The 49,785-nt window shown below is 72.5% G+C and carries 44 protein-coding genes; 24 read left to right on the forward strand and 20 right to left on the reverse strand.

The genetic code is table 11. The features are described from left to right. Positions 1-147: 147 nt before the first annotated feature. The gene (locus tag ACF1BE_RS13190) at positions 148-1,653 is read right to left on the reverse strand and encodes a peptide MFS transporter (protein ID WP_392199090.1); all 1,506 of its coding nucleotides are present in this window, start codon (positions 1,651-1,653) and stop codon (positions 148-150) included. Between the two features lie 490 nt (positions 1,654-2,143). Here ACF1BE_RS13190 and ACF1BE_RS13195 point away from each other — a divergent pair, with 490 nt between their 5' ends. Next, complete coding sequence (locus tag ACF1BE_RS13195; RefSeq protein WP_030653180.1) at positions 2,144-2,821, forward strand: response regulator transcription factor; 678 nt, start codon at positions 2,144-2,146, stop codon at positions 2,819-2,821. A 138-nt stretch (positions 2,822-2,959) separates the two neighbouring features. Then, the gene (locus ACF1BE_RS13200; RefSeq protein WP_392199091.1) at positions 2,960-4,231 is read left to right on the forward strand and encodes an ATP-binding protein; all 1,272 of its coding nucleotides are present in this window, start codon (positions 2,960-2,962) and stop codon (positions 4,229-4,231) included. A 36-nt stretch (positions 4,232-4,267) separates the two neighbouring features. Here the strand turns inward: ACF1BE_RS13200 and ACF1BE_RS13205 are convergent, their stop codons facing one another. After that, positions 4,268-4,771, reverse strand: a complete 504-nt coding sequence (locus ACF1BE_RS13205) for a GtrA family protein (protein WP_392199092.1) — start codon at positions 4,769-4,771, stop codon at positions 4,268-4,270. Between the two features lie 193 nt (positions 4,772-4,964). On the opposite strand from ACF1BE_RS13205, the gene ACF1BE_RS13210 reads away from it, so the two are divergent. From ACF1BE_RS13210 to ACF1BE_RS13220, 3 genes are read left to right on the forward strand one after another with little or no spacing between them, the layout of a single operon-like run. Then, positions 4,965-6,104: a 5-(carboxyamino)imidazole ribonucleotide synthase gene (locus ACF1BE_RS13210; RefSeq protein ID WP_392199093.1), complete on the forward strand. Its 1,140-nt coding sequence runs from the start codon at positions 4,965-4,967 to the stop codon at positions 6,102-6,104. Next, positions 6,101-6,622, forward strand: coding sequence for a 5-(carboxyamino)imidazole ribonucleotide mutase (gene purE, locus ACF1BE_RS13215; RefSeq protein ID WP_121788427.1), 522 nt, complete (start codon positions 6,101-6,103; stop codon positions 6,620-6,622). Before ACF1BE_RS13210 ends, purE begins: the two co-directional genes overlap by 4 nt. 5 nt (positions 6,623-6,627) lie before the next feature. After that, complete coding sequence (locus ACF1BE_RS13220) at positions 6,628-7,806, forward strand: dipeptidase (protein WP_392199143.1); 1,179 nt, start codon at positions 6,628-6,630, stop codon at positions 7,804-7,806. On the opposite strand, the gene ACF1BE_RS13225 is transcribed toward ACF1BE_RS13220, so the two are convergent. Then, a complete protein-coding gene (locus tag ACF1BE_RS13225; RefSeq protein WP_392199094.1) occupies positions 7,755-8,885 on the reverse strand; it encodes an alkene reductase in 1,131 nt (376 codons plus the stop codon). The genes ACF1BE_RS13220 and ACF1BE_RS13225 overlap by 52 nt on opposite strands. A gap of 53 nt (positions 8,886-8,938) precedes the next feature. Between ACF1BE_RS13225 and ACF1BE_RS13230 the strand changes: the two genes are divergently transcribed. Further along, on the forward strand, positions 8,939-9,298 hold the full coding sequence (locus ACF1BE_RS13230) for a MerR family transcriptional regulator (RefSeq protein ID WP_392199095.1): 360 nt from the start codon (positions 8,939-8,941) through the stop codon (positions 9,296-9,298). A gap of 160 nt (positions 9,299-9,458) precedes the next feature. On the opposite strand, the gene ACF1BE_RS13235 is transcribed toward ACF1BE_RS13230, so the two are convergent. Beyond that, positions 9,459-9,845, reverse strand: a complete 387-nt coding sequence (locus ACF1BE_RS13235) for a VOC family protein (RefSeq protein ID WP_392199096.1) — start codon at positions 9,843-9,845, stop codon at positions 9,459-9,461. 68 nt (positions 9,846-9,913) lie between these two features. Continuing rightward, on the reverse strand, positions 9,914-10,273 hold the full coding sequence (locus tag ACF1BE_RS13240) for a VOC family protein (RefSeq protein WP_392199097.1): 360 nt from the start codon (positions 10,271-10,273) through the stop codon (positions 9,914-9,916). An 84-nt stretch (positions 10,274-10,357) separates the two neighbouring features. On the opposite strand from ACF1BE_RS13240, the gene ACF1BE_RS13245 reads away from it, so the two are divergent. Next, on the forward strand, positions 10,358-10,864 hold the full coding sequence (locus tag ACF1BE_RS13245) for a CGNR zinc finger domain-containing protein (protein WP_392199098.1): 507 nt from the start codon (positions 10,358-10,360) through the stop codon (positions 10,862-10,864). 137 nt (positions 10,865-11,001) lie between these two features. Here the strand turns inward: ACF1BE_RS13245 and ACF1BE_RS13250 are convergent, their stop codons facing one another. Continuing rightward, entirely contained in the window at positions 11,002-12,345 is a 1,344-nt protein-coding gene (locus ACF1BE_RS13250) for a UDP-glucose dehydrogenase family protein (protein ID WP_392199099.1), read from the reverse strand. A 190-nt stretch (positions 12,346-12,535) separates the two neighbouring features. On the opposite strand from ACF1BE_RS13250, the gene ACF1BE_RS13255 reads away from it, so the two are divergent. Together ACF1BE_RS13255 and ACF1BE_RS13260 are read left to right on the forward strand one after the other, a co-directional pair. After that, positions 12,536-13,708 carry an acyl-CoA dehydrogenase family protein gene (locus ACF1BE_RS13255; RefSeq protein WP_392199100.1) on the forward strand — a complete coding sequence of 391 codons (1,173 nt, stop codon included), beginning with the start codon at positions 12,536-12,538 and terminating at the stop codon, positions 13,706-13,708. Positions 13,709-13,904: 196 nt separating this feature from the next. Next, on the forward strand, positions 13,905-14,267 hold the full coding sequence (locus tag ACF1BE_RS13260; RefSeq protein ID WP_392199101.1) for a four-helix bundle copper-binding protein: 363 nt from the start codon (positions 13,905-13,907) through the stop codon (positions 14,265-14,267). A 67-nt stretch (positions 14,268-14,334) separates the two neighbouring features. On the opposite strand, the gene ACF1BE_RS13265 is transcribed toward ACF1BE_RS13260, so the two are convergent. Then, positions 14,335-15,612: an LCP family protein gene (locus ACF1BE_RS13265; protein WP_392199102.1), complete on the reverse strand. Its 1,278-nt coding sequence runs from the start codon at positions 15,610-15,612 to the stop codon at positions 14,335-14,337. Between the two features lie 117 nt (positions 15,613-15,729). Here ACF1BE_RS13265 and ACF1BE_RS13270 point away from each other — a divergent pair, with 117 nt between their 5' ends. Continuing rightward, positions 15,730-16,278, forward strand: a complete 549-nt coding sequence (locus ACF1BE_RS13270; RefSeq protein ID WP_392199103.1) for an acyl-CoA thioesterase — start codon at positions 15,730-15,732, stop codon at positions 16,276-16,278. A gap of 90 nt (positions 16,279-16,368) precedes the next feature. Here the strand turns inward: ACF1BE_RS13270 and ACF1BE_RS13275 are convergent, their stop codons facing one another. Beyond that, complete coding sequence (locus ACF1BE_RS13275; RefSeq protein ID WP_392199104.1) at positions 16,369-17,751, reverse strand: LCP family protein; 1,383 nt, start codon at positions 17,749-17,751, stop codon at positions 16,369-16,371. Between the two features lie 257 nt (positions 17,752-18,008). Between ACF1BE_RS13275 and ACF1BE_RS13280 the strand changes: the two genes are divergently transcribed. Further along, positions 18,009-19,037: a glycosyltransferase family 2 protein gene (locus tag ACF1BE_RS13280; protein ID WP_392199105.1), complete on the forward strand. Its 1,029-nt coding sequence runs from the start codon at positions 18,009-18,011 to the stop codon at positions 19,035-19,037. Between the two features lie 59 nt (positions 19,038-19,096). Here ACF1BE_RS13280 and ACF1BE_RS13285 read toward each other — a convergent pair whose 3' ends face one another. The 4 genes from ACF1BE_RS13285 to ACF1BE_RS13300 form a co-directional block, all read right to left on the reverse strand. Next, positions 19,097-20,743: an LCP family protein gene (locus tag ACF1BE_RS13285; protein ID WP_392199106.1), complete on the reverse strand. Its 1,647-nt coding sequence runs from the start codon at positions 20,741-20,743 to the stop codon at positions 19,097-19,099. Positions 20,744-20,825: 82 nt separating this feature from the next. Beyond that, complete coding sequence (locus ACF1BE_RS13290; RefSeq protein ID WP_392199107.1) at positions 20,826-22,595, reverse strand: LCP family protein; 1,770 nt, start codon at positions 22,593-22,595, stop codon at positions 20,826-20,828. Positions 22,596-22,826: 231 nt separating this feature from the next. Then, the gene (locus ACF1BE_RS13295) at positions 22,827-24,008 is read right to left on the reverse strand and encodes an LCP family protein (RefSeq protein WP_392199108.1); all 1,182 of its coding nucleotides are present in this window, start codon (positions 24,006-24,008) and stop codon (positions 22,827-22,829) included. A 222-nt stretch (positions 24,009-24,230) separates the two neighbouring features. Then, on the reverse strand, positions 24,231-24,986 hold the full coding sequence (locus ACF1BE_RS13300) for a TIGR03089 family protein (protein WP_392199109.1): 756 nt from the start codon (positions 24,984-24,986) through the stop codon (positions 24,231-24,233). Between the two features lie 568 nt (positions 24,987-25,554). Here ACF1BE_RS13300 and ACF1BE_RS13305 point away from each other — a divergent pair. Then, a complete protein-coding gene (locus ACF1BE_RS13305; protein WP_392199110.1) occupies positions 25,555-26,637 on the forward strand; it encodes a sugar phosphate nucleotidyltransferase in 1,083 nt (360 codons plus the stop codon). 140 nt (positions 26,638-26,777) lie between these two features. On the opposite strand, the gene ACF1BE_RS13310 is transcribed toward ACF1BE_RS13305, so the two are convergent. From ACF1BE_RS13310 to ACF1BE_RS13325, 4 genes are all read right to left on the reverse strand, one after another. After that, positions 26,778-27,800: a DNA-3-methyladenine glycosylase family protein gene (locus tag ACF1BE_RS13310; RefSeq protein WP_392199111.1), complete on the reverse strand. Its 1,023-nt coding sequence runs from the start codon at positions 27,798-27,800 to the stop codon at positions 26,778-26,780. A gap of 57 nt (positions 27,801-27,857) precedes the next feature. Beyond that, positions 27,858-29,183, reverse strand: coding sequence for a coenzyme F420-0:L-glutamate ligase (locus ACF1BE_RS13315; RefSeq protein WP_392199112.1), 1,326 nt, complete (start codon positions 29,181-29,183; stop codon positions 27,858-27,860). Then, positions 29,180-30,163 (reverse strand): 2-phospho-L-lactate transferase, encoded by a 984-nt coding sequence (gene cofD, locus ACF1BE_RS13320; protein WP_392199113.1) that lies wholly within the window; start codon positions 30,161-30,163, stop codon positions 29,180-29,182. The genes ACF1BE_RS13315 and cofD overlap by 4 nt, the downstream gene beginning before the upstream one ends. A gap of 107 nt (positions 30,164-30,270) precedes the next feature. Then, positions 30,271-30,813, reverse strand: coding sequence for a cysteine dioxygenase (locus ACF1BE_RS13325; RefSeq protein WP_392199114.1), 543 nt, complete (start codon positions 30,811-30,813; stop codon positions 30,271-30,273). Between the two features lie 687 nt (positions 30,814-31,500). Here ACF1BE_RS13325 and ACF1BE_RS13330 point away from each other — a divergent pair. From ACF1BE_RS13330 to ACF1BE_RS13340, 3 genes are all read left to right on the forward strand, one after another. Then, positions 31,501-31,764, forward strand: coding sequence for a WhiB family transcriptional regulator (locus tag ACF1BE_RS13330; RefSeq protein ID WP_003975777.1), 264 nt, complete (start codon positions 31,501-31,503; stop codon positions 31,762-31,764). 235 nt (positions 31,765-31,999) lie between these two features. Then, positions 32,000-35,668 (forward strand): glycosyltransferase family 2 protein, encoded by a 3,669-nt coding sequence (locus ACF1BE_RS13335; RefSeq protein ID WP_392199115.1) that lies wholly within the window; start codon positions 32,000-32,002, stop codon positions 35,666-35,668. Beyond that, positions 35,665-37,158: a DUF5719 family protein gene (locus ACF1BE_RS13340; RefSeq protein ID WP_392199116.1), complete on the forward strand. Its 1,494-nt coding sequence runs from the start codon at positions 35,665-35,667 to the stop codon at positions 37,156-37,158. The genes ACF1BE_RS13335 and ACF1BE_RS13340 overlap by 4 nt, the downstream gene beginning before the upstream one ends. 142 nt (positions 37,159-37,300) lie before the next feature. On the opposite strand, the gene ACF1BE_RS13345 is transcribed toward ACF1BE_RS13340, so the two are convergent. After that, a complete protein-coding gene (locus ACF1BE_RS13345) occupies positions 37,301-37,687 on the reverse strand; it encodes a metallopeptidase family protein (RefSeq protein ID WP_392199117.1) in 387 nt (128 codons plus the stop codon). A 347-nt stretch (positions 37,688-38,034) separates the two neighbouring features. Between ACF1BE_RS13345 and ACF1BE_RS13350 the strand changes: the two genes are divergently transcribed. The 6 genes from ACF1BE_RS13350 (at position 38,035) to ACF1BE_RS13375 (ending at position 43,868) form a co-directional block, all read left to right on the forward strand. After that, positions 38,035-38,463 carry a DUF3499 domain-containing protein gene (locus ACF1BE_RS13350; RefSeq protein ID WP_392199144.1) on the forward strand — a complete coding sequence of 143 codons (429 nt, stop codon included), beginning with the start codon at positions 38,035-38,037 and terminating at the stop codon, positions 38,461-38,463. Positions 38,464-38,618: 155 nt separating this feature from the next. Next, positions 38,619-39,983 carry a phosphomannomutase/phosphoglucomutase gene (locus tag ACF1BE_RS13355; protein WP_392199118.1) on the forward strand — a complete coding sequence of 455 codons (1,365 nt, stop codon included), beginning with the start codon at positions 38,619-38,621 and terminating at the stop codon, positions 39,981-39,983. Positions 39,984-40,054: 71 nt separating this feature from the next. After that, positions 40,055-40,225 carry a Trm112 family protein gene (locus tag ACF1BE_RS13360; RefSeq protein ID WP_392199119.1) on the forward strand — a complete coding sequence of 57 codons (171 nt, stop codon included), beginning with the start codon at positions 40,055-40,057 and terminating at the stop codon, positions 40,223-40,225. Between the two features lie 140 nt (positions 40,226-40,365). Beyond that, positions 40,366-41,493 (forward strand): SIS domain-containing protein, encoded by a 1,128-nt coding sequence (locus ACF1BE_RS13365; protein WP_392199120.1) that lies wholly within the window; start codon positions 40,366-40,368, stop codon positions 41,491-41,493. 101 nt (positions 41,494-41,594) lie between these two features. Further along, entirely contained in the window at positions 41,595-42,746 is a 1,152-nt protein-coding gene (gene manA, locus ACF1BE_RS13370) for a mannose-6-phosphate isomerase, class I (protein ID WP_392199121.1), read from the forward strand. Positions 42,747-42,887: 141 nt separating this feature from the next. Further along, complete coding sequence (locus ACF1BE_RS13375; RefSeq protein ID WP_392199122.1) at positions 42,888-43,868, forward strand: cation diffusion facilitator family transporter; 981 nt, start codon at positions 42,888-42,890, stop codon at positions 43,866-43,868. On the opposite strand, the gene ACF1BE_RS13380 is transcribed toward ACF1BE_RS13375, so the two are convergent. Both ACF1BE_RS13380 and ACF1BE_RS13385 read right to left on the reverse strand, forming a co-directional pair. Beyond that, positions 43,862-44,035, reverse strand: coding sequence for a hypothetical protein (locus tag ACF1BE_RS13380; RefSeq protein WP_392199123.1), 174 nt, complete (start codon positions 44,033-44,035; stop codon positions 43,862-43,864). The two genes, ACF1BE_RS13375 and ACF1BE_RS13380, sit on opposite strands and share 7 nt — an antisense overlap. A 7-nt stretch (positions 44,036-44,042) precedes the next feature. After that, positions 44,043-44,261, reverse strand: a complete 219-nt coding sequence (locus ACF1BE_RS13385) for a S26 family signal peptidase (RefSeq protein WP_392199124.1) — start codon at positions 44,259-44,261, stop codon at positions 44,043-44,045. Between the two features lie 686 nt (positions 44,262-44,947). Between ACF1BE_RS13385 and ahcY the strand changes: the two genes are divergently transcribed. Then, a complete protein-coding gene (gene ahcY, locus ACF1BE_RS13390; protein ID WP_392199125.1) occupies positions 44,948-46,405 on the forward strand; it encodes an adenosylhomocysteinase in 1,458 nt (485 codons plus the stop codon). A 146-nt stretch (positions 46,406-46,551) separates the two neighbouring features. Continuing rightward, positions 46,552-47,166, forward strand: a complete 615-nt coding sequence (locus ACF1BE_RS13395; RefSeq protein WP_392199126.1) for a hypothetical protein — start codon at positions 46,552-46,554, stop codon at positions 47,164-47,166. Positions 47,167-47,220: 54 nt separating this feature from the next. Here ACF1BE_RS13395 and ACF1BE_RS13400 read toward each other — a convergent pair whose 3' ends face one another. Further along, a complete protein-coding gene (locus ACF1BE_RS13400; RefSeq protein WP_392199127.1) occupies positions 47,221-48,294 on the reverse strand; it encodes an RDD family protein in 1,074 nt (357 codons plus the stop codon). A 133-nt stretch (positions 48,295-48,427) separates the two neighbouring features. On the opposite strand from ACF1BE_RS13400, the gene ACF1BE_RS13405 reads away from it, so the two are divergent. Continuing rightward, positions 48,428-49,435, forward strand: a complete 1,008-nt coding sequence (locus ACF1BE_RS13405) for a stage II sporulation protein M (protein ID WP_392199128.1) — start codon at positions 48,428-48,430, stop codon at positions 49,433-49,435. The last annotated feature ends 350 nt before the right edge of the window (positions 49,436-49,785 follow it).

Genomic DNA, 49,785 nt, shown 5'->3' on the forward strand with positions numbered 1-49,785 from the left:
CTGCCCTCGCGACCGCCGGGCCGCGGACACGCGGGACGTCCCTCCCCACCCCCGCAGGCCGCCCGCAGGGCCGCCGCTCCCCGTGAACGCCCGGAGGGCCGCCGCATCCCGGGATGCGGCGGCCCTCCGGGCGGTGTCGCCGGGCGGTCAGTTCACGTTGCCCATGAGCTTCTTGACCTTGCTGCGGTACATCCACACCGCGACACCGGCGACCACGGCGAGCACGGCCTCCAGGGCGACGAAGCCCATCTTGTCGAGGTTGACGCCGCCGACGGCCGGGTTGGACAGCAGCGCGGTGATCGAGTCGCCCGCGGTGACCGCGAGGAACCAGACGCCCATCATCTGCGAGGCGTACTTCTTCGGCGCCATCTTCGTCGTCACCGACAGACCCACCGGCGACAGCGTCAGCTCACCGACGGTCTGGACGAAGTAGATCGCGACCAGCCACAGCGCCGCGGCCTTGTGGCCGCCCTCGGCGATCGACAGCGGGGCGAGGAAGAGGAAGAAGGACGCGCCCACCAGGACCAGACCGGAGGAGAACTTCACGATCGTGCTCGGTTCCTTGCCGCGCCGGTTCAGCCACAGCCACAGCCAGGCGAAGACGGGCGCCAGGGCCATGATCATGACCGGGTTGACCGACTGGTACCAGGAGACCGGGAACTTCCAGCCGAGGACCGAGTTCTCGGCCGAGTCCGAGGCGAAGATCGACATGGTCGAGCCGCCCTGGTCGTAGATCATCCAGAAGACGGCGGCGGCCACGAAGAACCAGATGTACGCCGACACCTTCGACCGCTCCGCCGGCTCCAGTTCCTTGTCGCGCAGGATCCGGGTGATGACCAGGATCGGCACGATCAGGCCGATCAGGGTGAGCGGGATCAGCGCCCAGTTCAGGGTGAAGTGGCCGGAGAAGCTCACGGCGCCGTAGAAGACGGCGGCGACGGCCAGCCAGATCAGACCCTTGCGCAGGGTGGCGGCCTTCTCCTCGGCCGACAGCGGGGTGGGGACCTCGCTGCTGCGCGGGTTCAGGTGACGTCCGCCGAGCAGGTACTGGACGAGGCCCAGCGCCATGCCCAGCGCGGCCAGCGCGAAGCCCAGGTGCCAGTTGACGTTCTCGCCGACGGTGCCGATGACCAGCGGCGCGACGAAGGCGCCGAGGTTGATGCCGATGTAGAACAGCGTGAAGCCGGCGTCCCGGCGCGGGTCGTCCGGGCCCTTGTACAGGTGGCCGACCATCGTGGAGATGTTGGCCTTCAGCAGGCCGGAGCCGATGGCGACGAGACCCAGGCCGACGAAGAAGCTGGCGGCGGCGGGCAGTGCCAGGCACAGGTGGCCGAGCATGATGACCAGACCGGCGACGGCGACCGTCTTGCGCGGGCCGAGCACCCGGTCGGCGAACCAGCCGCCGGGCAGGGCGAGCAGGTAGACGAGCGACACGTACACGGAGTAGATCGCGGTCGCCGTGCCCGCGTTCATGTGCAGGCCACCCGGGGCCACCAGGTACAGCGGGAGCAGGGCCCTCATGCCGTAGTAGGAGAAACGCTCCCACATCTCGGTCATGAAGAGAGTGGCCAGTCCGCGGGGGTGGCCGAAGAAGGTCTTCTCGGACCCGGGGGTGCCCGGGCGGACCGAGTCCTTCGTCAGGCTGGACGCCATGGTCGTTCCTTGCTGGTCGGGACGCGCGGTCGAGCGTGCGCGCCCGGTGGGGGGCGGCCGGCACCGGCGGGGTCGGCCCTCCACCCCCACGCCCAGGGGGAGTCCGCTTCCGGATCACGGAAGCGGTGGACGGCGACCACCGGGATCCACGCCCCGACGCGTCGCTGCGTCCGGAGCCCGGCCAGAGGTCGTTCCTTTCAAGGCTGATCTTGATCAGCCCGTACACAAAAGAGACCTTCAGCGTCCACTGCCCGCCAAAGGCCCCCGGTGTACTACAGGCGTTCAGGTCACCATACGGCAGGACACCGCCGGATATGGAAGGACTTGAGACGCGGATCACAGGTGTCATGGGAACCGCGAGAGGGAATTCGAAGGTCTCTCCTACGATCCCATCCCCAGGTCAATGGTTCGTACCAGCGGACCGCGAAGGTAAGAAGCCCGGGAGGCGATCACACCCCGACACCCTCCGCGGGCGGTCTACCATCACCTCATGACCCGTGTACTGCTCGCCGAGGACGACGCGTCCATCTCGGAGCCGCTGGCCCGCGCCCTGCGCCGGGAAGGTTACGAGGTCGAGGTGCGCGAGGACGGACCCGCCGCGCTCGACGCCGGAATGCAGGGCGGTGTCGACCTGGTGGTGCTGGACCTGGGCCTGCCCGGCATGGACGGCCTGGAGGTCGCCCGCCGGCTGCGCGCCGACGGCCACACCGTGCCGATCCTCATCCTGACCGCGCGAGCCGACGAGGTGGACACCGTCGTCGGTCTGGACGCGGGCGCCGACGACTACGTCACCAAGCCCTTCCGGCTCGCCGAACTGCTCGCCCGGGTACGGGCCCTGCTGCGGCGCGGCGCCGCCGAGCCGCAGCAGCCGCCGGCCACGCACGGGGTGCGGATCGACGTGGAGTCGCACCGGGCCTGGATGGGCGACGAGGAACTCCAGCTCACCGCCAAGGAATTCGACCTGCTGCGGGTGCTGGTGCGGGACGCCGGCCGGGTCGTGACCCGGGATCAGCTGATGCGTGAGGTGTGGGACACCACCTGGTGGTCCTCGACCAAGACCCTCGACATGCACATCTCCTGGCTGCGCAAGAAGCTCGGCGACGACGCGGCCAACCCGAGGTACATCGCGACGGTCCGCGGCGTGGGCTTCCGCTTCGAGAAGAGCTGAGCGCAGAGCTGAGCGCAGAGCTGAGCGAGCAGAGCTGAGCGAGCAGAGCTGAGCGAGCAGAGCTGAGCGAGCAGAGCAGAGCTGAGCCAGCAGAGCTGAGCCCGGACCCAGCGACAGCAACAGCACAGGTGACCGACCATGCGCCGACGTCTCATCCAGTCCACTCTCGCCGTCGTCCTGGTGGTGATCGCCGTCTTCGGTGTCTCCCTGGTGATCGTGGAGACGCGGACGATCAGCAACAGCGCCCAGGAGCGGGTGTACTCCGAGGCGGTGCGGCTGGCCAGCATCGTCGACAGCCGGATACTCGCCGCCGAGAACGTCAACGCGGACGTGCTGCGCAACCCGGTCAGCAAGGACCAGTACGCGGTGATCCGCATGCCCGGCCGGCCGGCCATCGAGATCGGCACCCCGCCGGAGGGTGACGTCATCCGCGCCCGGCAGACGGGTGAGGAGGGCGAGACCGTCACCGTGGAGGAGCCGCGCTCCGCGGTGACCCGCGAGGTCGGCCGCACCCTGCTGATCATCGGCCTGGTGGCGTTGCTCGCCGTGGTCGCCGCCGTCCTCCTCGCCGTACGCCAGGCCAGCCGGCTCGCCTCCCCGCTGACCGACCTCGCCGAAACCGCCGAGCGCCTCGGCTCCGGCGACCCGCGCCCCCGGCACAAGCGCTACGGCGTCCCCGAGCTGGACCGGGTCGCCGATGTGCTGGACTCCTCCGCCGAGCGGATCGGGCGCATGCTGACCGCCGAGCGGCGCCTGGCCGCCGACGCCTCCCACCAGCTCCGTACGCCGCTGACCGCCCTGTCCATGCGGCTGGAGGAGATCACCCTCACCGACGACCCGGACACGGTGAAGGAGGAGGCGACCATCGCGCTGGCGCAGGTGGAGCGGCTGACGGACGTCGTCCAGCGGCTGCTGACCAATTCCCGCGATCCGCGTACCGGCTCCGCCGTGACCTTCGACCTCGACGAGGTCATCCAGCAGCAGCTCGCCGAGTGGCGGCCCGCCTACCGCAGCGCCGGCCGGGCGGTCGTCAGCTCCGGCAAACGGCACCTCCGGGCGGTCGGCACCCCGGGCGCGGTCGCCCAGGTGCTGGCCGCGCTGATCGAGAACTCCCTGATGCACGGTGGCGGGACCGTCGCCCTGCGCACCCGGGTCACCGGCAACCAGGCCGTGATCGAGGTCACCGACGAGGGGGCCGGCGTGCCGGCGGACCTCGGCGCGCGGATCTTCGAGCGCACGATCAGCGGGCGGAACTCCACGGGCATCGGCCTGGCCGTCGCCCGGGATCTGGCCGAGGCCGACGGCGGCCGGCTGGAGCTGCTCCAGGCGCAGCCCCCGGTCTTCGGCCTGTTCCTCTCCCGCACGCCCCCGGCCCGCACGCCGGACGAGGACCGCCCGACGGTCCGCTGAGCGCTCCCGGCACAGGGCGCGCCGCGGTGCCTGGCGTCAGCGGACGCGCTGCTGCGGCTCGGACGCGCGCGGTGCCGGGTGCGCCCCGGCCGCGAGGATCGACTCCGCCTCGCGGGACGGCAGCGCCCGGAACACCCAGGTGCGGTACGACCAGAAACGGAACAGGGTCGCGACGCCGATGCCGACGAACTTGAAGATGTTGCTCTGGAGCGGGCTGTCCCAGCCGAAGCCGTAGGTCGCCAGGTACAGCAGACCGTTCTCGATCACCAGCCCGATCGCGCTGAACAGCAGGAACAGCGTGAGTTCCTTGGTGCGGCCGTGCTTGTCGCGGTCCCGGTAGGTCCAGTAGCGGAAGCCGACGTAGTTGAAGACGATCGCGACGACGGTCGCTATGACCCCGGCCCGCACCACCGGCAGCCCGGAGACGTGCCGGATCAGGTTGAAGACGCCGAGATTGACGAGGACGCCGGCGCCGCCGACGGCCCCGAACTTGGCCACCTCGCGTACGAGCCGTTGCAGCCCCGCGGAACGAGGTTCCATGGCTGTGCAGCTCCCGTCGGTAGGTTCCGTCAACGGCGCCATGCTATCCGGGCCGGGACGGGGATGCCCGTGGGCCGGGCCACGTCCCGGAAACGGGTCGGAAAGCGCCGGGAAAGCGCCGGGAAAGCGCCGGGTGAGAGATCGGGAGCGGGACCGGATCCGGCCGCCCCGCCGTGGCCGATACGCTAGGGGTGTGACGTTCCCGGTAGTCGGCATGGTCGGCGGGGGGCAGCTCGCGCGTATGACGCACGAGGCGGGCATCCCGTTGGGCATCAGGTTCAAGCTCCTCAGTGACACTCCTCAGGATTCCGCGGCGCAGGTCGTCGGTGATGTCGTCATCGGCGACTACCGCGACCTGGACACGCTGCGCGAGTTCGCGCGCGGCTGCGACGTGATCACCTTCGATCACGAACACGTGCCCACCGAGCACTTGCGTGCTCTGGAGGCGGACGGCATCCCGGTGCGCCCCGGGCCGGACGCGCTGGTGCACGCCCAGGACAAGGGCGTGATGCGCGCGAGACTCGACGCGATCGGCATCCCGTGCCCGCGGCACCGCATCGTGCGAGATCCCGCGGACGTCGCGGCCTTCGCGGCGGAGGGCGACGGCTTCCCGGTCGTCCTCAAGACCGTGCGCGGCGGCTACGACGGCAAGGGCGTGTGGGTCGTCGGCTCCGTCGAGGAGGCCGCCGCGCCGTTCCGGGCGGGCGTGCCGGTCCTCGCCGAGGAGAAGGTCGACTACGTCCGCGAGCTGGCCGCCAACGTCGTACGCTCCCCGCACGGCCAGGCCGTCGCCTACCCGGTGGTGGAGTCGCAGCAGGTCGACGGCGTCTGCGACACCGTGATAGCCCCCGCGCCGGACCTGGACGAGGGCCTGGCCCTGCACGCCGAGCAGATGGCGCTGACCATCGCCAAGGAGCTGGGTGTCGTCGGGCACCTCGCCGTGGAGCTGTTCCAGACCCGCGACGGCCGCGTCCTGGTCAACGAGCTGGCGATGCGCCCGCACAACTCCGGCCACTGGACCATGGACGGCGCCGTCACCTCGCAGTTCGCCAACCACGTCCGCGCCGTCCTCGACCTCCCGCTCGGCGACCCGCGTCCCCGCGCGCCGTGGACGGTCATGGTCAACGTCCTGGGCGGCGACTACCCGGACATGTACGGGGCGTACCTGCACTGCATGGCCCGCGACCCCAAGCTGAAGATCCACATGTACGGCAAGGACGTGAAGCCCGGCCGTAAGGTCGGACACGTCAACACCTACGGCGACGACCTGGACGACGTGCTGGAGCGCGCCCGTCACGCAGCCGGCTACCTGAGAGGCACGATCACCGAATGAGCCCCGTTGTTGGCATCGTCATGGGGTCGGACTCCGACTGGCCCGTCATGGAAGCCGCCGCCAAGGCCCTGGACGAGTTCGAGATCGCCTACGAGGTCGACGTCGTCTCCGCGCACCGCATGCCGCGCGAGATGATCACGTACGGGGAGCAGGCCGCCGACCGCGGCCTGAAGGCGATCATCGCCGGTGCCGGCGGTGCCGCCCATCTGCCCGGCATGCTCGCCTCCGTCACCCCGCTGCCGGTCATCGGCGTGCCGGTGCCGCTGAAGTACCTGGACGGCATGGACTCGCTGCTGTCCATCGTGCAGATGCCGGCCGGTGTCCCGGTCGCCACGGTCTCCGTCGCCGGTGCCCGCAACGCCGGTCTGCTCGCGGCGCGGATGCTCGCCGCGCACGACGAGGACCTGCTGCACCGGATGCGCGACTTCCAGCAGGACCTCAACGACCAGGCCACCGAGAAGGGCAAGCGGCTGCGCTCCAAGGTGGAGGGCGCGAGCGGCTTCGGCTTCCGGAAGTGACCGCGGTGACGTCCCTGGAGGAGGCCCGGGAACTGCTGCGCGAGTTCCCGGTCGTCGACGGCCACAACGACCTGCCGTGGGCGCTGCGCCAGACGGCCGGCTACGACCTGGACAAACTCGACATCGCCGCCCACCAGGGCGCCCACCTGCACACCGACCTGCCGAGGCTGCGCGAGGGCGGCGTCGGCGCGCAGTACTGGTCGGTGTACGTGCCCGCCGAGCAGCCCGAGCCGGTGGCGGCGACGCTGGAGCAGATCGACTGCGTCCGGCAGCTGCTCGCCCGCTACCCGGCGGACCTGGCGCCCGCGCTGACCGCCGCGGACATGCGCCGGGCGCGCCAGGACGGCCGTATCGCCTCCCTGATGGGCGCCGAGGGCGGCCACTCCATCGCCAACTCGCTGGGCACCCTGCGCGGCCTGCACGCGCTCGGCGTGCGCTACATGACGCTCACCCACAACTCCAACGTCGCCTGGGCGGACTCCGCCACCGACGAGCCGAGGGCCGGCGGCCTCACCGCGTTCGGCCGCGAGGTCGTCCGGGAGATGAACCGGCTCGGGATGCTGGTCGACCTCTCCCACGTCGCGGCGACCACCATGCGCGACGCGCTGGAGATCGCCTCCGCGCCGGTGATCTTCTCGCACTCCTCCGCCCGCGCCGTCTGCGACCACCCGCGCAACATCCCCGACGACGTCCTGGAGCGGCTGCCCGCCAACGGCGGTGTCGCCATGGTGACGTTCGTGCCGAAGTTCGTGCTCCAGGCGGCCGTCGACTGGACGGCCGCGGCCGACGAGAACCTGCGTGCCCACGGCTTCCACCACCTGGACACCGGCCCCGAGGCGATGAGACTGCACCGCGCCTTCGAGGAGCGCACCCCCCGCCCGGTCGCCACGGTGTCGACGGTGGCGGACCACCTGGACCACATGCGCGAGGTGGCCGGCATCGACCACCTGGGCATCGGCGGCGACTACGACGGCACCGCGTTCACCCCGGACGGCCTCAGCGACGTCTCCGGCTACCCGAACCTGCTCGCCGAGCTGCTCGACCGGGGCTGGTCCAAGGCCGACCTGGCCAAGCTGACCTGGCAGAACGCGGTGCGCGTGCTGGGCGCGGCGGAGGACGTGGCCCGTGACCTTCAGGCCACCCGGGCGCCGTCCCTCGCCACCATCGAGTCGCTCGACGGCTGACGGCCCAGGGTGGGGTAGTCGTTGTAGCCCTCCGCCCCGCCCACGTACATGAAGTACCGGTCCCGGACCGGGTTGAGCGGCGCGCCCACGCGCAGCCGCTCGACCAGGTCCGGGTTGGCGAGGAACGGCCGGCCGAGCGCCACCAGGTCGGCGCCGGCCGCCAGCATCTCCCGCGCGGCCCGGGTGACGGCCTCGCCGGACAGGTCGGTGAGGTCCGGGTTGCCGATCAGGACGCCGGGCCAGCCGGCGCGGATCCGCCGGTACCAGCCGGCCCCCGGATCGGAGCGCACCAGGCTCAGATAGGCCAGGCCCAGCCCCTTCAGACGGGCGAGGAGCGCGTCGTACAGGGCGTCCGTGTCGTCCTCCCGGACGCCGTTGACGGTGCTCGCGGGGGAGAGGCGGATGCCCACCCGGTCCGCGCCGATCGCGCCGGCCACCGCCTCGGTCACCTCCACCGCGAACCGCACCCGCCGCTCCACCGAACCGCCGTAGCCGTCCGTCCGGAGGTTGGTGTTGTCCGCGAGGAACTGGTGCAGCAGCATCCCGTTGGCCGAGTGCACCTCCACGCCCTCGAAACCCGCCTCGACCGCCCGGCGCGCGGCGGCGGCGAAGTCGGCGATCGTGGCGCGGACGTCGTCCGCCGTCATCGGGCGGGGCACGGCGGCCGGCCGGTGCCCGCCCGGCGTGAAGATCGTCTCCGGCAGCGGTACGGGGGACGGTGCCACCGGGGTGAGCCCGGTGGTCTCCGGGTGGCTGACCCGGCCGCCGTGCTGGAGCTGGAGGAACATCCGCCCGCCGGCCGCCCGCACCGCGTCGGTGACCTGCCGCCAGCCGGCCGTGTGCCGGTCGGTGTGGATCGCGGTGATGTCCGGGTACGTCTGCCCGACCGGGTTCGGCGTCGAGCCCTCGGCGACGATCAGTCCAGCGGCGGCGCGCTCGGCGTAGTGGGTGACCATGAGCGGGGCCGGGGTGCCGTCGGACTCCGCCCGGTTTCGGGTCAGCGGCGCCATCACCAGGCGGTTGGGGAGCGTCAGCCGGCCGAGCCGGGCCGGGGCCAGGAAGTCCGTTGTGTGCGTCATGCCGGCACGGTAGAACGTGACACTGATGTCAGCTTCAAGCGCGGAGGTACGGCATGAGAATCGGTGAACTGGCCCGGCGCACCGGTGTGAGCGAGCGCTCACTGCGGTACTACGAGACCCGGGGGCTGCTGAGCAGCGACCGCACCCCCGGCGGCCACCGCGACTATCCGGACCAGGCCGTCGACCGCGTCATCCGGATCCAGGAGCTGTACGCGGCCGGTCTGAACAGCGAGAAGATCCGGCAGCTGCTGCCCTGCATGCGCGACGGGGACGGCGGTCCCTCCGCGATCGCCACCCCCCGGCTGGTCACCGACCTCACCGCCGAACGCGACCGCATCGACCGTATGATCGCCGACCTCCGGCGCTCCCGGGAGACCCTGGACGAGGTCATCCGCACCGCCCGCGAGAACTGACCGGAGTACCCCCGGAACGTCCCGCTCACCAGGCGGCGCGGCTGGCCGAGACAGAGCTGTCCCTGCTGACCTGGGGCAACGTGCAGCGGGTGGTGCGCAGCGCGGAGCACCGCAGGGAGGTGTCCCACGCCAGGACCACCGAGCTGGACGCCCCCTGGGGTCACTCGATCCGGCACAGGCAGAACGGGTGCCCGGCCGGGTCCGCGTACACCTGGAAGTCCTGCTTCTCCCGGTCCGCCGGTTCCAGCGGGCGGGCGCCGAGCGCGAGCACCCGCTCGTGCGCCGCGTCGACCTCCGCCCAGGTGCTGCCCGCGTCGAAGTCCAGGTGGAACTGCTGGCCGTTGCGGTCCGCGCGCGGCCACTCCGGCGGGGTGTGCCCCTCGGCCCGCTGGAAGGCCAGCCGCGGCCCGTCCGGGACCCGCAGCACCACCCAGTCGTCGTCCTCGGCCTGCGGGGTGCCCCCGGCCACCGCCGCGTAGAAGGCGGCCAGCGCGTGCGGATCGGGACAGTCGAGCACGACGGAACGGAGACGGGCGACGGACGCCATGGTGTCCTCCCTCGGAAACGGCTTCGAGAACGACTTCGGGAACGGCTTCGGGACCGACGTGCGCCCGGTCAGCAGGCGCAGAGGCAGAACGGGTGCCCCGCGGGGTCGGCGTAGACACGGAAGCTGCGCGAGCGGTCCTCCGTGTCCAGCGGCTTCGCTCCCAGTTCCAGCACCCCCTTCTCGGCCGCGTCCAGGTCCTCCACCACCAGGTCCAGGTGGAACTGCTGGGAGCCGTCCGGGGCGGGCCACCGCGGCGGCACGAACCCGGGCGCCCGCTGGAACGCCAGCGCCGGCCCGCCGGGCACCTTCAGGTCCACCCACTCTCCCTCCCCCTCCACCGTGCCGCCCAGCACACCGGCGTAGAAACCGGCCAGCGCACGGGGGTCGGGACAGTCCAGGACCACGACACCGAGCTTGGCGAGAGCCATGACGAACCTCCTAGTGTTACCCGCAGAGCCGGGTAACCGGTAACGGTTACTGCATGCTCCCGCATCGGGGGTAACGTCGCAAGCATGAGCGAGAGATCGGCCGCTCCCGGTGGCCTGGCCCTGATCGAGTCCCTCGTGAACACGCTGGACATCGAGACGGGCGCCGACTCGCTGGACACCGCGGAGGGCCGCGCCCGCCTCGGGATCACGCGGGCCGCGCTGGCCGACGCCCGCGAACTGCGCGAGTCGCTGCGGGCCGCGCTCCTCGCCCACGCCGGCCACCCGCCGCACCGCACGGTGACCCCGCTGGACACCCTGCTGGCCCGGGCCCCGCTGTACGTCACCGTCGACGGCCGCGACGGCTCGGCCCGCCTCGCCCCCGCCGACGAGGGCCCGCTGCTCTCCCGGATCGCCACCGCAGTCGCCGAGGCGCTCGTCGCGGACACCTGGACCCGCCTGAAGGCCTGCGAGGCCGACACCTGCCACTGGGCGTACTACGACCGCAGCCCCGCCGGGCGCGGGCGCTGGTGCTCGATGCGGGTGTGCGGGGCCCGCGCGAAGATGCGCCGGTACCGCGCGAAGGGCTCCTGAGCCGGCGCGGTGTGGTGCAGAATGCCGAAAGACGCCGGTTCGGCCGACTGAGCCTCGGCCGAACCGGCGTCACCCGCCGCGGCCCGCCCGCGGCACCCCACGCTCCCCGCGCGGCGCTGCGCGCGCGTGCCGCCGCGCTACGCGGTGGGGCGCCCCATCGCCCGGTACGTCCAGCCCGCCCGCCGCCACAGCTCCGGGTCCAGGGTGTTGCGCCCGTCCAGCAGGACCCGGTCCGCCGCCGCCTCGCCGAGCGCGACCGGGTCCAGCTCGCGGAACTCCTGCCACTCGGTCAGGTGCAGCACCACGTCCGCGCCGCGGGCGGCCTCCAGGGCCGAGTCGGCGTAGCCCAGGGTCGGGAAGACCTTGCGGGCGTTGGCCATGCCCTTCGGGTCGTACACGGTGACCTGGCCGCCCTGGAGGTGGATCTGGCCGGCCACGTTCAGCGCGGGCGAGTCACGGACGTCGTCCGAGTCCGGCTTGAAGGTCGCGCCGAGCACCGCCACCCGCCTGCCGAGGAAGGAGCCGCCACCGAGCGCCTCCCGGGTCATCTCCACCATCTGGCCGCGCCGGCGCATGTTGATGGAGTCGATCTCGCGCAGGAAGGTCAGCGCCTGGTCCGCGCCCAGCTCACCCGCGCGCGCCATGAACGCCCGGATGTCCTTGGGCAGGCAGCCGCCGCCGAAGCCGATCCCGGCACGCAGGAACTTCCGGCCGATCCGGTCGTCGTGCCCGATGGCCTCCGCGAGCCTCGCCACGTCACCGCCCGCGGCCTCGCACACCTCCGCCATCGCGTTGATGAAGGAGATCTTGGTGGCGAGGAAGGAGTTCGCGGCGGTCTTCACCAGCTCCGCGGTCGGGAAGTCGGTGACGACGAACGGCGTGCCGTCGCCGAGGGGGCCGGCGTACACCTCGCGCAGCAGCTTCTCGGCGCGCTCACTGCGCACGCCGACGACGATCCGGTCCGGGTGCAGGGTGTCCTGGACGGCGAACCCCTCGCGCAGGAACTCCGGGTTCCAGGCGAGCTCGGCGTCCGCGCCGGCCGGGGCGTGCTCTTCGAGGTAGGCGGCCAGCCGGCCCGCGGAGCCCACCGGCACCGTCGACTTGCCGACGACCAGGGCCGGGCCGCGCAGATGCGGGGCGAGGGAGGCGATCGCGGAGTCGACGTACGACATGTCGCAGGCGTAGTCGCCGTGCTTCTGCGGCGTGTTCACGCACACGAAGTGCACGTCACCGAAGGCACCGACCTCGGCCCAGTCCGTGGTGAACCGCAGCCGCCCGGTGGCGCCCTCGATCCCGGCCACGTGCCGGCGCAGCAGCTCCTCGAGGCCCGGCTCGTACATCGGGGTCTCGCCGCGCTCCAGCATGGCGATCTTCTCGGGTACCACGTCCAGGCCCAGCACCTCGAAGCCCAGCTCGGCCATGGCCGCGGCGTGGGTGGCGCCGAGGTAGCCGGTGCCGATCACGGTGATCTTCAGGCTCATGCGAGTGCTCCAGCTCGGGTCCGTCGGTCCTGCTCGGTCGTGCGGTGCCTGAGCATAGTCGGGGCGCTCACCGGGCAATTTCCCAGCTGTCGCCAACCTCACGTAGGCGTGTTCGCGCCAGCGCTCTAAAATTCAGTTACTTAACGGTAATTAGCGTCAGTATCACTGCGTCTTTGGAGCGTGAGAGACCTTGGCCGGATCGGCTGACTTCGACCTGTACCGCCCGACCGAGGAGCACGACATGCTCCGTGACGTCGTCCGGGCCCTGGCCGAGGCGAAGATCGCGCCGTACGCCGCGGCGGTGGACGAGGAGGCCCGCTTCCCGCAGGAGGCGCTCGACGCCCTGGTCGCGAACGACCTGCACGCCGTGCACGTCCCCGAGGAGTACGGCGGCGCCGGCGCCGACGCGCTCGCCACGGTCATCGTCATCGAGGAGGTGGCCCGCGCCTGCGTGTCCTCCTCGCTGATCCCGGCCGTGAACAAGCTCGGCTCGCTCCCGGTGATCCTCTCCGGCTCCGAGGACCTGAAGAAGAAGTACCTGGGCCCGCTGGCCAAGGGCGACGCGATGTTCTCGTACTGCCTCTCGGAGCCGGACGCGGGCTCGGACGCGGCCGGCATGAAGACCAGGGCGGTCCGCGACGGCGACCACTGGATCCTCAACGGCGTCAAGCGCTGGATCACCAACGCGGGCGTGTCGGAGTACTACACGGTGATGGCCGTGACCGACCCGTCGAAGCGCTCGAAGGGCATCTCGGCGTTCGTGGTCGAGAAGTCCGACGAGGGCGTCTCCTTCGGCGCCCCCGAGAAGAAGCTCGGCATCAAGGGCTCGCCGACCCGCGAGGTCTACTTCGACAACGTCCGCATCCCCGCCGACCGCATGATCGGCGAGGAGGGCACCGGCTTCGCCACCGCCATGCAGACCCTGGACCACACCCGCATCACCATCGCCGCCCAGGCCCTCGGGGTCGCCCAGGGCGCCCTCGACTACGCCAAGGGCTACGTCCAGGAGCGCAAGCAGTTCGGCAAGCCGATCGCCGACTTCCAGGGCGTCCAGTTCATGCTCGCCGACATGTCCATGAAGATCTCGGCGGCCCGCGCCCTCACCTACCAGGCCGCCGCCGCCTCCGAGCGCGTCGCCGCCGGAGGTGAGGAGAAGGACCTCACCTACCTGGGCGCCGCCGCCAAGTGCTTCGCCTCCGACACCGCCATGGAGGTCACCACCGACGCCGTCCAGCTCCTCGGCGGCTACGGCTACACCCGTGACTACCCGGTGGAACGCATGATGCGCGACGCGAAGATCACCCAGATCTACGAGGGCACGAACCAGGTCCAGCGGATCGTGATGGCGAGGAACCTTCCGTAGCAGGACGCGCGATCTCCACGGCCCCCGGCGTGTTCGCCGGGGGCCGTCGTCATGGCCCGGCATCCTCGGCGGCCCGGTGGGGCGCAGGGCCGTAGGGCCGTAGGGCCGTAGGCCGACGTGCGGAGCGGCGGTGTGGGACGTAGGACGGAAGCAGACGGGGTCCGCCCCGGATCCCCACCGCCTCCGAGGAGGAGCCATGACCCAGTCCGGAATGATGCCCGCCATCACCCAGCAGATGCAGGACTGCATCGAGGCCTGCATGAGCTGCCACAGCATGTGCGAGGAGACCATGAGCTCCTGCATGCAGCAGGGCGGTCAGGCGCAGATGCAGGTCATGCGCGCGCTCATGGACTGCTCCGAGGCGACCCGGATGTGCGCCGACATGATGATGCGGCGCTCGCCCATGGCCGGGGAGATGAGCATGCTCTGCGCGAAGGTCTGTGACATGTGCGCCGAGGCGTGTATGTCCATGCCGGACGACCAGCAGATGATGCGCTGTGCGGAGGCGTGTCGCCGCTGCGCCGAGACCTGTCGCGCGATGGCGGGCGCCACGATGTGACCCGGCCCCGCTGAGCCACGCGTCAAGGGCACCCTCGCGGGTGCCCTTGCACCGTGTCCCGCAGCCGTCAGTTGCCGGCGACGGTGACCTTCTCGTCGTTGTTCAGTTCCTTGACGAGGGTGTTCACCTTCGCCTTGTCCCACAGCAGGTTGCCGCCGGCGGAGCCGGAGATCGGCATGTTCATCGAGGTGCCGTCACCGCCGCTGACGCCCTTCATGGCCCAGAACATGGAGGCCAGGTCCCACAGCGACATGTCCTTGTCGACTATGAGGGAGTCCAGGCCCGCGCCCATGGTCGGGTAGAGCTTGAAGGGGTTGAGGACCGTCGAGGGGGTGGCCACCTGGTGGGCCAGGGCGGCCAGGAACTTCTGCTGGTTCTTGGTGCGCTGGAGGTCGGACGCGGCGAACGCGTGCCGGGTGCGGACGAAGGCGAGGGCCTGCCGGCCGTCGAGGGTCTGCTTGCCGGCCTTGAAGTCGGCGCCCGACCACTTGTCCTTGAAACCCTTGTCGATGGTGATCTCGACTCCGCCGACCGCGTCCACGATGTCGGCGAAGCCCTGGAAGCCGATCTCCACGTAGTGGTCGATGTGCAGTCCGGTGTTGTACTCGATCGAGCGGACCAGCAGGGTCGGCCCGTCCTCGGCGTAGGCCGCGTTCAGCTTCTCGTGCCGGCCTCTGGCGGGATAGGTCTTCCCGGACGCCGAGCCCTTGTACGACGGGATCTCCACGTCGGAGTCGCGAGGCAGGGAGATCAGCGTGTCGCCGTTGCCGCCGACGTGCAGGATCATCATCGAGTCGGTGCGCTTGCCCTCGGCGCCCCCGGTGTGCAGGTTCTTCTCGTCCTCCTTGGACATGCCCTCCCGGCTGTCGGAGCCGACGATCAGGTAGTTCGTGCCGTCGCCTCCCTCCGGCCGGTCGATGACCGTGGAGAGGTCCACCTCGCGGCGCAGCTTGGAGTCGGCCCAGAAGTAGGTCGCGACCGACGTGACGACCACCACGGTCGCCACCGTGATCGCCGTCCACTTGATCCGGCGCCGCCAGTTCGGCGCGGGGCGCGGGGTGCGGCCGGCCGCTGTGCCGGGGCCGCCCGAACCACGGCCGGCGGGGGTGCCGTAGACCTGGCCGGTGTTGAAGCCGCCGTCGTACGCGTCGTGGCCGCCGTCGTCGTGCCCCTGGCCGTCGACGTACGAGGGCTGCTGCGGCACGCCGGCCCCGTACGGCGGTGCCGACTGGCCTCGCCGTACCTGGCGCATCACGCGCGCGCCCTCCGGCTGCGCGCCGGCACTGCCGTGTCCGTGGCGCGTGCCGCGGTTGTCGTCGGACCATCCCTCGGGCCAGTCATTCATGCGCCCCAGTGTGCCGGGCCGCGCCGTGTGCTCCATAGGGCTGTCGGAAAATCAGAGCGCCGCTGTTGCGAACCCGACACAAATTCCGCGAAGGGGGCTCCGCATAAGGTGGAGGGCATGACAGATCAGGCCACGGACAGGGAAACGGACATCCCGGGCAAGCCCACGTCCGCCTCACGCACCACCCTCAGCCACATCATGACCCACAACGACACCAATCTGCTGGGTACGGTGCACGGCGGGGTCATCATGAAGCTGGTCGACGACGCGGCGGGCGCGGTGGCCGGCCGGCACTCCGGCGGTCCCGCCGTCACCGCCTCGATGGACGAGATGGTGTTCCTGGAGCCGGTCCGCGTCGGTGACCTGGTGCATGTCAAGGCCCAGGTGAACTGGACCGGCCGGACCTCCATGGAGATCGGCGTCCGGGTCCTGGCCGAGCGCTGGAACGAGTCCGACCCGGCCACCCAGGTCGGCTCGGCGTACCTGGTCTTCGCGGCCGTGGACGCCGACGGCAGCCCGCGCCGGGTGCCGCCGGTGGTCCCCGAGACCGACCGCGACCGCCGCCGCTACCAGGAGGCCCAGATCCGCCGCACCCACCGTCTGGCGCGCCGCCGGGCGATCCGCGAACTGCGCGAGAAGCGTGCCGCGGAGGGCTTCGAGGACTAGGCCCTCTCGTTCGGGACATGCCGGGCCGGCCGGCCCCGGCACCGGGCCCGGGGGACGGCAGGGCGCCCCTGCCGCCACCGTCCCGGTGCCCTACGCGTTCCCGGAGCAGACCACCTCGCTGCCCCGCACCACGTTCTGCTCCGGCTGCCCCGGGTCCTCGAAGCGCACCTTGCGCACCTTGCGTACGTCGCCGAAGTCGGGCCCGGCGGTCACCTTCAGCAGCGGGCCCCGGCCCGGGGCCGCGCGCAGCTCGCTGCCCGGCAGGGCCGCGGCGAGGGAGCGGGCGGAGCGGTCCCATCGGGGGTCGTAGGAGATCACCGTGTGCGGGACGCGGATGGTGGCGGTCACCGGCCGCCGGGTGGTGGCGAAACCGTTCGCCACGAGCGCGGCGTCGAGCCGCTTGGCCAGCCCCGCCGTGCCGGAGCCGTTCTCCAGCTGCACCCTGATCCGGTCCGGGGCCACCTCCACCGGCATCGGCGCCGGGTCGCGGCGCGGGCGGTCCACGGTGAGCGGTTCGTCGTCGCGCAGCGCCTGGAACAGCCTGGCCGCCTTCGCCTGGTCCCATTTCAGGGTCGAGCCGATGCCCTTGACCCGGTAGTCCATCTGCGCCAGGGGAACGGTGGTGAACTCGGAGGACGACGGGGAGAAGTTCCGCATCGCACGGCCGAGGTCGAGCAGTTCGTCGGTGCCGAACCCCGCGTCGGCACGGACCGAGCCGAGTACCGCCCGGGTCACGTCCCGGAACCGCATCGGGTTCAGCAGCACCCCGGAGGAGGTCGCCTTCTCGATCAGCGCGGCCAGGAACCGCTGCTGCCGCTTCATCCGGCCCAGGTCGCTGGCTCCGTCGACATGCCGGGCCCGCACGTACTGGAGGGCCTGCCCGCCCATGAGGGTGTGCGTGCCGGACGGGAGGTCCAGGCCGGTGTACGCGTCCTTCAGCGGTGTCGGCGTGCAGACCTTCACCCCGCCGAGCACGTCCACCGTCCGCATGAAGCTGGTGAAGTCGACCTCCAGGTAGTGGTCGATCTTCACGTGGGTCATGTTCTCGACGGTGCGGATGGTCAGCTGGGGGCCGCCCTCGGCGTAGGCCGCGTTCAGCTTGACCGGGTGCGGGCCGTGGCGCTGCCCGGTGTTCAGGTCGACGTGCGAGGGTGTCTCGGCGTAGGAGTCGCGCGGCAGGCTCACCACGGTGGCCCGTTCCCGGCCCTCCGCGATGTGCACGATCATCATCGTGTCGGTGCAGTGGCAGGGCTCACCGCCCAGCCGGTACGCGCGCCGCTCCCGTTCGCCGATCTTGTCGCGGCCGTCGGTGCCGACGAGCAGGACGTTCATGCCGTGACCGGCTCGGGGGCGGTTCTTCATGTCCTTGAAGGCGTCGACCCGGGCGATGCCGGCGTCCAGGCTGCTGACGACCGCGTGTCCGATGCCGGCGGAGGCCAGCACCACGACCGAGAGGGTGGTCACCGCCCGCATGGCCCAGCGTGGGCGTGGCCGCCGGGGTGGCCGGACGGAACGCACGGGCCGCTCGGGCGGGCGCGGCACACGGCGGGGCGGTTGCGGGCGAGGCTGCGGACGCGCGGGCGACCGAGGCGGGCTGGGCAAGGGGGACACCTCCGGACGAAGCCGTACGTGGGATCCGTGAGCACAGTAGGCCGATACGATCTGAAGCCCGCTGTGCTGTCCCGGCGGCGCGCACCGGTGTCCCCCGTTCGCGGTAACGTGACTCTCCTATGAACGCCAAGCCCGACGTGCGGCTCCCCGCTGTATCCGTGATCATGCCCGTCCTCAACGAGGAACGGCATCTGCGCGGGGCCGTCCAAGCGATCCTCGCGCAGGAGTACGCCGGCGAGATGGAGGTCGTGATCGCCCTCGGTCCGTCCACGGACCGCACGGACGAGATCGCCGCCGAGCTGGTGCACGAAGACCCGCGCGTGCACACCGTCCCCAACCCGACCGGTCGCACACCCGCGGCACTGAACGCGGCGATCAAGGCCTCCCGGCACCCGGTCGTGGTCCGCGTCGACGGCCACGGCATGCTCTCACCGGACTACATCGCCACCGCCGTCCGCCTCCTGGAGGAGACCGGCGCGCAGAATGTCGGCGGCATCATGCACGCCGAGGGCGAGAACGACTGGGAGCACGCGGTCGCCGCCGCGATGACCTCGAAGATAGGTGTGGGCAACGCCGCCTTCCACACCGGCGGCCAGGCCGGCCCCGCCGAGACGGTCTACCTCGGTGTCTTCCGCCGGGAGGCCCTGGAGCGGCAGGGCGGCTACAACGAGGAGTTCATCCGCGCCCAGGACTGGGAGCTGAACTTCCGGATCCGCGAGGCGGGCGGGCTGATCTGGTTCTCGCCCGAGCTGAGGGTGTCGTACCGGCCGCGGCCGTCCGTGCGGGCGCTGGCCAAGCAGTACAAGGACTACGGCCGCTGGCGGCACGTCGTCGCCCGTTACCACGCGGGCTCCATCAACCTGCGCTACCTCGCGCCGCCGACCGCGGTGTGCGCGATCGCGGCGGGGATCGTGGTGGGCGCGGCCCTGACGCCGTGGGGCCTGCTGGTCCCCGGCGGCTACCTGGCCGCGATCGCCGCGGGCTCCGTCCCGGCCGGCCGGGGGCTGCCCCCGAAGGCCCGGCTGCAGATCCCGATGGCCCTCGCCACCATGCACATGAGCTGGGGCTGGGGCTTCCTCACCAGCCCCCGGTCCCTGGCGAGGAAGGTCATCGCCTCCCGGCGCCCGGCGGTCCTGGACGCCGCCTGACCGGCCCTGCGCGACGGGGCCCCACCCGGCCGGGTGGGGCCCCGTCGCCGTTCAACCGGCTACCACCGGTAGACGCTGTACACCGGCATGCACGACTTCGTGTCCGAGCCGTTGACCGCGTCGGTGTTACCGGGGAGGTCGCCCGCCTTCGGCTCGGACTTCCCGGGGTAGGAGGTGCCGGTGCGCCAGTCCGCGCCGACGACGAGCGTGACCCCCGAGACGTCGGTCGACTTCCGCACCGCGCTCATCGGGATGCCCAGCGACGCGGCCAGAGCCTGCGCGTCACCCTCAAGGTCCGCGCTCGGATACCGTACGGCCGTGCTGTCCTCGGCCAGACTGCCCGAGGTGTCGGCCTGGGCCCGGGCGTACCCCTTGTCCACGAGTGTCCGGGCTACAGCCGAGGCCCGCTGCCGCACCGCGGCCTGCGTGGCGGTCCGGGTGGCGTTGCTCACCAGCACCCCGAGCCGGCCCGGGTCGACCGACGGCTTCTTGGTCGGCTTGTCGTCCTCGGCGTCCTTCTTCCCACCGGACTTCCCGCCGTTCTTGTCGAACGCCACGTCGTCCTGGAGCATCTGCCACATCTTGTCGGCGTTGGGCTTGTCCGGCACGACGTGGTTGCGGTCCTGCGGGTCCTGCAGGTTGGGCATGGTCACCGAGGTGATGCGGTCGGCCGGCACCGACTTCATCTGCATGCCGAGGTCGTAGAGCTTCTTGACCGTACCGATCTCCTCCGACACCTTCAGCGACTTGGTGGCCGCCTCGGCCAGGTCCATGAGCCGGCCGGTGTCGGTGAACACGTTCTGCTTCTTCAGCGTGCGCACCATCGAGTTCAGGTACATGTGCTGGGCGCGGGCCCGCATCAGGTCGTCGCCCCAGGCGTGCCGCGTGCGCAGCCACTGGAGGGCCTGCTCGTGGTAGATCTTGTGCGTCCCGGCCCTCAGCTTCAGTCCCGAGCCGCCGGACACGTCCCGCGTCGGGCGGTCCCACACGTTCTGCTTCACGCAGATTTCGACACCGCCGATGGCGTCCGCCATCCGCACCACACCCGCGAAGTCGATCGTCATCCAGTGGTCGATGTAGACCCCGGTGAGGTTCTCCCAGGTGAGCAGGGTGCAGCCGGCGCCACCGCGGGCCAGGGTGACGTTGATGATGTCGTTCGTCGGCGGATACCGCTTGCCGGTCGCGGGGTCCTTGCACTCGGGGATGTCCACCCGGGTGTCCCGCGGGATGCTGACCATGGCGGCGCTTTCGCGGTCCGCCGAGAGGTGGATGAGCATCTGCACGTCCGCGAGCGGCGGGTCGCCGGCGTGGTCCCTGCTGCCGCCGAGCTTCACGTTCTCCGCGCTGTTGCGGCTGTCGGAGCCGATCAGCAGGATGTTCAGCGGAGTCTGACCGGCCGCGTTCGGCTCGGTCCGGTGCGCCTTGGAGTCGTCCCCGCTGGAGCGCGCACCCTTCTTGATGTTGCCGTTGAGGTGCTGGTAGTACAGATAGCCGGCGCCGGCCGTGCCGAGTATCACCACCGCCAGCACGGTCGCCGACCAGCGCATGGCCCGCCGTCTGCGCCGTCTCGGCTCGGTCTTCGGGCCGCCGGCCCCCCGCCCGCCGCGCCGGCGGCCCCGCCCCGCCGGCGCATCCACCGTCCGCGGCGTGAGCGACTTCGCGTCCTCGACCGCCGCAGCCTGTCCGCGCACATCGCTACGCGCCAACTCCCTGCCCTCCCCACCCCTTGCGCCAGGCAACGGACCCGCCCCGCGTCCGGTTAGACGCGCGACGGGCCCGTTGGGTTACCTACGAGGCGCACTTGACCTTGTCTGCCGTGGACTTGTCGACCTCCGGCGCCTTCGACGGCACCGTGAGCGACACCCCCGCGCCCTTGAAGTCCCTGCCCAGGGTCAGCGTCATCGCCGGCAGCCCCTGGGAGTTGGTCACGCTCCTGCCCGGTTTCAGCGCCGACCCGGACAGTCCCATCAGGGCGGCCAGCCGGCGCGCCTGGGGTGCCTGGTCGGGGGCGTACTCCAGCGTCGTCCTGCCGGACGCCGCCGGGGCGTTGCCACCGTTCTCCGACTTGGTCACGCCCTCGTCGTTCTGGAGCCAGTTGAGCACCGCCTGGGCACTGCCGGTGACGGCACCGCCGTTGAGGATGCGCACCCGCACCTCGGAGGCGGGCGCCTTGGTGCCCTTGAGCCGGGCGGCCTGGGCGTCCTTCGCGGCCTTCTGCTTCTTCTTCGCGTCGGTGAAGGAGACGTCGTTCCGGACGGCGTCGAAGACCGCGGGCGCCTTCGCGTCGTCCAGCACCACGGTGGCATGGACCTTCTCCGCCGGGTTGTCCTTGACCGGGACCGTGGTGAAGGTCAGGTTCTTCGGGTTGAGCTTGCCCAGCTCCAGGCCCAGGTCCTTCAGCTTGCCGATGCTGTCCAGCTTGTCGTCCACGGTCAGCGCCTTGGTGCCCGCCTCCGCCAGCTTCAGCATCTTCGTCGGGCTGGTGAGCGTGGAGTTCCCCTTCAGCTTGCGCATCAGCGCGCCCAGGAACTGCTGCTGGAGCCCGATCCGGCTCAGGTCGCCGCCGAAGCCCACGGAGTGCCGGGTACGGACGAACGCCAGCGCCTGCTCACCGGAGATCGTGTGCGTGCCCTTGGACAGCTTCAGATGCGAGTCGGCGTCGTCGATGTCCTTGGCCAGGCAGACGTCGACGCCGTCGACCGCCTCGGTCAGCGTCTTGACCGCGTTGAAGTCGGCGACCATGAAGTCGTCCGGCGTTATCCCGGTCAGCTCGGTCACCGTGCGCATGGTGCAGCTCGGCGTGCGGTCGTCCTGCCCGAGACTCTGGTTGAAACGGGCGCCGTCCGAGCCGGGGATGACCTTCCGGGTGCCGTCCTCCTGCTGCGTCGGGCAGTCGGGGATGTCGGTGATCAGGTCCCGGGGGATGCTCAGCGCGGTGGCGTTCGACCGGTCCTTGGACAGGTGCAGCAGGATGGTGGTGTCGGCGTGCCCGACGCTGCCCGAGTCGCCGTAGCCCTCGTTGCCCTTGCCGGTGCGCTTGTCGGTGCCGATCAGCAGGATGTTGATCGCCTGGTCCTTGCTGAACCCGCCGGTGCTCGCGCCGTCGTCGGACAGGGACGTGATGTTGCCGTTGAGGTGCCTGATGTAGAGGTAGCCGGCGGCCGTCACGGCGACCAGGACGAAGGCCATGCTCCCGCCGGTCCACAGCAGGACCTTCTTCGTCCTCGACTTCTTCTTCACCGGCCGCCGGGCCGCGCGCCGCCCCTGGGGCGGCTCCTGCTCCGGCTCCGGCTCACCGCCCCGGCGCCGGGCCGAGCGCGGCGCGGGCACGTCGGTGCCGCGCGTGCGGGGCTCCGGCCGGGTCTCGCCGGCCGGCTGCCGGGTACGGCCGCTCGCCGCGCGACCGCCGTCACGGGGAGAGGGGCGACGCGGTCCGGGGACCGGTGACTGCGCTGGGGAAGGAGTCAGTCGCAGTTCGTATTCGCCGGTGTTCGGATTGAGTACCCACTGGTCTGCGGGGTCGATGTTGTCCGCCCGCCCACGGCCTTGCGCGTCCACGGTTGTCCGAATCCTCCGTCGGGGCCACGCGGCGCCTTCCCCCTACAAGGCGCTCGGGTCTCGGTGAAACAGTGCACGACCCCAGGTCGGACCTCGTGGCCAGGTGCACCGGATCGCTCACACTATCCGCCCAGTTCAGCGTCGGGCGACGCCGGTGACAAATTCCACCTCCCTACAACCGGGCAATCCCCCTCATTTTCCGAACGGAAGTCCGTCGTCTTGGTGAGCGCCTTACTCACAGGTGTGTTCGGCGGCGGTGTTCCCGCGGAAGGTCGGCACCGGTGAGGGGTCGCTCTTGCCGTCCTGTCCCGTGTCCTTCCCTGTGTCCTCGCTGTGGGCGTCCTGGGTCACCGCGACCGGCCGGTCGGCCCGCAGCCGCGCGAACAGCCTCTCGGCCGCGGGCTCCACGAGCTGGTCACGGTTGGAGTCGTAGACGTACGACTCCCTCGGCACGGTCAGGAACTGCATCCGATCCGTGGGGATGTCGCGCAGTCCGCGCACCAGTTGGTACAGACCGCGCAGACTCGCCAGTTCCGGATCGGTGGTCAGCGCCGACGTCGCCGCGTCCAGCACCGGATACAGCTTCACCGGGTTCAGCAGGACGTCGCTGCTGCGGACCTTGCTGACGAGCGCCCCGAGGAACCGCTGCTGCCGCTCCATCCGCTCGGTGTCGCTGCCGTCACCGAGCGACTTGCGGGCACGTACGTAGCCGAGCGCCTGCTCCCCGTCGAGCGTGACCTTCCCGGCGGGCAGTTTCAGCTTCGCCGCCTCGTCGTCGACGGGTTCCCGCAGGCACACCTGGACGCCGTCGACGGCGTCCACCATCTCCTTGAACCCGCTGAAGTCCACGACCATGTGATGGTCCACGCGGATGTCGGTCAGCTTCTCGACGGTACGGATCGTGCACGCCGAACCGCCCACCTGGAAGGCGTGGTTGAACATCGCGAACACCGGGTCGCTGCGGGTGCCGTCCGACTGCCGGCAGCCCGGGATGTCCACCATCAGGTCGCGGGGCAGCGAGACCGCGGTGGCGCTGCGCCGGTCGGCGGCCAGGTGCAGCAGGATCGTCGTGTCCGACCGCTCGCTGCCCAGGTCCCGCCCGTACTTGCCGTTGCCCTCGCCCGCCCGCGTGTCCGACCCGATCAGCAGGATGTTCTGCGCGTCCCGCACCAACGCGGTGGGCCGTTCCCGCTCGTAGCGCGCCAGCTCGGCGGCCGCCGCGTCGTCGGGGGTGATGTTGGCGCTGAGCTTGGCGTAGACGGCCCACCCGGCCCCGCCCGCCAGGACGGCGAGCACGGCGGCCCCCAGCGCCGAGTACCGCAGCCAGCGCCGGTGCCGGCGCCGGGTCAGCCCGTCACCCGTGGCGGAGGCTCCCTGACCGGGACCGAGGGACTCGCCTGCGGTGTCGGTCACGGTGGGGCCACCCCCTCATGGCGTACGAGCGTCACTCACGTCCTGCTCCTACGACCATGGCGGGGGCGGGGGCGGGAGGCGCCCTGTGCTACGCCGATCGGGGGAACCGCCCGGCCGCGGCCCCCGGGTCACATGGGGGCCGCGGCCCTTGGGGCGCCTGGGGTCCGTGGCCTTGGGACCACCGTCTCGGCGGCCGTCGTCCCAGCGGCCACGGTTCCGGTCCTACCGCCGGACCGCCGTCACCCTCTCGCTCTCCACCCGCTTCGCCAGGCGCTCCTCGTCCAGCCGCTCCGCATGCCGGCACAGCACCACGGACCCCCCGACGGCCAGCGGCGCGTACAGCCCGGCGCAGAGCCCCTCCCAGGTGTCGTACGACAGCCCCGACAGCAGTCGCGACCCCGGCCCCGTCAGATCCAGCGACGGCGCCTGCGCCGAGGCCCGCTCGACCACCTCCGCCGCGCTGAACTCCCGTCCGGCGACGATGAGCGCCGGCTCCTCCGGATCCACCGGCGCGAACGGCGCGAACCGGTCGCCCTGCCCCGGCACCTCCACGGCGTAGTCGACGAAGCCCTCGGGCGTCCGCGGGAAACGTCCGCCCAGGGGCCGCAGTGCCAGCGCCACCCGCTCACCCCGGCAGGCCCGCGCCGCCTCCAGGGAGTCCGGTCCGCTGACGACGACGTCGGCCGCCGCCGGATCCCCCGCGACGTCCGCGACCGCGCCCACCGACGAACACGCCAGCAGCCACACCGCCGTCTGCCAGTGCGCGGGCAGCAGCAGCGCGACCCGGTCGCCGGGCCCGGCGGAGAGGTCGCCCTGAAGGAGGTTGGCGGTCTTGGCCACCCAGTTGGCGAAGGTGGCCACGGACAGTTCGACGCGTTCGCCCGTGGCGTCGTCGTAGAAGGTCACCAGCGGGCGGCCGGGGTCCGCGGCGAGCGCGGAAGTCAGCAGGTCGGCAGGGGTGCGATCGGTGGCGTTCACCCGGCACAGGGTACGCGCGGGCCGGTGCGCGCACAGCGTGGTGAGGCCACCGGTCCGGCGGAACGGCCCACGACGGCCCGCCAGTTCCGCGAGGGACACGCTCGTACGGCTGTGTCCTGGTTCGGGCCCATGCGTGGACCGCTCACTTCCTCCTCCGGCGCCTGCCCGCTCGCCGCCCGCTGGATCGGCCACCTGCGTCGCGGTCGTCGCTCGCACTCCGGCGCTGCCCGCACTCCGGCGCTGCCTGCGACCGCCGCGACCGCCGCGACCGTCGTGTCCGCCGCGACCGCCGTGTCCGGGCGGACGCGAGGGGCCGCCGTCCCGGGCAGCACCCGGTCGCTGCCCCCAAGCCGCTCCCCGCGAGCGCGTCCACGGCACGGCCCCCGGACAGCCGGCGCGGCGCGCCACCAGGGACGCCGGGACCGGGGCCGGCGGGGGAGACCGCGCCGAGCTCGCGGGACTCCGCGCGGCCATCGAGGGTGTCGTCGCCCGGTCTGCATACACTGACCGGCCGAAACGACAGTCGACGAGTGGTGCGGCCGGACCCGGCAGGAAGCAGAGACGACAGGTGACAGAAGCGATCCTCCTGGTCGGCGGCAAGGGCACGCGGCTGCGACCGCTCACGGTGAACACGCCCAAGCCGATGGTCCCGGCCGCCGGGGTGCCGTTCCTCACCCACCAGCTGGCGCGGGCCAGGGCGGCGGGCGTCGAGCACATCGTCCTCGCCACCAGCTATCTCGCCGAGGTCTTCGAACCGTACTTCGGCGACGGTTCCGCACTGGGCCTGCACCTGGAGTACGTCACCGAGGAGGAGCCCCTCGGCACGGGCGGCGCCCTCCGCAACGTCGCCTCCCGGCTGCGCTCCGGTCCCGACGACCCGGTCCTGGTCTTCAACGGCGACATCCTCACCGGCCTGGACATCAGGGCCCTCATCGGCACGCACGAGTCGACGGGCGCGGACGTCTCCCTGCACCTGACGAAGGTGACGGACCCGCGCGCCTACGGTCTCGTCCCCACGGACGCGACCGGCCGCGTCGAGGCCTTCCTGGAGAAGCCGCAGACCCCGGAGGAGATCGTCACCGACCAGATCAACGCGGGGGCGTACGTCTTCCGCCGCTCGGTCATCGACGCGATCCCGGCGGGCCGCCCCGTCTCCGTCGAACGCGAGACCTTCCCGGGGCTCCTGGCGGCGGGCGCCCACCTCCAGGGCATGGTCGACTCCACCTACTGGCTGGACCTCGGCACCCCCGCCGCGTTCGTCCGCGGCTCGGCCGACCTGGTCCTCGGCCGCGCGCCGTCCCCCGCCGTCCCCGGCCGTCGCGGCGACCGCCTGATCCTCCCCACGGCCACGGTCGCGCCGGACGCGAAACTGGCCGGCGGCACGGTGGTCGGCGAGGGCGCGTACGTCGCGCCGGGCGCGCGGGTCTTCGGCTCGGCCATCCTGCCCGGCGCCGTCATCGAACCCGGCGCCGTCATCACCGACTCCCTCATCGGCACCCGGGCCCGCGTCGGCGAACGCTCCGTCCTCACCGGCACGGTCATCGGCGACGGCGCCGTCGTGGGCGCCGACAACGAACTGCGCGAGGGGGCACGTGTGTGGTGCGACGCCCGCATCCCCCCAGCCGCCCTCCGCTTCTCCCCCGACCAGTAACAACTCCACCCTGGCCGGCAGTCGCGGGCGCCACCGACACCAGCGGCGGCACGGGTGGGCGCAGCGGCACCCGGCGGCGCCGGCGAGCGTCCACCGCCCGGCGTCCGGCGGCAGTCACCGGAGGGACTGCGCAGTCCCCCTCACAGCGACCCGATGTCCACCCGAGGCATCTTCGGCATCCGCCGCCTCGGCACGCACCCGCTCAGCAGGATCAGCCGGGCCGCCCGATGCCGCTGCCCGGCATACGGCTCCAGGAGCCGCAGCATCACGGCGTCGTCCGCGTCCCGGTCCCCGGCCAGCGCCCATCCCACGATGCCCGGCAGATGCAGATCCCCCACCGTCACCGCGTCCGCGGCCCCGTGACTGCGCTGCACCACCTCGGCCGACGTCCACGGCCCCACCCCGGGCACGACCTCCAGCCGCGCCCGAGCGGCCTCCGCCGGCATCCCGACGGCCTGTTCCAGCCGCGCGGCGACCCGTACGGCCCGCAGGATCGTGGACGCCCGCTTGTCGTCGACCCCGGCCCGGTGCCACTCCCAGGAGGGAATCAGCGCCCACGTCCGCGGCGCCGGCATCACGGACATCGGCCGTTCCCCCGCCCCGGCGGGCCCCGGCGCCGGCTCTCCGAATCGCCGTACGAGCAGCCGCCACGCCCGGTACGCCTCGTCCGTCGTGACCTTCTGTTCCAGCACGGACGGGATCAGCGACTCCAGTACCAGCCCGGTCCGGGTCAGCCGCAGTCCCGGCCGCCGGTGCCGCGCCAGCGCCACCACCCGGTGCCGCGGCACGAACGCGCCGGGATCGTCGGCGGCACCGAGCAGCTCCGGCAGCTGCTCCAGCAGCCACCCGGCACCGGGCCCCCACGCCTCGCCGAGCACCTCACCGCCGTACGCGCGCACCCGCAGCGTGCCCGGACCGGCGGGCGTACGGGCGGTCCGCCACACGGACCCGTCCGCCGTGGCCCGGAACGTCGGGTCGGCGGGCCCGCGCCGGAGCGGTCCGAGGACCAGGCCGAGGTCGACGGGCCCGTCCGGCACCCACCGCCGTACCCGCACCGGTGCGCTCGCCTGCCGCGGCACCCCGGCCCCGGCGCCCGCGGGTACGGCGACATGCCCGCCGCGTACCGTCGCACGCGTGGGGCGCTGGGGGAAACGTCCTGCCACTGGTGGGTCCTAGAGCTGCCGGGGCTGTCCTACGAGACTAGGCGGTGTCCGGAGTGCTCACCGCACCTCGAGGAACGCCCCCGCGTCCCGCTGCGGCCGTGGTCCCGGCTCCCCGGCCGGATGGCCGACCGCCACCGCGCCCATCGGGTCCCAGCCGGCCGGCAGCTCCAGCACCTCGCGCACCACGTCCCGGCAGAACATCGTGGACGACACCCAGGCCGAGCCCAGCCGTTCCCCGGCCAGCGCGACCAGCAGGTTCTGCACGCCCGCGCCCATCGCGACGACGAACATCTCCCGCTCGGCGCCGTCCCGCCGAGCGTCCCCGTAGGTGTGCGAGCCGTCCATGACGAGACACGGCACGACCAGACAGGGCGCGTTGCGGAGCACGTCCCCGCGCCGGATCCGCCGGGCGACGGACTCCTCGCTCCTGCCGTCCCGGCGCAGATCGGCCACCCAGGCGTCCCGCATCGCGTCCAGCAGCCGGGTCCGGGACTCCGCCGACTCCAGCAGCACGAACCGCCACGGCGTGGTGTGGTGCGGGGCGGGCGCGGTGACCGCCGCGGCCACCGCGCGGCGTACCGCGCCGGGGTCGACGGGCTCGTCGGTGAACGCCCGGACCGTGCGCCGCTGGGTCACCGCCTCCCGGATAGCCTCCGAGGTGCCGAGCCGGAACATGTCGTCCCGCGCGGTGCGCACCAGCGCCCGGGCACCCTCCCCGGCACCGTCCGTGTCGTCCCGGGCGGCGGTCACCAGGTGCGGCAGGCCGCGCACCACCGCCACGGGCCGGCCGGCCGTCTTGCCCTTGACCAGGTCACCGGCGGCGGCCAGTTCGTCCGCCGTGGCGACGACGGTCGCGCTGAGCGGGTTGCCGTGCGCGTCCGTGCCGCCGCGCAGGTCGTCCAGCACGCGCACCCCGGCGGCGCCGATGGCCACGTCCGTCAGTCCCGCGCGCCAGGGCCGCCCGAAGGTGTCGGTGACGACGACACCGACGTCGACGCCGAGAGCGTCGCGCAGGCCGGCACGGATCGCTCGCGCGGACGCGTCCGGGTCCTCGGGCAGCAGCAGCACCGTCCCGGCGGGGGTGTTGGAGGCGTCGACCCCGGCGGCGGCCATGACCAGGCCCTGCCGGTTCTCCACGATGCGGAGCATGCCGCGCCGAGCCACGACGCGGACCGTCTCGGCGTCGATCGCGGCCTCCCGGTCGGCCGCCCGGACGACCCGACCCTCGGCCTTGGACACGATCTTGGAGGTGACGAGCAGCACGTCCCCGTCGGCCAGGCACGGCTCGGCCGCGGCGATCAGCTTGGCCAGGTCGTCGCCCGGCTGCACCTCGGGGATGCCCGCCAGGGCCCGGACCGAGTACTCCGGACGCTCCTCGCTCACGCTCCCCGCACCTCCTCGGCCAGCGCCAGCGCCTCCCGTGCCATCTGCGCGGTCGCGTCCGGGCCGGTCATCATCAGCGGCACGGCCCGGCAGCGGATGCCGTCGGCCTCCACCCGCTCCACCACACCGGCGTCCACGGTGTCGACCAGCCAGCCGTCCAGCAGCCCGGAGCCGTAGTGCTCGGCGACCGCGGCGGCCGTGGACTCCACGCCGACCGCGGCGAGCACCTTGTCGGCCATCCCGCGCACGGGCGCGTCGCCGACGATGGGGGACAGGCCGACCACCGGCACGCCCGCGTCGGCGATGGCCTCGCGGATGCCGGGCACGGCCAGGATCGTGCCGATGGACACGACAGGGTTGGACGGCGGGAAGAGGATGACGTCCGCCGCGGCGATGGCCTCCAGGACGCCCGGGGCCGGCTTGGCCTGCTCGGCGCCGACCGGGACGACCGCCTCGGCCGGGACGGAGGCGCGCAGCCGCACCCAGTACTCCTGGAAGTGGATCACCTTGCGTTCACCCTCGTCCGCGGCGGAACCGCTGCCGGGCAGGGTGACGGCCACGTGCGTCTCGACGCGGTCGTCGGTCATCGGGATCAGTTTCACGCCCGGCTGCCAGCGGTCGCACAGCGCTTCGGTGACCGCGCTCAGCGGATAGCCGGCGCCGAGCATCTGCGTCCGCACGATGTGCGTGGCGAAGTCCCGGTCGCCCAGCCCGAACCACTCGGGCCCGACGCCGTAGGCCGCCAGCTCCTCCTTCAGGTGGAAGGTCTCGTCGGCCCGCCCCCACCCCTGTCCCTCGTTGATGCCGCCGCCCAGCGTGTACATCACCGTGTCGAGGTCCGGGCAGACCTTCAGCCCGAAGAGATGGATGTCGTCGCCGGTGTTGCCGATGACCGTGACGTCCGCGTCCGGCACGGCCCGCTTCAGACCACGCAGGAAACGGGCACCACCGATGCCGCCTGCCAGAACCACAATGCGCATGGGGCAAGTCTCGCAGGCGGGTACGACAACGCGTCAGGCAGTCACCGGACGCGGCACCGACGGATTTCGGGCAGCCGGGTTCCGGGCAGCCGGCCCGCGGCCGGGTTTCAGGCGGTCACCGCACGCGGCTCGGTGCGCGCCTCGCAGTGGGGGGAGTCGTGCATCGGCATCTCGGTCAGCCCCGGGAAGTACACGTGCAGGCTGACCGCCGGCTCCAGCGTGTCGTTGACGACCTCGTGGACGTACCCCGGTGCGAACACCCGTCCCCACTCCCCACCGGCCCCGTGCGGCGGCCCGCCCGCCGCACCCGCCGTCAGCGCGCGCGTGCCGTGCTCGGTGCGCTCGGTGAGGGTGCCCTCCAGGACGGTCAGCACACCGGAGGAGCGGCCGTGGTCGTGCGGCCCGCTGCCCTGTCCGGGCACCCAGGACAGCAGCCACACCTCGTAACCGGGGCCGGTGCGCAGCCGGTGGTACCAACGGGTGGTGGCGTCGTAGCGGACGAGGTGCGCCCACTGGGCGCGGTCGGCGGCGATCGAGCGTGCCAGCCCCACGAACTCGGCGACGGTGGCCGGGTGCTGGCGCGGCGGCTGGAGCAGGTGCGGGACTTCGAGGATGTCGCCGGCGATCTGGAGGTCGTTGTCGCTGTTCATCGGGGTGCGGTGGTCCTCGGCGGAAGAGTGGCGGGCCGGAGCTGGGGTGTGGAGCCGGGTGACGCGTGCGGTCCGCCCGGGTCACGGGCGGGCGGGTGCCCTGGTGCGGGATCACGGAGCGTGGAACACGGCCGAGCCGGGATGGACTCGGGGACAGCCGGAGCGGGCTCGGCTCAACAGCTGGGACAGCAACAACAGCTACAGCGCGCGCGGGCGGCACCGAGGGACCCGGCGGTGCGGGTCGAGGCGGGTGCCAAGTTCGCGAGCATGCCCACTAGGACACCGGTTCACTCCCGCACTGTCAACTCGCCGCCCGGTATGTGGGACATGTTTCACCTCATCCGGTTCTTCTGTCAGGTGAAAGGTTTGTTCACCGGGATGCCGGGACACATGGGGCACATCCGAGCGCTCGAGCCTCGCGGAACGCGATCGAACACGGGGACGTCCTTCTCCGTACAGACACGTGTACGGGTTTCGGCCACCCCGTGGGTCCCGCCTGCGTGTCAAGGTTTATGCCGATTTGAACACTTTCCGCACGGCCTTGGTTCCGCAGAGTGAATAACGGGCCCAATAGCAGATCTCGGCTTGACTCGCCCGGAGCAGCACACTTGTAATTTCACTCGTGTCGTTCAGCCGGAATCGGTAACGGCCACGCACGGGGACGTGAAAGACGGACGAGGGGCGCACATGACCGAGCTGGTGCAGCAACTGCTGGTCGACGACGCGGACGAGGAACTCGGCTGGCAGGAGCGCGCGCTGTGCGCCCAGACCGACCCCGAGTCCTTCTTCCCCGAGAAGGGCGGCTCCACCAGAGAGGCCAAAAAGGTCTGTCTCGCCTGCGAGGTCCGCTCCGAGTGCCTCGAGTACGCCCTCGCCAACGACGAGCGCTTCGGTATCTGGGGCGGTCTGTCCGAGCGGGAACGCCGCCGGCTGAAGAAGGCCGCCGTCTGAGCACGACCGCACGTGTACGGCCGCACACGCACAGCCGTACGCGTGAGCGCACACGCACGCGTACCCACGGGAACGTCACGAACGGCCCGTCGCCGGTGGGTTGTCCACAGGCGGCGGGCCGTCGTCATGGCCAGCCGATAGTGTGGTCGCTCGTCCGAGACGCCCCGCCGTCCCCTCGACGCACGAGGAGGCGCGGGCGTCCACCGCAGTCCATCGAACCGGGGCCCGTACCTCGATGTCCGTGCACAGCCATACGGCGGCCCAAGACGGCACCGCCACCCCTGAGTTCCCGCGTCATGTGGTGACCGCGGTCCTCGTCTCCCACGACGGCGCCCGCTGGCTGCCCGACGCGATCGCCGGGCTGCTCGGCCAGGAGCGCCCCGTCCAGTACGCGGTGGCCGCCGACACCGGCAGCGCGGACGGCTCCGCCCAGCTGCTCACCGACGCCCTCGGCGACGCCAACGTGCTGCACCTCGCCCGCCGCACCGGCTTCGGGCAGGCCGTCGAGGAGGCGAGCCGCACCGCGCCCGTCCTCACCCCGGAGGACCTGCCGTACCTCAGGCGCCCCAGCGGCTGGGACCCGGTCACGCGCAGCTGGCGCGACGACGCCTACGACCTCCCCGAACTGCCGCACGGCGAACCCGTCCAGTGGCTGTGGCTCCTGCACGACGACTGCGCCCCCGAACCCGACGCCCTCGCCCAGCTCCTCCGGGTCGTCGACACCGAACTCGAACTCGGCCGCGACGACGTCGCGGTCGTCGGCCCCAAGCTGCGCGGCTGGTACGACCGCCGCCAGCTGCTCGAGGTCGGCGTCACCCTCGCCAACTCCGGCCGCCGCTGGACCGGCCTGGACCGCCGCGAGCAGGACCAGGGCCAGCACGACCACGTCCGCACCGTGCTGTCCGTCTCCACCGCCGGCATGCTCATCCGCCGCGACGTCTACGAACAGCTCGGTGGCTTCGACCGCCGGCTGCCCCTCATGCGCGACGACGTCGACCTGTGCTGGCGCGCGCACGCCGCCGGCCACCGCGTCCTGGTCGCCCCCGACGCGGTCGTCCGGCACGCCGAGGCCGCCTCCCGGGAGCGCCGCACCGTCGACTGCGCGGGCCGCACCACCGCATCCCCGCACAAGGTCGACAAGGCCGGCGCCGTCTACACCCTGCTCGCCAACACCCGTACGACCGCGCTGCCCTGGGTGCTGACGCGGATCGTCATCGGCACCGTCCTGCGGACCCTCGCCTATCTCGTCGGCAAGGTCCCCGGACAGGCCCTCGACGAGATCCGCGGCCTGCTGAGCACCCTGCTGCGCCCCGAGCGGATCATCGCCGCCCGGCGTCGCCGCGGACCCGCACAGATCGACAAGGGCGAACTGCGCGCCCTGTTCCCGCCGCCCGGCGCCACCGTCCGGGCCACCGTGGAACAGCTCGCGGGCCACTTCACCAGCGACTCCGACATCGACACCACCTCGGCCGGCCGGCACGGCGGCGCCGTGGAGTCCGGGCCCGGCGGCGACGACGCCGACTTCCTTGAGGTCGAGCAGTTCGCCCGGCTCAGACGGATCGCCCGCAGACCCGGCCCGGTGCTCTTCCTCGCCCTGCTGCTCGTCTCTCTCGCCGCCTGCCGCGCCCTGCTCGGCGGCGGCGCGCTCGGCGGCGGCGCCCTGCTGCCCGCCCCGGCCGACGCCGGTGACCTGTGGTCCCGCTACCTGGACGCCTGGCACCCGGTCGGCTCCGGCGGCACCCCGTCCGCACCGCCCTACCTGGCCTTCGTCGCGGCCCTCGGCTCCCTGCTGCTGGGCTCCACCGGACTCGCCGTCACCGTCCTGCTGGTCTGCTCGGTGCCGCTCGCCGGATGCACCGCCTACTTCGCCTCCCGCCCCCTGGTCACCTCCCGGCTGCTGCGCGCCTGGGCGGCCATCGGCTACGCCTTCCTGCCCGCCACCACCGGCGCCCTGGCCGGCGGCCGCATCGGCACCGCCGTCCTCGCCGTCCTGCTTCCGCTGATCGCGCGCGCGGGCGTCGCCGCGAGCGGCCTCGCGCACCGCACCGGCGCACCCGGCAGCTGGCGGGCCACCTGGGCCTACGCGCTGCTGCTGAGCATCGCCACCGCCTTCACGCCGATCGTCTGGCCCCTCGCGCTGCTCCTCGGCCTCGGCGTCCTCGCCCTGCGCCGCCGCGACCTCGTCGCCCACGGCCCGCGCTTCCTCGCCCAGCTCGGCACCCCGCTGCTGATCCTCGCGCCCTGGTCGCTGACTCTCCTGCCGACCGGCTTCTTCCGGGAGGCCGGCCTGGAGTACGGCCCCTCGGCGGCCTCCGCGCTGGATCTGCTCGGCTCCAGCCCCGGCGGCCCCGGCACCGTGCACGGCCTGATGCTCCTCGGCATCGTGCTCGCCGCCCTCGCCGCCCTCCTGCGCACCGAGCGGCAGCTCGGCATCCGTACCGCCTGGGCCGTCGCCCTCGTCGGCCTCGTTCTCGCCGTCCTGTCCAACCGCTCCGCCTGGGCGGGACCGGCCACCCTCGTCTACGGCATCGCCCTGCTGGCCGCGGCCGCCCTCGGCGCCGACGGTGCACGCGCGCGCGTGGCCGAGCAGAGCTTCGGCTGGCGCCAGCCCGTCGCCGCCCTGATCGCCTTCGCCTCGGCCGCCGGCCCGCTGCTCGTCGCCGCCGGCTGGATGATCGGCGGCGCCGACGGCCCCCTGGAGCGCCGCGACCCGGCGCAGGTGCCCGCGTTCGTCGCCGAGGACTCCGCCACCGGCGACCAGGCCCGCACCCTGATCCTGGACAGCGACTCCACCACGAGCGTGCGCTACACCCTGGTCCGCGGCTCCGGCGCCCGCATGGGGGACGCCGAGATGGCCGCCGCCGACGGGGAGAACGCCCGCCTGGACAAGGTGGTCGCCAACCTGGTCGCCGGCTCCGGCGGCGACCAGGCCGACGAACTCGGCGGCTTCGCCGTGCGTTACGTCCTCGTGCACCAGGGCGCCCCCCGCGACATCACCCGCGTCCTCGACGCCACTCCCGGCCTGTCCCGGCTCAGCCGGCAGAGCGGCAGCGCACTGTGGCGCGTCGACCAGGAGGTCTCCCGCGCGGCCATCGTGCCCGCCGCCGGTCCGGGCACGGCCCAGCCGGTCACCGCGGGACCGGTGGAGGTCCACACCACGATCCCCGCCGGCCCGGGCAGCCGTGTCCTGCGCCTGGCCGACAGCGCCGCCGACGGCTGGACGGCCACCCTCGACGGCAAGCCGCTCACCCCCACCACGGTCGACGGCTGGGCCCAGGGCTTCCGCCTGCCGTCCACCGGCGGCAGGCTCGACGTCACCTACGACGCACCGCTCGCCCACACCGCCTGGCTGTGGGCCCAGGGCGCGCTCGCCGTCGTCCTGGTCGTCCTCGCCCTCCCCGGCCGCCGCCGCGACGTCGACGACGACCTCCCCGAGGAGCGGCCCGTGCCCGCCCAGGCCACCGCGGGCGAGGGCCGCCGCGCCCGCCGCCTGCGCGCACAGGCCGAGGAACCGGCCGCCGGGAACCCGCCCGCCGCGCCCGCACCGCCCGAGCAGCCCCCGGCGGCCGTACCCCACCAGCAGTCCTACGACGAGTGGGACCCGGCGACCTACGGCGACACCGGATACGGCGGCCACGGCGCGGACCCGTACCGCACCGCGACGGGCTACGACCAGCAGACGTACCAGCAGCCCGACCCCTACCGGACAGCCCCCTACGACCCGTACGCCTACGACGGCGGCGCCGACCAGCCGTCGTACGACCCGGCGGCCTACCAGCAGCAGGGCTACGGCCAGGGTTACGAGCAGGCCTACGACCCCGCCCACGACCCCGCCGGGCAGGGCTACGACCCGGCCCGTCCCCACGGCACCGGCAACGAGCGCCCCGACGGGAGCCAGCAGTGAACCGCACCACCCTGTCCCTGTTCGCCGGCACGGCCGCGCTGGCCGCCGTCACCGCGTTCGCCGCGGTCGCCACGCCGGTGCCGTCCGACGCCGCCGCCCCCGAGACGGCCGCCCGGCTGCCCGTCGAGCGCACCAGCCTGCTGTGCCCGGCACCCAGCGACTCGGACATCGCCGACACCACGTACACGTCGTTCACCCCCGTCACCAAGGGCGCCGCGCGCAACGGCACGGCACGACTCGAGGCGGCCGACGGGGAGGCGACCGAGAGCGGGAAGGGCGAGGGCGGCAAGCGGAAGGCCGGCCGGCCGGTGCTCACCCCGAAGGCGCCGGGCACACCGGTCACCGGTGACACCTCCGGCGCCGCTCCCGCACTGGTCGGCACGGCGGACGGCGGGTTCGCGCCCGGCTGGACCCTCCAGGAGACCACCGAGGTCGCCGCCGGCACCGGCCGCGGCCTCCAGGGCGTCACCTGCACCGGCGCGGACACCGAGTTCTGGTTCCCGGGCGCCGGCACGGCCGCCGGCCGCACCGACTACGTCCACCTGACCAACCCCGACGACTCCGCCGCCGTCGTCGACATCGAGCTGTTCGGGGAAGAGGGGGCGATCAAGTCCCCGCTGGGCGAGAACCTCACCGTCAAGCCGCACACCAGCAAGGCGTTCCTGCTCTCGACGCTCACCGACGAGCGGCAGGCCGACCTGACCGTGCACGTCGGCGTCCGCAGCGGGCGGGTCGGCGCGGCCGTGCAGGCCCTGGACGACAAGGCGGGCGGCGACTGGCTGGCCGCGGCCGCGGACCCGGCCGGCAGCCTGGTCCTGCCCGGCATCCCGAAGGACGCCACCGACGTCCGCCTCATCGCCTTCACGCCCGGCGACGACGACGCCGACCTGAAGATCCGCCTGGCCTCGCCCGACGGCCTGATCACCCCGGCCGGGAACGAGACCCTGCACGTCAAGTCCGGCATGACCGGCGCGGTGGACCTCGGCGACGTCACCCGCGGCGAGGCCGGCTCCCTGGTCCTCACGCCCACCGGCCGGCCGGTCCCGGTCGTCGCGGCGCTCCAGGTCGTCCGGGGCAAGGGCGACAAGAAGGAGACGGCGTTCATCCCGGTCACCGCCGCCGTCGGCACGCGCGCGACGTCGGCCGGCAACCGGGCGAAGGGCACGACCCTCGCCCTGACGGCCCCCACCGCCACGGCCACGGTCAAGGTGACCGCGTCGGCCGGCAGTGCGGGCGGAACCCCGGTCACCAGGACGTACACGGTGAAGTCCGGCACCACCCAGGACATCGCCGCCCCGGTCCCGGCCGGCCTGAAGGGCACGTACGCCCTCACGGTGGAGCCCACGTCCGGCGGCCCCGTCTACGCCGCCCGCACCCTCGCCGCCACCGGCACGGCCCTCCCCGCCTTCACCGTCCAGACCCTGCCGAACGACCACGGCACGGTGGCGGTCCCCCGTACGAAGGAGGACCTGGCGATCCTGCAGAAGTAGGCGGGCGGGCAGGCGAGGAGAGGCAAGCGGGTGACCACAGGCCGAATCGGCCAGGTGGCCGCGGGGGCGATGGCGCGGGAGTGGGCCCTGCCGTTCGGATCGAGCCGCATGTGGAGCGGGGGCCTGATCCGGACGAGAGGGCCTAGTCCTCCCCGTACCGGGGATCCACGGTCTCCGGCGTCAGCCCGAGCAGCTCGGCCACCTGCTCCACCACGATCTCGTGCACCAGCGCGGCCCGCTCGTCGCGCCCCTTGGTCCGGATCTCCACCGGCCGCCGGTACACGACCACCCGGGCCCGCCGCCCCTCCCGCGCGGGCACGGTCCCGCCGAGCGGCACGGCCTCGTCGCTCCAGGCCGCCTGCTCTCCCCGGCCTTCCAGCCGGGGCACCTCCACCACGAGGAAATCGATGTCGGCCAGCTGTGGCCACCGCCGCTCGAGACGGTCCACGGAGTCCTGCACCAGGTCCGCGAACACCTCGGCACGGCTGGCCGCGAGCGGCACCTGCGGCGGTGCGATCGGCCCCCGCATGCCCCGCCCGTGGCGATCACGGCGACGGGGTCCGGGTCCGGCGGCACGGGGCGGTACACGGTTGTCCATCACCGGTGAAGCGTAGTCCCCGCGTCCTCCGCCCGTCCGTCTCCACACGGCAACCGGCGGCGATCACTTGTGTCGCAAGATGACCGTTCCAGCCAAGGTCTGGCTCGTTCTCGTACTCTTCCCGAACCGTCGAACTCGAGCCGATCGACGGTGTTTGTACCGACATATGACCGGCCGTCCCGCGGCCCGGCGCCCGTGGGAAGGCCCTCCGCGCAGGTCAGCAGGGCCCGCCCGGAGCGGGGTGTGGGGCGTTTCACAGCCCGACACGGTGGGGTGACCTGGGGGAGAGTCGTCGCGGCCCGCTCAAGAGTGCGGTACCGTCCAACGTCGTGAGCCCTGTACGTCGCTGTTCGCGCACCGCCTGCGGCCGACCCGCCGTCGCGACGCTGACGTACGTCTACGCCGACTCGACCGCGGTCCTCGGCCCGCTCGCCACCTACGCCGAACCCCACTGCTACGACCTGTGCGCCGAGCACTCCGAGCGCCTCACCGCCCCGCGCGGCTGGGAGGTCGTCCGCCTCCTCGACAGCTCCGCTCCCACGCGGCCCAGCGGAGACGATCTGGAAGCGCTTGCCAACGCCGTACGCGAGGCGGCCCGCCCGCAGCAGCGCGCGGCCGGCGCGGGCGGCGGCGGAGCCCGCTCGGTGGACCCCATGGAGGTGGCCCGCCGCGGTCACCTGAGGGTCCTGCGCTCCCCGGACAACTGAGCGCCACCCCCCGCCACCCGCCAGGCGTGACGGTTCTCCTCCCGCGGTCCTCACCGCCGGGGGGCCCACCGGACGTCCACCCGGTGTCCGCGCACCGCCCCCGCACCCCGGACGGGTAGTTTGTGGGCACCCATAGGATCTCGGAAGGGTTGGCCGTGACTGCTGATCTGTCGCAGCTCGTGAAGGCGTACGACGTGCGCGGTGTGGTCCCGGACCAGTGGGACGAACAACTGGCCGGACTGTTCGGCGCCGCCTTCGCCGAGGTCACGGGAGCGGCGGCCATCGTCGTCGGCCACGACATGCGGCCCTCGTCCCCCGGCCTCTCCCGCGCCTTCGCGCGCGGCGCGGCGGACCGCGGCGTGGACGTCACCGAGATCGGCCTGTGCTCCACGGACCAGCTCTACTACGCCTCGGGCGCGCTGGACCTCCCGGGCGCCATGTTCACCGCCTCCCACAACCCGGCCCGGTACAACGGCATCAAACTGTGCCGCGCGGGCGCCGCCCCCGTCGGCCAGGACACCGGTCTCACGCAGATCCGCGAGCTGGCCGAGCGCTGGCTGGAGGAGGGCGCCCCCGAGCCCGCGGCCCGGCCGGGAACCCTCACCTCGCGCGAGACGCTGGAGGACTACGCGGCGCACCTGCGCTCCCTGGTCGACCTGACCTCCGTCCGCCCCCTGAAGGTCGTGGTCGACGCCGGCAACGGCATGGGCGGCCACACCGTCCCCTCGGTCTTCGCCGGCCTGCCCCTGACCCTCGTCCCGATGTACTTCGAGCTGGACGGCACCTTCCCCAACCACGAGGCCAACCCCCTGGACCCGGCGAACCTCGTGGACCTCCAGAAGCGGGTCCCCGCCGAGGGCGCCGATCTCGGCATCGCCTTCGACGGTGACGCCGACCGCTGCTTCGTCGTGGACGAGAACGGCGACCCCGTCTCCCCGTCCGCGATCACCGCGCTGGTCGCCGCCCGCGAACTCGCCCGCCACGGCGGCACGGGCACGGTCATCCACAACCTGATCACCTCCCGCACGGTCCCGGAGGTCGTACGGGAGAACGGCGGCACCCCCGCCCGTACCCGGGTCGGCCACTCCTTCATCAAGGCCGAGATGGCCCGCACCGGAGCGATCTTCGGCGGCGAGCACTCCGCGCACTACTACTTCAAGGACTTCTGGAACGCGGACACGGGCATGCTGGCCGCCCTGCACGTCCTCGCGGCCCTCGGCGGCCAGGAAGGCCCGTTGTCCGGCCTGGTCGCCCAGTACGACCGCTACGCCGGCTCCGGCGAGATCAACTCCACCGTCGCCGACCAGACCGCCCGCCTCGCCGCGATCCGCACCGCGTACGCGGGCCGCGCCGACGTCACCCTCGACGACCTCGACGGCCTCACCGTCGCCGCGGCCGACTGGTGGTTCAACGTCCGCCCCTCCAACACCGAGCCGCTCCTGCGCCTGAACGCGGAGGCGAAGGACGAGGCCACGATGACGAAGATCAGGGACGAAGCCCTGGCGATCATCAGGAGCTGAGCGGCCTGCCCACCAGCGGTACGCTGACCAGGCATTCACAGACACCCGCACGCCCCCCGAAGGGACACCCCATGGCGCTCGAAGCCGGCCTCCTGGAGATCCTCGCCTGCCCGGCCTGCCACGCCCCCCTCAAGGAGCAGGACACCGAGCTGATCTGCACGAGCCGGGACTGCGGCCTCGCGTACCCCGTGCGCGACGACATCCCGGTCCTCCTGGTGGACGAGGCCCGCCGCCCCGAGTGACGGGCCCCCGCACGCCGTAGCGAGGCCCCCGCACAGCGCGGCCACGAGGCCCTGTTCCCCGTGGTGGCGGCGAGGCGCCTCGCGCCACCCCCCTGCAAAGGCTCTGCCCAGGACCCCCTCGGCGACGGAGGCTGCCGCCCATGCTGGACGAATCGCTGCTCGACACCCCGGAGGGTCTCTCCGAGGCCGACCGCCGAGGCCTGCTCCGCGGCGCCGCGGAGGCCGGCGCCCGCGTCCGCACCGCCGCCCGGCACACCGCCGAGGCCGGAGTCGGCGGCCTCACCCCCGACGGCCGTCCCCGCGCCGTCCTGATCGCGGGCCCGGGCGTCGCCGCCACCCACACCGCCGACCTCCTCGGCACGCTGGCCGGCGCCGGCAGCCCCGTCGTCCGGCTGGCCCCCGTCGGCGTCGCCCCGGCCCCGGGCGCCCTGCGCTGGGAACTGCCCGGCTGGGCCGGCTCCGTGGACCTGCTGCTGATCACCACCCCGGACGGCACCGAGCCGAGTCTCTCCCTCCTCGCCGAGCAGGCCTACCGGCGCGGCTGCTCGGTCGTCGCCGTGGCACCGCAGGGCACCCCGCTCGCCGAGGCCGTCGCCGGCGCCCACGGCCTGTTCGTACCGATGGCGACCGCACCGTACGACCCGCAGGAACCGCTCGCCGGGTCCGCCCCGGGCGTCTTCTGGGCCCTGCTGACCCCGCTGCTGGCCCTCCTGGACCGCGTCGGCCTGCTCGACGCCCCGCCGGACGCCATCGAGAAGATCGCCGACCGCCTGGACCGCATCGCGGAACGCTGCGGCCCCGCCATCGCGACCTACAGCAACCCGGCCAAGACCCTGGCCGCGGAACTCGCCGACGCGCTCCCCGTGATCTGGACGGAAGGCACCTCGGCGGGCCCGGCCGGCCGCCGGTTCGCCGCCGCCCTCGCCGAACTCGCCGGCCGCCCCGCCCTGGTCGCCGAACTGCCCGAGGCGCTCGCCGCGCACACCACCCTGTTGGCCGGCCCGCTGGCCGCCAGCGCCGATCCGGAGGACTTCTTCCGCGACCGCGTGGAGGAACCGCCCGCGCTGCACGCGCGCGTGGTGCTCCTCCGCGACCGCCCGACCGGCGGGCTCACCGCCGCGCCCGCCGCCCGTGACCTGGCCCTCGACCACGACACGCCGATCAGCGAGCTCGAACCGGAGGAAGGCGGCGAACTCGAGACCCTCGCGGAACTGATCGCCGTCACGGATTTCGCCGCCGTTTACCTGGCGCTCGCTTCCCGGGCCTGACCTTTGCTCCGGGCCGGACCAGCCGTGTCCGCACCGGCGCCGCGACCGACGTAGCCACCGGCGCCGGCCGAGCAGCGTACGTACGGAGACAGAGAAGACACATGGACCGCCTCGACAACACCGTCCGCCCCTACGCCTGGGGTTCCCCCACCGCCATCCCGCACCTCCTCGGCACCGAGCCGACCGGGGAACCCCAGGCGGAGATGTGGATGGGCGCGCACCCGGGCGCCCCCTCGCGCACCCCGCGCGGGACGCTCGCCGAGGTCATCGACGCCGACCCGGAGCGCGAACTGGGCTCCCGCGCGGTCGCCAGGTTCGGCCCCCGCCTGCCGTTCCTGCTCAAGATCCTCGCCGCCGGCGCGCCGCTGTCCCTCCAGGTGCACCCCGACCTGGCACAGGCCGGACAGGGGTACGCCGACGAGGAGCGCCGCGGCGTCCCCGTCGACGCCCCGCACCGCAACTACAAGGACGCCAACCACAAGCCCGAACTGATCTGCGCCCTCACCGAGTTCGACGGCCTGTGCGGCTTCCGCGACCCCGCCGAGGCCGCCGGCCTGCTCGACGGCCTCGGCGTCGACTCCCTCAAGCCGTATGCCGACCTGCTGCGCGCGCACCCCGAGGACGCGGCCCTGCGCGAGGTCCTCACCGCCGTCCTCAGCGCCGACCCGCGGGAGATGGCCCACACGGTCGCCGAGGCCACCACCGCCTGCATCCGCCTCGGCGGCGCCTACGCGCCCTACGCCGACATCGCCCACCACTACCCGGGCGACCCCGGCGTCCTGGCCGCCATGCTGCTCAACCACGTCCGCCTGCAACCCGGCGAGGCCCTCTTCCTGGGCGCCGGCATACCGCACGCGTACCTCGACGGCCTCGGCGTCGAGATCATGGCCAACTCCGACAACGTCCTGCGCTGCGGCCTCACCCCCAAGCACGTCGACGTGCCCGAACTCCTGCGGATCGTCCGCTTCGAGCCGAGCGACCCGGGCGTGCTGCGCCCCGAGGCCTCCCCGGACGGCGAGGAGGTCTACGAGACGCCGATCGACGAGTTCCGCCTCTCCCGGTACGTCCTCCCGCAGGCCGGCGGCGCCCACGACCTCACCCGGGACACCCCGCAGATCCTGCTCTGCACGGCGGGTTCCGTCCGGGCCGGGGAACACGAACTGGGCCCAGGTCAGTCGGTCTTCGTCCCGGCCGGCGAGAAGGCGGAGATCTCGGGCGCGGGCACGGTCTTCCGCGCCACTGTGATCGTATGACCGGGGCTGTGGACAGGTGACACGGCGTGGCCCGGCCGAACTGCAAGAATGATTCACCGGCAAAGGTCGGGCAAAGCCGGGCACACGTCCTGACGGCACGGACGTACGAGGGCGACAGAGGCGAAGGGACAACGCGGACACATGAGCGCGTCAGGCGGTACCAGGGCGATCGTGGCGGCACTCGGCGCCAATCTCGCGATCGCGGCATCGAAGTTCGTGGCGTTCGCGTTCAGCGGCTCCTCCTCGATGCTCGCCGAGGGCGTCCACTCGCTCGCCGACTCCGGGAACCAGTTCCTGCTGCTCGTCGGCGGCAAGAAGGCACAGCGCGAGGCGACCCCCCAACACCCCTTCGGTTACGGCCGCGAGCGCTTCATCTACGCCTTCCTCGTCTCGATCGTCCTGTTCTCGGTCGGCGGCATGTTCGCCATCTACGAGGGCTACGAGAAGATCCGCCACCCGCACCAACTGGAGCACTGGTACTGGCCGGTGGGCGTCCTCGCCTTCGCGATCATCGCCGAGGGCTTCTCCTTCCGCACGGCCATCAAGGAATCCAACGAGACACGCGGCAAGCTCTCCTGGCCCCAGTTCATCCGCCGCGCGAAGGCGCCCGAGCTGCCCGTCGTCCTCCTGGAGGACTTCGGCGCGCTCATCGGCCTGGCGCTGGCCCTCGGCGGCGTCGGCCTCGCCCTGCTCACCGGCGACGGCATCTGGGACGGCATCGGCACCGTGTGCATCGGTGTCCTGCTGGTCCTCATCGCCCTCGTCCTGGCCGCCGAGACCAAGTCGCTGCTGCTCGGCGAGGCCGCGGGCCTCGACGACGTCAAGAAGATCGAGGCCGCGATCGTCGACGGCGCCACGGTCACCGGCATCATCCACATGCGCACCCTGCACCTCGGCCCCGAGGAGCTGCTGGTCGCCGCCAAGATCGCCGTCCGGCACGACGACACGGCCACCGAGGTCGCCAACGCCATCAACGCCGCCGAGACCCGCATCCGCACCGCCGTCCCCATCGCCCGCGTCATCTACCTGGAGCCGGACATCTACAGCGAGACCGAGGCCGCCCAGGGCCCGGACCCCGCGGCCACCCCGGGCGGGCCGAACCCTCACGCGACCGGTCACTGAGCCCCGCCGCCGGCGCCCGCCCTCGGACAAACCGTACGGGCCGGGGCGCCGGTCCCCAGCCCGGCACCGGTGAGGACCAGCACCACGTCGAGCACCAGGGCCGCACCCGGCAGGGACAGGACCGCACGGTCGTCCGTCACCCGCCCCGGCACGGCGTCCGACCACACGACTCCTTCAGCGGCCTCCCGTCACGGCGACCCGCTCCTTGCCGGCCACGGCCGCGCAGCAGGCCACGTGGTCACCGCCCACCCCGACCACCCGCTCCTCCATGAGGGGCCCGGCATTCCCGTAGCGCTCCGGCGACGAGAACATCACCACGTCACCGCGCCGCACCTCGCCCCCGCCCGCCCGCTCCCGGACGATCCGGTCACCGCGCTGGTACGTCGGCTGCATGCTCCGGCTCGGCAGGACGCCGGTGCCGTAGGCACGTGCCCGGACAGGTGGCTCCCGCCGGCCGGTACCGGCCCCGGCAGCTCCACCGCCGGCACCGCGATCCCCGGTCCGTCCTCGGTCCCCGCCCGATGCCCCGCCACGACCCGTCCTCCCGCGCGGCCCGTCCACGGCGCGGCGGTATCGGCTCTCCGTGAACTGCGTGCCACCGGGTGCGGAAGGTCACCGCCGCCGGCTCCGGCCGGACCGATCACGTCGATCTCCTCACGCTTCCGGCCGCGCGCGCCGCGTCCCGCACGCCCCGCGAACGGCACCGCACCGATCACCGCCTCCACCTCCACGAGACGGGAAGCCCCAGTTCAGGCCGGTCTGCCGGCCCCGGCCGCACGGCTCACCCACCCCCGCCGGCCGCCGGACCCGGCCCTCGGACCGCCGTCCCCGCGGCCCGAAGTGCGCGAAGACGGACTGGGGCCGACCGGGCCCTCCGGTGTAGCTTGGGACGGAGCCAGACGTCGCTGCTGATGGCGGTCGGGCGGTCCCACGTGGACCGGCCGAGGGAGAGAGGGCCTCCGACGGACTGCGCTGCGCGCACGTGGGCATGCCTGTGTCCTCTTCTCGGGCACCCCTGTGTCCGCCGCCGCGCAGACCAGCCGTACCCACCTCGCCCCGATCCCGAGGAGCAGCTCGCAATGACGACTGTCGACAACCGACAGGACTTCAAGGTCGCCGATCTCTCGCTGGCCGAGTTCGGCCGCAAGGAGATCTCCCTCGCCGAGCACGAGATGCCCGGCCTGATGGCGCTCCGCAAGGAGTACGCCGAGGCGCAGCCGCTGGCCGGCGCCCGCGTCACGGGCTCGCTGCACATGACCGTGCAGACCGCCGTGCTCATCGAGACCCTGGTCGCCCTCGGCGCTCAGGTCCGCTGGGCCTCCTGCAACATCTTCTCCACCCAGGACCACGCGGCCGCCGCCATCGCCGTCGGCCCGAACGGCACGCCGGACAACCCGCAGGGCATCCCGGTCTTCGCCTGGAAGGGCGAGACCCTGGACGAGTACTGGTGGTGCACCGAGCAGGCGCTGACCTGGCCGGACACCCCCACCGGCGGCCCGAACATGATCCTCGACGACGGTGGTGACGCCACCCTCCTCGTCCACAAGGGCGTCGAGTACGAGAAGGACGGCAAGGTCCCGGGCCTGGAGACCGCCGAGTCCGACGAGCACCGCGTCATCCTCCAGCTGCTGCACCGCACCCTGGGCGAGAACCCCCAGAAGTGGACCCAGCTGGCCTCCGAGATCCGTGGTGTCACCGAGGAGACCACCACCGGCGTCCACCGCCTGTACGAGATGCAGCGCGACGGCGCCCTCCTCTTCCCGGCGATCAACGTCAACGACGCCGTCACCAAGTCGAAGTTCGACAACAAGTACGGCTGCCGCCACTCCCTGGTCGACGGCATCAACCGTGCCACCGACGTCCTGATCGGCGGCAAGACCGCGGTCGTGTGCGGTTACGGCGACGTGGGCAAGGGCTGCGCCGAGTCCCTGCGCGGCCAGGGCGCCCGCGTGATCATCACCGAGATCGACCCGATCTGCGCCCTCCAGGCGGCGATGGACGGCTACCAGGTCACCACCCTGGACGAGGTCGTCGAGACCGCCGACATCTTCATCACCACCACCGGTAACAAGGACATCATCCTCGCGTCGGACATGGCGAAGATGAAGCACCAGGCGATCATCGGCAACATCGGCCACTTCGACAACGAGATCGACATGGCCGGCCTCGCCAAGATCCCCGGCATCGTCAAGGACGAGGTCAAGCCGCAGGTCCACACCTGGACCTTCCCGGAGGGCAAGAAGCTCATCGTGCTCTCCGAGGGCCGCCTGCTGAACCTCGGCAACGCCACCGGTCACCCGTCGTTCGTGATGTCCAACTCCTTCGCGGACCAGACCCTGGCCCAGATCGAGCTGTTCACCAAGCCCGACGAGTACCCGACCGGCGTCTACGTGCTGCCCAAGCACCTCGACGAGAAGGTCGCCCGCCTCCACCTGGACGCGCTCGGCGTCAAGCTCACCAAGCTCCGCCCGGAGCAGGCCGCGTACATCGGCGTCGAGGTCGACGGCCCGTTCAAGTCGGACCACTACCGCTACTGAGCCGGTGATCGCGTAGCCCGGCCCGCCGGGGATGGTGCGTCGGCGCGCCGACGCACCATCCCCGGCAGCAGGTCCTTCGAGGCAGGCCCCCGCACCCCCGTGCCGGGGGCCTGCCCCTTTTCAGCCCGTCAAGACCCAGGACCCCCATGCCCCGCGGCCGTTATTCGCTCCACGATCCGCACGATCACACCCCCCTCGCGGAAGAACACTTCCAGTGCGCACCCGGCCCGTCCGGCTGGCGCTACGTCTCTCAGCTGACGACCCCCGCCGGCGACCACCGCGGCTCGGTCGACCTCACCCTGGACGACCTCGGCCGCCCCATCCGCCTCGAACTCCACGCGGGTGGCTGGCAGGTACGCGGCGCCGCCCTCGACGGCGTCACCTGGGTCCGCACCGACCCCACCGGCACCGATGCCACCGAAGGCAATGTGCGCGCCCACGCCTTCACCGGCACGTCCCCCGCGTTCCTCGTCGCGACCGCCCGTCTCCTGCGCCTCACCCCCTTGTCCGCGGCAACCCGCGTACGCCTCGTGGCCCTCACCGACCCGGTCCTCGCCCCCCGCACCGTGGACCAGTCCTGGACCTTGGTGAACAGCGAAGCACACACCACTGACAGCGGCCCCCTGACCGTGGACGAATACCAGGTCACAGCCCTGGACACGGGCGAACGGCACACCGTGCACCTCGCCGGCGACGTCGTCCTGGCCGCGCCGGGCATCGAGCTGGAGGACCTCCAGTCACCGCCGTCGACCTTCCCCTGACCACGGCGCCACGCACCCGGCCACCGCGGCCCCGGTTCCCGAGCGCGCGGCGCTCTACGCCGGCGGCGCGAACCCGGTGGCCGGACGGCCGGGCGCCGGCTCGTCCCGCGCCGGCGCCACGGGCGGAGCGGCGGGAACCTCAGGCTGCCGGGCCCACTCCTGCGGCCCGGCAGCCGGAGGCGAGTACGGCGGGCGGACCACCGAGGGCCGATGAGCGGCCTGCGGCGGACAAGCGGTATTGGGTGAATGAGCGGTACCGGGTGACTGAGCCGTACCGGGCGGACGATCGGCCGGAGGCTGATGAGAGGCCGGAAACGGACGGACGGCCTGCGGCTGATAGCCGACCGGGCCACCGGGCTGTCCCGCCGGCGAGGTGAACCCGCCGCCGAACGCCTTCCTGGCCTCGCGGGACTGCCGCTCGTGCATCACGGCGGCCAGGAACGCGGCCGGAGGAAGATCCGCCGGCGCCGAAGTCCCCGTACGTGCCGCGAGGTCGGCCGCGAGCCGCTGCGCCATCCCCGTCGAGACCTGCGGGTCGAGCTGCGGCATCCGCGTCAGGTACTGCCGTACGGCTAGCCACAGCCCGTCCGGAACCGCCGACAGATCCAGCCCGGCGAAACGCCCCACGAGCCAGGGAGGCGGAGGCGGGACGAACCCGGTCCGTCCGACGGGTATCCGCTCGCGCACGACCAGCGTGCCCGCGAACACGTCCCCGAGCCGCCGCCCCCGCGCCGACACCAGCGAGGCGACACAGGCCACGACCCCGAACGTCGCCAGTATCTCGATCACTCCGACCGCACCCCGCACCAGCGCGTGCCGGAACCGGATCGGCCCGCCGTCGTCACGTACCACCCGGAGGCCGAAGGCCAGCTTTCCGAGCGAACGCCCGTGGCTGAGGGTCTCGACCGCGATCGGCCCGCCGACCAGCACCAGCAGGAACGAGGCGATCGACAGCGCCACCTGTGCCGCCTCATCCATCGAAGCCGTCGACACCGCCAACGCCATGATCACGACGAGGTAGGCGAAGACGGCCACCACCAGGTCGAGCAACACGGCCAGCGCCCTGCTCGGCAGCTTCGCGGGCCGCAGCTCCAGCGCCACCGCCTCGCCCGTCACCAGCTCACTCACGCCCGCCGCCCTTCCCTGGTCCGCCCCCTGAAGTGCAAGTCTGCCAAGCTGTGGGCGCATCGCGTCCAAGTACGACAAGCTGACAACATCCACGACGAGCCGTGGACGATCAGCCGAGGAGCAGGCAGACCCGATGGACCTGGACGTCTTCGTCTCCGTGCACCGAGCCGAATGGGACCGTCTCGATGCTCTCCTGCGCCGCCGGCGCCGTCTCACCGGCGCCGAGGCGGACGAACTCGTCGCCCTCTACCAGCGCACCGCCACCCACCTCTCCCTCATCCGGTCCAGCGCCCCGGACCCGCAACTGACGGGACGGCTCAGCCAGCTCGTGGCACGCGCGCGCAGCGTCGTCACCGGCACCCGCCGCGCCTCATGGCGGGACGTCACGGGCTTCCTGGGCCGCGGCTTCCCCGCGGCCGTCTACCGCGCCCGGCACTGGTGGGTCCCCACGGCACTCGTCTCCACCGCCGTCGCCGTCCTCCTGGGCTGGTGGATCGGCACCCACCCCGACGTGCAGTCCTCCATCGCCGCCCCCAGCCGGCTGCGCGAGCTGACCCGCCCCGGTGGCGAGTACGAGACCTACTACTCCAGCCACCCCGCGACCGCCTTCGCCGCCCAGGTGTGGACCAACAACGCCCAGGCCGCGGCGATGTGCCTGGTCCTGGGAGTCTTCCTGGGCCTGCCGGTCCTCTGGGTCCTTTTCGAGAACATGCTCAATCTGGGCGTCGGCTTCGGTCTCATGTCCTCGGCCGGTCGCCTCGACACCTTCCTCGGACTGGTCCTTCCGCACGGTCTGCTCGAACTGACGGCCGTGTTCGTCGCCGCCGGCACGGGACTGCGGCTCGGCTGGACCCTGGTGGACCCCGGTCCCCGCACCCGGCGCACCGCCCTCGCGGAGGAGGGACGAGCCGCCATCGGCATGGCGATCGGCCTGGCCCTGGTGCTGTTCGTCTCCGGCACCATCGAAGGCTTCGTCACCCCTTCCGGCCTGCCCACATGGGCACGCATCGGCATCGGGATCACGACCGAGCTGGCGTTCCTGGCGTACGTCTACGTCCTGGGCGGCCGAGCGGCACGCGCCGGTGAGACGGGCGACCTCGAAGCGGCGGACCGCAGCGCATCCGTGCCCACGGCCGCGTGATGTGCATCCGACCCGCGCGAGCTGCTAGTCTCCTCTTCGCCCCGCAAGAGCCGTTGACACGGAGGGAGTGGGGAGGTAGATTCAAACAGTTGCCTAGTGGACAGCGTCCGGTGGCAACCGATAGAATCTACTAGCTTCTTCAGAGGCCGTGAGCGGCATTCCGAGAAGCAGCCCCCGATTACTCAGAAATGAGCGGCCGGTCAGACCGGCCAAAAGCTTCTGATAAAGTCGGAACCGCCGGAAAGGGAAACGCGAAAGCGGGAACCTGGAAAGCACCGAGGAAATCGGGTCGAGAAAAGATCTGATAGAGTCGGAAACGCAAGACCGAAGGGAAGCGCCCGGAGGAAAGC

It is taken from the genome of Streptomyces sp. NPDC014991 (assembly GCF_043080665.1).
Taxonomy (GTDB): domain Bacteria; phylum Actinomycetota; class Actinomycetes; order Streptomycetales; family Streptomycetaceae; genus Streptomyces.

Excerpts from the sequence above, each read along its gene's own strand:
- ACF1BE_RS13190 (WP_392199090.1), bottom strand. The coding sequence starts at position 1,653 with ATGGCGTCCAGCCTGACGAAGGACTCGGTCCGCCCGGGCACCCCCGGG.
- ACF1BE_RS13195 (WP_030653180.1), top strand. The coding sequence starts at position 2,144 with ATGACCCGTGTACTGCTCGCCGAGGACGACGCGTCCATCTCGGAGCCG.
- ACF1BE_RS13200 (WP_392199091.1), top strand. The coding sequence starts at position 2,960 with ATGCGCCGACGTCTCATCCAGTCCACTCTCGCCGTCGTCCTGGTGGTG.
- ACF1BE_RS13205 (WP_392199092.1), bottom strand. The coding sequence starts at position 4,771 with ATGGAACCTCGTTCCGCGGGGCTGCAACGGCTCGTACGCGAGGTGGCC.
- purE (WP_121788427.1), top strand. The coding sequence starts at position 6,101 with ATGAGCCCCGTTGTTGGCATCGTCATGGGGTCGGACTCCGACTGGCCC.
- ACF1BE_RS13225 (WP_392199094.1), bottom strand. The coding sequence starts at position 8,885 with ATGACGCACACAACGGACTTCCTGGCCCCGGCCCGGCTCGGCCGGCTG.
- ACF1BE_RS13230 (WP_392199095.1), top strand. The coding sequence starts at position 8,939 with ATGAGAATCGGTGAACTGGCCCGGCGCACCGGTGTGAGCGAGCGCTCA.
- ACF1BE_RS13235 (WP_392199096.1), bottom strand. The coding sequence starts at position 9,845 with ATGGCGTCCGTCGCCCGTCTCCGTTCCGTCGTGCTCGACTGTCCCGAT.
- ACF1BE_RS13240 (WP_392199097.1), bottom strand. The coding sequence starts at position 10,273 with ATGGCTCTCGCCAAGCTCGGTGTCGTGGTCCTGGACTGTCCCGACCCC.
- ACF1BE_RS13245 (WP_392199098.1), top strand. The coding sequence starts at position 10,358 with ATGAGCGAGAGATCGGCCGCTCCCGGTGGCCTGGCCCTGATCGAGTCC.
- ACF1BE_RS13250 (WP_392199099.1), bottom strand. The coding sequence starts at position 12,345 with ATGAGCCTGAAGATCACCGTGATCGGCACCGGCTACCTCGGCGCCACC.
- ACF1BE_RS13260 (WP_392199101.1), top strand. The coding sequence starts at position 13,905 with ATGACCCAGTCCGGAATGATGCCCGCCATCACCCAGCAGATGCAGGAC.
- ACF1BE_RS13265 (WP_392199102.1), bottom strand. The coding sequence starts at position 15,612 with ATGAATGACTGGCCCGAGGGATGGTCCGACGACAACCGCGGCACGCGC.
- ACF1BE_RS13270 (WP_392199103.1), top strand. The coding sequence starts at position 15,730 with ATGACAGATCAGGCCACGGACAGGGAAACGGACATCCCGGGCAAGCCC.
- ACF1BE_RS13275 (WP_392199104.1), bottom strand. The coding sequence starts at position 17,751 with ATGCGGGCGGTGACCACCCTCTCGGTCGTGGTGCTGGCCTCCGCCGGC.
- ACF1BE_RS13280 (WP_392199105.1), top strand. The coding sequence starts at position 18,009 with ATGAACGCCAAGCCCGACGTGCGGCTCCCCGCTGTATCCGTGATCATG.
- cofD (WP_392199113.1), bottom strand. The coding sequence starts at position 30,163 with ATGCGCATTGTGGTTCTGGCAGGCGGCATCGGTGGTGCCCGTTTCCTG.
- ACF1BE_RS13325 (WP_392199114.1), bottom strand. The coding sequence starts at position 30,813 with ATGAACAGCGACAACGACCTCCAGATCGCCGGCGACATCCTCGAAGTC.
- ACF1BE_RS13330 (WP_003975777.1), top strand. The coding sequence starts at position 31,501 with ATGACCGAGCTGGTGCAGCAACTGCTGGTCGACGACGCGGACGAGGAA.
- ACF1BE_RS13335 (WP_392199115.1), top strand. The coding sequence starts at position 32,000 with ATGTCCGTGCACAGCCATACGGCGGCCCAAGACGGCACCGCCACCCCT.
- ACF1BE_RS13345 (WP_392199117.1), bottom strand. The coding sequence starts at position 37,687 with ATGCGGGGGCCGATCGCACCGCCGCAGGTGCCGCTCGCGGCCAGCCGT.
- ACF1BE_RS13360 (WP_392199119.1), top strand. The coding sequence starts at position 40,055 with ATGGCGCTCGAAGCCGGCCTCCTGGAGATCCTCGCCTGCCCGGCCTGC.
- ACF1BE_RS13365 (WP_392199120.1), top strand. The coding sequence starts at position 40,366 with ATGCTGGACGAATCGCTGCTCGACACCCCGGAGGGTCTCTCCGAGGCC.
- manA (WP_392199121.1), top strand. The coding sequence starts at position 41,595 with ATGGACCGCCTCGACAACACCGTCCGCCCCTACGCCTGGGGTTCCCCC.
- ACF1BE_RS13375 (WP_392199122.1), top strand. The coding sequence starts at position 42,888 with ATGAGCGCGTCAGGCGGTACCAGGGCGATCGTGGCGGCACTCGGCGCC.
- ACF1BE_RS13385 (WP_392199124.1), bottom strand. The coding sequence starts at position 44,261 with ATGCAGCCGACGTACCAGCGCGGTGACCGGATCGTCCGGGAGCGGGCG.
- ahcY (WP_392199125.1), top strand. The coding sequence starts at position 44,948 with ATGACGACTGTCGACAACCGACAGGACTTCAAGGTCGCCGATCTCTCG.
- ACF1BE_RS13395 (WP_392199126.1), top strand. The coding sequence starts at position 46,552 with ATGCCCCGCGGCCGTTATTCGCTCCACGATCCGCACGATCACACCCCC.
- ACF1BE_RS13405 (WP_392199128.1), top strand. The coding sequence starts at position 48,428 with ATGGACCTGGACGTCTTCGTCTCCGTGCACCGAGCCGAATGGGACCGT.